This is a genomic window from Stenotrophomonas sp. 116085_Sma, assembly GCF_056479585.1.
Window position 1 is genome coordinate 1,575,946 of record NZ_CM151057.1, and the last position, 56,522, is coordinate 1,632,467.

50 protein-coding genes and 2 tRNA genes (2 of these 52 only partly in view) are annotated in these 56,522 nt (G+C 67.2%); 29 read left to right on the plus strand and 23 right to left on the minus strand.

Annotated features, from left to right (window positions below; all coding sequences use genetic code 11):
• Positions 1-231: the final stretch of a M48 family metallopeptidase gene (locus ACZK0Z_RS07320; protein ID WP_100443791.1), read on the plus strand. Its footprint begins 666 nt before the window's first position; 231 of the gene's 897 nt are visible here — the last part of the coding sequence; its start codon lies beyond the left edge, outside the window; the stop codon is at positions 229-231.
• A 542-nt stretch (positions 232-773) separates the two neighbouring features.
• Here ACZK0Z_RS07320 and xseA read toward each other — a convergent pair.
• Together xseA and queG are read right to left on the minus strand one after the other, a co-directional pair.
• Entirely contained in the window at positions 774-2,105 is a 1,332-nt protein-coding gene (gene xseA / locus ACZK0Z_RS07325) for an exodeoxyribonuclease VII large subunit (RefSeq protein ID WP_197632401.1), read from the minus strand.
• Positions 2,106-2,149: 44 nt separating this feature from the next.
• Positions 2,150-3,220 (minus strand): tRNA epoxyqueuosine(34) reductase QueG, encoded by a 1,071-nt coding sequence (queG, locus tag ACZK0Z_RS07330; protein WP_197632402.1) that lies wholly within the window; start codon positions 3,218-3,220, stop codon positions 2,150-2,152.
• 23 nt (positions 3,221-3,243) lie between these two features.
• Between queG and ACZK0Z_RS07335 the strand changes: the two genes are divergently transcribed.
• The 6 genes from ACZK0Z_RS07335 (at position 3,244) to ACZK0Z_RS07360 (ending at position 10,755) form a co-directional block, all read left to right on the plus strand.
• The gene (locus ACZK0Z_RS07335; protein WP_197632403.1) at positions 3,244-4,728 is read left to right on the plus strand and encodes an NAD(P)H-hydrate dehydratase; all 1,485 of its coding nucleotides are present in this window, start codon (positions 3,244-3,246) and stop codon (positions 4,726-4,728) included.
• Positions 4,725-5,207, plus strand: a complete 483-nt coding sequence (tsaE, locus tag ACZK0Z_RS07340; RefSeq protein ID WP_099497572.1) for a tRNA (adenosine(37)-N6)-threonylcarbamoyltransferase complex ATPase subunit type 1 TsaE — start codon at positions 4,725-4,727, stop codon at positions 5,205-5,207. Before ACZK0Z_RS07335 ends, tsaE begins: the two co-directional genes overlap by 4 nt.
• Before the next feature lie 82 nt (positions 5,208-5,289).
• On the plus strand, positions 5,290-6,858 hold the full coding sequence (locus ACZK0Z_RS07345) for an N-acetylmuramoyl-L-alanine amidase (protein ID WP_197632404.1): 1,569 nt from the start codon (positions 5,290-5,292) through the stop codon (positions 6,856-6,858).
• A 93-nt stretch (positions 6,859-6,951) separates the two neighbouring features.
• Positions 6,952-8,856, plus strand: a complete 1,905-nt coding sequence (gene mutL, locus ACZK0Z_RS07350) for a DNA mismatch repair endonuclease MutL (RefSeq protein WP_197632405.1) — start codon at positions 6,952-6,954, stop codon at positions 8,854-8,856.
• A gap of 11 nt (positions 8,857-8,867) precedes the next feature.
• Complete coding sequence (locus tag ACZK0Z_RS07355) at positions 8,868-9,797, plus strand: DUF1684 domain-containing protein (RefSeq protein WP_049428588.1); 930 nt, start codon at positions 8,868-8,870, stop codon at positions 9,795-9,797.
• Between the two features lies 1 nt (position 9,798).
• A complete protein-coding gene (locus ACZK0Z_RS07360; RefSeq protein WP_049428591.1) occupies positions 9,799-10,755 on the plus strand; it encodes a TraB/GumN family protein in 957 nt (318 codons plus the stop codon).
• A 73-nt stretch (positions 10,756-10,828) separates the two neighbouring features.
• Here ACZK0Z_RS07360 and phaR read toward each other — a convergent pair whose 3' ends face one another.
• The 3 genes from phaR to gluQRS all read right to left on the minus strand — a co-directional run bounded on the left by phaR (position 10,829) and on the right by gluQRS (position 13,232).
• Positions 10,829-11,368, minus strand: a complete 540-nt coding sequence (gene phaR, locus ACZK0Z_RS07365; RefSeq protein ID WP_049428593.1) for a polyhydroxyalkanoate synthesis repressor PhaR — start codon at positions 11,366-11,368, stop codon at positions 10,829-10,831.
• 185 nt (positions 11,369-11,553) lie between these two features.
• A complete protein-coding gene (gene phbB, locus ACZK0Z_RS07370) occupies positions 11,554-12,294 on the minus strand; it encodes an acetoacetyl-CoA reductase (protein ID WP_049428595.1) in 741 nt (246 codons plus the stop codon).
• A 17-nt stretch (positions 12,295-12,311) separates the two neighbouring features.
• Entirely contained in the window at positions 12,312-13,232 is a 921-nt protein-coding gene (gene gluQRS, locus ACZK0Z_RS07375) for a tRNA glutamyl-Q(34) synthetase GluQRS (protein WP_049428597.1), read from the minus strand.
• Positions 13,233-13,325: 93 nt separating this feature from the next.
• Here gluQRS and htpX point away from each other — a divergent pair, with 93 nt between their 5' ends.
• A complete protein-coding gene (htpX, locus tag ACZK0Z_RS07380; RefSeq protein WP_197620781.1) occupies positions 13,326-14,192 on the plus strand; it encodes a protease HtpX in 867 nt (288 codons plus the stop codon).
• 689 nt (positions 14,193-14,881) lie between these two features.
• Here the strand turns inward: htpX and ACZK0Z_RS07385 are convergent.
• Positions 14,882-15,709: an inositol monophosphatase family protein gene (locus tag ACZK0Z_RS07385; protein WP_005417749.1), complete on the minus strand. Its 828-nt coding sequence runs from the start codon at positions 15,707-15,709 to the stop codon at positions 14,882-14,884.
• A gap of 120 nt (positions 15,710-15,829) precedes the next feature.
• Between ACZK0Z_RS07385 and ACZK0Z_RS07390 the strand changes: the two genes are divergently transcribed.
• Genes ACZK0Z_RS07390 through ACZK0Z_RS07400 form a run of 3 tightly spaced genes read left to right on the plus strand, consistent with a single transcriptional unit; the run spans position 15,830 to position 19,702 of the window.
• The gene (locus ACZK0Z_RS07390) at positions 15,830-16,600 is read left to right on the plus strand and encodes an RNA methyltransferase (RefSeq protein WP_049426846.1); all 771 of its coding nucleotides are present in this window, start codon (positions 15,830-15,832) and stop codon (positions 16,598-16,600) included.
• Between the two features lie 46 nt (positions 16,601-16,646).
• On the plus strand, positions 16,647-17,579 hold the full coding sequence (locus ACZK0Z_RS07395) for a phosphate/phosphite/phosphonate ABC transporter substrate-binding protein (RefSeq protein WP_049426845.1): 933 nt from the start codon (positions 16,647-16,649) through the stop codon (positions 17,577-17,579).
• On the plus strand, positions 17,576-19,702 hold the full coding sequence (locus ACZK0Z_RS07400; RefSeq protein ID WP_049426843.1) for a putative bifunctional diguanylate cyclase/phosphodiesterase: 2,127 nt from the start codon (positions 17,576-17,578) through the stop codon (positions 19,700-19,702). Before ACZK0Z_RS07395 ends, ACZK0Z_RS07400 begins: the two co-directional genes overlap by 4 nt.
• Before the next feature lie 68 nt (positions 19,703-19,770).
• Here ACZK0Z_RS07400 and epmB read toward each other — a convergent pair whose 3' ends face one another.
• Positions 19,771-20,811 carry an EF-P beta-lysylation protein EpmB gene (epmB, locus tag ACZK0Z_RS07405; RefSeq protein ID WP_197620323.1) on the minus strand — a complete coding sequence of 347 codons (1,041 nt, stop codon included), beginning with the start codon at positions 20,809-20,811 and terminating at the stop codon, positions 19,771-19,773.
• 96 nt (positions 20,812-20,907) lie between these two features.
• On the opposite strand from epmB, the gene efp reads away from it, so the two are divergent.
• The 5 genes from efp (at position 20,908) to ACZK0Z_RS07430 (ending at position 25,131) form a co-directional block, all read left to right on the plus strand.
• Positions 20,908-21,474 (plus strand): elongation factor P, encoded by a 567-nt coding sequence (gene efp / locus ACZK0Z_RS07410; RefSeq protein WP_005410381.1) that lies wholly within the window; start codon positions 20,908-20,910, stop codon positions 21,472-21,474.
• A 163-nt stretch (positions 21,475-21,637) separates the two neighbouring features.
• Complete coding sequence (locus tag ACZK0Z_RS07415; RefSeq protein ID WP_197632406.1) at positions 21,638-22,981, plus strand: TRZ/ATZ family hydrolase; 1,344 nt, start codon at positions 21,638-21,640, stop codon at positions 22,979-22,981.
• A gap of 25 nt (positions 22,982-23,006) precedes the next feature.
• Entirely contained in the window at positions 23,007-23,723 is a 717-nt protein-coding gene (ubiG, locus tag ACZK0Z_RS07420) for a bifunctional 2-polyprenyl-6-hydroxyphenol methylase/3-demethylubiquinol 3-O-methyltransferase UbiG (RefSeq protein ID WP_049429626.1), read from the plus strand.
• Entirely contained in the window at positions 23,720-24,415 is a 696-nt protein-coding gene (locus tag ACZK0Z_RS07425; RefSeq protein WP_049429625.1) for a phosphoglycolate phosphatase, read from the plus strand. The genes ubiG and ACZK0Z_RS07425 overlap by 4 nt, the downstream gene beginning before the upstream one ends.
• 11 nt (positions 24,416-24,426) lie before the next feature.
• Entirely contained in the window at positions 24,427-25,131 is a 705-nt protein-coding gene (locus tag ACZK0Z_RS07430) for an isoprenoid biosynthesis enzyme family protein (protein WP_197632407.1), read from the plus strand.
• Between the two features lie 136 nt (positions 25,132-25,267).
• On the opposite strand, the gene ACZK0Z_RS07435 is transcribed toward ACZK0Z_RS07430, so the two are convergent.
• Genes ACZK0Z_RS07435 through yidD form a run of 3 tightly spaced genes read right to left on the minus strand, consistent with a single transcriptional unit; the run spans position 25,268 to position 27,718 of the window.
• Positions 25,268-26,116 (minus strand): M23 family metallopeptidase, encoded by an 849-nt coding sequence (locus ACZK0Z_RS07435; RefSeq protein WP_049429623.1) that lies wholly within the window; start codon positions 26,114-26,116, stop codon positions 25,268-25,270.
• Positions 26,116-27,462, minus strand: a complete 1,347-nt coding sequence (locus ACZK0Z_RS07440) for a dihydroorotase (RefSeq protein WP_049429622.1) — start codon at positions 27,460-27,462, stop codon at positions 26,116-26,118. The genes ACZK0Z_RS07435 and ACZK0Z_RS07440 overlap by 1 nt, the downstream gene beginning before the upstream one ends.
• A 1-nt stretch (position 27,463) precedes the next feature.
• Complete coding sequence (yidD, locus tag ACZK0Z_RS07445; RefSeq protein ID WP_049429621.1) at positions 27,464-27,718, minus strand: membrane protein insertion efficiency factor YidD; 255 nt, start codon at positions 27,716-27,718, stop codon at positions 27,464-27,466.
• 271 nt (positions 27,719-27,989) lie between these two features.
• Here yidD and dksA point away from each other — a divergent pair, with 271 nt between their 5' ends.
• Positions 27,990-29,204: an RNA polymerase-binding protein DksA gene (gene dksA / locus ACZK0Z_RS07450; RefSeq protein WP_049429620.1), complete on the plus strand. Its 1,215-nt coding sequence runs from the start codon at positions 27,990-27,992 to the stop codon at positions 29,202-29,204.
• Between the two features lie 744 nt (positions 29,205-29,948).
• Here dksA and ACZK0Z_RS07455 read toward each other — a convergent pair.
• Genes ACZK0Z_RS07455 through cysS form a run of 3 tightly spaced genes read right to left on the minus strand, consistent with a single transcriptional unit; the run spans position 29,949 to position 33,076 of the window.
• Positions 29,949-31,196, minus strand: coding sequence for an MFS transporter (locus ACZK0Z_RS07455; protein WP_049435093.1), 1,248 nt, complete (start codon positions 31,194-31,196; stop codon positions 29,949-29,951).
• On the minus strand, positions 31,193-31,645 hold the full coding sequence (locus ACZK0Z_RS07460) for a SufE family protein (protein ID WP_005410372.1): 453 nt from the start codon (positions 31,643-31,645) through the stop codon (positions 31,193-31,195). The genes ACZK0Z_RS07455 and ACZK0Z_RS07460 overlap by 4 nt, the downstream gene beginning before the upstream one ends.
• Before the next feature lie 54 nt (positions 31,646-31,699).
• Positions 31,700-33,076: a cysteine--tRNA ligase gene (gene cysS, locus ACZK0Z_RS07465; RefSeq protein ID WP_049429618.1), complete on the minus strand. Its 1,377-nt coding sequence runs from the start codon at positions 33,074-33,076 to the stop codon at positions 31,700-31,702.
• Between the two features lie 188 nt (positions 33,077-33,264).
• On the opposite strand from cysS, the gene ACZK0Z_RS07470 reads away from it, so the two are divergent.
• The 11 genes from ACZK0Z_RS07470 (at position 33,265) to ACZK0Z_RS07520 (ending at position 44,542) form a co-directional block, all read left to right on the plus strand.
• Positions 33,265-33,828 carry a glycine zipper 2TM domain-containing protein gene (locus ACZK0Z_RS07470; RefSeq protein WP_049429628.1) on the plus strand — a complete coding sequence of 188 codons (564 nt, stop codon included), beginning with the start codon at positions 33,265-33,267 and terminating at the stop codon, positions 33,826-33,828.
• A gap of 319 nt (positions 33,829-34,147) precedes the next feature.
• Positions 34,148-35,158, plus strand: a complete 1,011-nt coding sequence (locus tag ACZK0Z_RS07475; RefSeq protein ID WP_010486637.1) for an N-acetylornithine carbamoyltransferase — start codon at positions 34,148-34,150, stop codon at positions 35,156-35,158.
• 63 nt (positions 35,159-35,221) lie between these two features.
• Positions 35,222-36,418 (plus strand): argininosuccinate synthase, encoded by a 1,197-nt coding sequence (locus ACZK0Z_RS07480; RefSeq protein ID WP_014037860.1) that lies wholly within the window; start codon positions 35,222-35,224, stop codon positions 36,416-36,418.
• A gap of 109 nt (positions 36,419-36,527) precedes the next feature.
• On the plus strand, positions 36,528-37,616 hold the full coding sequence (locus ACZK0Z_RS07485) for an acetylornithine deacetylase (RefSeq protein WP_049429617.1): 1,089 nt from the start codon (positions 36,528-36,530) through the stop codon (positions 37,614-37,616).
• Positions 37,617-37,641: 25 nt separating this feature from the next.
• Positions 37,642-38,970, plus strand: coding sequence for an acetylglutamate kinase (locus ACZK0Z_RS07490; RefSeq protein WP_049429616.1), 1,329 nt, complete (start codon positions 37,642-37,644; stop codon positions 38,968-38,970).
• 3 nt (positions 38,971-38,973) lie between these two features.
• Complete coding sequence (locus ACZK0Z_RS07495) at positions 38,974-39,576, plus strand: GNAT family N-acetyltransferase (RefSeq protein WP_049429615.1); 603 nt, start codon at positions 38,974-38,976, stop codon at positions 39,574-39,576.
• A complete protein-coding gene (gene argC, locus ACZK0Z_RS07500) occupies positions 39,573-40,526 on the plus strand; it encodes an N-acetyl-gamma-glutamyl-phosphate reductase (RefSeq protein ID WP_049429614.1) in 954 nt (317 codons plus the stop codon). The genes ACZK0Z_RS07495 and argC overlap by 4 nt, the downstream gene beginning before the upstream one ends.
• A gap of 20 nt (positions 40,527-40,546) precedes the next feature.
• On the plus strand, positions 40,547-41,842 hold the full coding sequence (gene argH, locus ACZK0Z_RS07505; RefSeq protein WP_049429613.1) for an argininosuccinate lyase: 1,296 nt from the start codon (positions 40,547-40,549) through the stop codon (positions 41,840-41,842).
• Positions 41,842-42,105, plus strand: a complete 264-nt coding sequence (locus tag ACZK0Z_RS07510; protein WP_049429612.1) for a YciI family protein — start codon at positions 41,842-41,844, stop codon at positions 42,103-42,105. Before argH ends, ACZK0Z_RS07510 begins: the two co-directional genes overlap by 1 nt.
• Positions 42,106-42,116: 11 nt before the next feature.
• On the plus strand, positions 42,117-43,274 hold the full coding sequence (proB, locus tag ACZK0Z_RS07515) for a glutamate 5-kinase (RefSeq protein WP_197620324.1): 1,158 nt from the start codon (positions 42,117-42,119) through the stop codon (positions 43,272-43,274).
• Positions 43,271-44,542 carry a glutamate-5-semialdehyde dehydrogenase gene (locus tag ACZK0Z_RS07520; protein ID WP_404830712.1) on the plus strand — a complete coding sequence of 424 codons (1,272 nt, stop codon included), beginning with the start codon at positions 43,271-43,273 and terminating at the stop codon, positions 44,540-44,542. The genes proB and ACZK0Z_RS07520 overlap by 4 nt, the downstream gene beginning before the upstream one ends.
• A gap of 107 nt (positions 44,543-44,649) precedes the next feature.
• Here ACZK0Z_RS07520 and pgaD read toward each other — a convergent pair whose 3' ends face one another.
• The 10 genes from pgaD to ACZK0Z_RS07570 all read right to left on the minus strand — a co-directional run bounded on the left by pgaD (position 44,650) and on the right by ACZK0Z_RS07570 (position 55,339).
• Positions 44,650-45,120 carry a poly-beta-1,6-N-acetyl-D-glucosamine biosynthesis protein PgaD gene (gene pgaD, locus ACZK0Z_RS07525; protein ID WP_197632408.1) on the minus strand — a complete coding sequence of 157 codons (471 nt, stop codon included), beginning with the start codon at positions 45,118-45,120 and terminating at the stop codon, positions 44,650-44,652.
• Positions 45,117-46,373 (minus strand): poly-beta-1,6-N-acetyl-D-glucosamine synthase, encoded by a 1,257-nt coding sequence (pgaC, locus tag ACZK0Z_RS07530; protein WP_049429608.1) that lies wholly within the window; start codon positions 46,371-46,373, stop codon positions 45,117-45,119. Before pgaC ends, pgaD begins: the two co-directional genes overlap by 4 nt.
• A gap of 1 nt (position 46,374) precedes the next feature.
• On the minus strand, positions 46,375-48,261 hold the full coding sequence (gene pgaB / locus ACZK0Z_RS07535; protein ID WP_197632409.1) for a poly-beta-1,6-N-acetyl-D-glucosamine N-deacetylase PgaB: 1,887 nt from the start codon (positions 48,259-48,261) through the stop codon (positions 46,375-46,377).
• Between the two features lies 1 nt (position 48,262).
• The gene (pgaA, locus tag ACZK0Z_RS07540) at positions 48,263-50,290 is read right to left on the minus strand and encodes a poly-beta-1,6 N-acetyl-D-glucosamine export porin PgaA (protein WP_049429606.1); all 2,028 of its coding nucleotides are present in this window, start codon (positions 50,288-50,290) and stop codon (positions 48,263-48,265) included.
• Positions 50,291-50,631: 341 nt separating this feature from the next.
• The gene (locus ACZK0Z_RS07545) at positions 50,632-51,837 is read right to left on the minus strand and encodes a CynX/NimT family MFS transporter (protein WP_049429605.1); all 1,206 of its coding nucleotides are present in this window, start codon (positions 51,835-51,837) and stop codon (positions 50,632-50,634) included.
• Positions 51,838-52,062: 225 nt separating this feature from the next.
• A tRNA-Pro gene (locus ACZK0Z_RS07550) sits at positions 52,063-52,139 on the minus strand.
• Positions 52,140-52,279: 140 nt separating this feature from the next.
• A tRNA-Pro gene (locus ACZK0Z_RS07555) sits at positions 52,280-52,356 on the minus strand.
• A 55-nt stretch (positions 52,357-52,411) separates the two neighbouring features.
• Positions 52,412-52,528, minus strand: a complete 117-nt coding sequence (gene cydX, locus ACZK0Z_RS07560; RefSeq protein WP_005410354.1) for a cytochrome bd-I oxidase subunit CydX — start codon at positions 52,526-52,528, stop codon at positions 52,412-52,414.
• Between the two features lie 54 nt (positions 52,529-52,582).
• Entirely contained in the window at positions 52,583-53,734 is a 1,152-nt protein-coding gene (cydB, locus tag ACZK0Z_RS07565; RefSeq protein WP_049431329.1) for a cytochrome d ubiquinol oxidase subunit II, read from the minus strand.
• A 15-nt stretch (positions 53,735-53,749) separates the two neighbouring features.
• On the minus strand, positions 53,750-55,339 hold the full coding sequence (locus ACZK0Z_RS07570; protein ID WP_049431332.1) for a cytochrome ubiquinol oxidase subunit I: 1,590 nt from the start codon (positions 55,337-55,339) through the stop codon (positions 53,750-53,752).
• A gap of 228 nt (positions 55,340-55,567) precedes the next feature.
• On the opposite strand from ACZK0Z_RS07570, the gene cydD reads away from it, so the two are divergent.
• Positions 55,568-56,522 carry the 5' portion of a thiol reductant ABC exporter subunit CydD gene (gene cydD / locus ACZK0Z_RS07575; protein ID WP_197632410.1) on the plus strand. It continues 791 nt past the right edge of the window, so only the first 955 of its 1,746 coding nucleotides appear in the window; it begins with the start codon at positions 55,568-55,570; its stop codon lies beyond the right edge, outside the window.

Sequence of the window (56,522 nt, forward strand, 5' to 3'; positions counted from 1 at the left end):
AGCCACGAGACGCAGGCGGACGAAGTGGGGCTGATGCTGGCCGCAGCGGCCTGCTTCGATCCCCGCGAGGCGGTGCCGCTGTGGCAGCGCATGGGCCAGGCCAGTGGCGGCCAGGCGCCGCCGGAGTTCGCTTCCACCCACCCGAACCCGGGCACCCGCATCCAGAACCTGCAGGCGCTGATGCCGAAGGCGCTCGAGTACCGGCAGAAGTTCTGCGAGCAGGCAAAGTAGGGGGGTGTTCGGCAGGGCTTGCAGCCCTGCACCTGCCGAAGCCAGAGCAACAGCAACAGCAACAGCAACAGCAACAGCAACAGCGTGCATTCCGTGGGATGGCGGGGTGGGTCCGGTTGCGGGAGACGCCGTAAACCCGTCCATGGGGGCTTGGCCGCGGCATCCATGCCGCGGACACTCCCGCAACCGGACCCACCCCGCCTTCGACAGATCTCCTCGATCTGTTGGAATTGCTCATGGGGTCAGATCCGTTTTCCCTCGGAAAACGGATCTGACCCCGGAATCTCATTCGATATCTGACAGATGTGTCGACCAAGGTCGACACCCACCAACAGCTGCGGGATTCTGTCAGAGGTGGGGCGGTGTCGGAGTGCGGGGTGTCAGCCGCATGGATGCGGCTGCCAAGCTTACAGGGACGTACTTGCAGCGTCCCCGCACTCCGACACCGCCCCGCCATCCCACGGAATGCTCGCTTTTGACGTTGACGTTGCCTTGGCTTGAAGCCTCTGCAGGTGCAGGGCGCAGCCCTGCCGAACAACCCTCTACTTGACCTGCACGTCGATCACGCCGTCGCCGACACGTGCCTGCAGCGCATCGCCAGACTGCACCTGGTCGACCTTCCGCACCAGGGTGCCATCGTCGCTGCGGGTGAGGATGCTGTAGCCACGGGCCACGGTGGCCAGCGGGCTGACCGCCTCCAGCGAACGCGCCAGCCCGCGCAGGCGCAGTGCATCGCGTTCCAGCAGGCGCTGCATTGCCGCCTGCGGACGCCCGCGAAGGGCGGCCAGGCGACGCTGCATCGCATCGAGCTGGCGCTGTGGATGGTGGCCGCGCAGCACGGCGGCAGCGTGGCGCAGGCGTGCGGCACGACGTTCCTGCTGCTGGTTGAACGCGGCATGCAGGCGCCTGCCAAGGTCCAGTTGGCGGCGGCGCAGCAGCTCCAGCCGTGCCTGCGGGCTCTGCGCGTTCAGGCGCAGCAGTGCGCGGTCGGCACGCTGCATCGCCTGCTGCATCGCGTGCCGTTGCAGCTGCACCATGCGTGCCGCCGTACGGCGTAGGCGCAGTGCCAGTTCGCGCTGGTCCGGCACCAGAAGTTCGGCGGCCACCGACGGTGTCGGCGCGCGCAGGTCGGCGGCGAAGTCGCTCAGGCTGAAGTCGGTTTCGTGGCCAACGGCCGAGACGACCGGCGTGTGGCTGGCCGCAATCGCGCGGGCCAGCGCTTCATCGTTGAACGCCCACAGGTCTTCCAGCGAACCGCCACCGCGGGTCAGCAGGATCACGTCGTAGCGGCCACTGGCATCGGCGGCCTGCAGCAGGCGGGTGATCTGCGCGGCGGCCGTGCTGCCCTGTACCAGGGTCGGCAGCAGGTCCACTTCCAGCAGCGGGAAGCGGCGGGCCAGCACGCTCAGCACGTCGCGCACGGCGGCACCGGTGGGCGAGGTGATCACCGCCAGGCGCTGCACGTGTGCAGGCATCGACCGCTTGCGTGCCGGGTCGAACAGGCCCTCGGCCTCCAGCCGTGCCTTCAGCTCTTCGAATGCGCGGCGCAGTGCGCCTTCGCCGGCTTCCTCCATGTGGTCCAGCACCATCTGGTACTCGCCACGGGCGTCGTACAGGGTCACCTTGCCGCGCACCAGCACGCGCATGCCCTCGCGCGGCACGAACTTCAGGTACTGCGCCTTCATCCGGAACATCGCCGCCCGCAGCTGGGCGCGCGCGTCCTTCAGCGTGAAGTAGAGATGCCCGGAGGCGGGGCGCGCCACGCTGCCAAGCTCGGCCTCGACCCAGATCGCCGGGAAGCTGCCTTCCAGCAGGTCACGGGCCAGGGTGTTGAGCTGGCTGGGGGTGAGGATGTCGTTGTTGCGTGGCTGCATGGGAACGGCGTGCGGCAGGTGGAACGGATGCTCAGGATCGCACGTCAGCGCGGTGCGTGCTGGCCCAGCGCCCACTGCACGTGTTCGCGCACCAGGGGGGAGGGATGGTCGGCGCGGGTGTGCAGCGCGGCCAGCGTTTCGGCCGTGGTCGGCGCATTGCCCAGTGCTACGGCGATGTTGCGCAGCCAGCGCTCGTGGCCGCTGCGCCGGATCGGGCTGCCTTCGGTGCGGTGCAGGAACTCGGCTTCGTCCCAGGCGAACAGCTGGTCCAGGCGGGCAGTGTCGAGGTTGTTGCGTGCGCGGAAGTCGGCTTCGTCGGTGCGCTTGGCGAACTTGTTCCAGGGGCAGACCAGCTGGCAGTCGTCGCAGCCGTAGATGCGGTTGCCCATCAATGGCCGCATGTCTTTGGGAATGGCGCCATCGTGCTCGATGGTCAGGTAGGAAATGCAGCGCCGTGCGTCCAGTCGCTGCGGCCCGGTGATCGCACGGGTGGGACAGACATCGATGCAGCGCGTGCAGGTGCCGCAGTGTGCCGTGGCCGCCACATCGATCGGCAGCGGGATATCGATGTAGATCTCGCCGATGAAGAACCACGAACCGCCGTGGCGATCGATCAGGCAGGTGTGCTTGCCGATCCAGCCCAGCCCGGCGTTGCGCGCCAGTGCACGTTCCAGCACGGGGGCCGAATCGACGAACACGCGGTAGCCCAGCGGCGCCACTTCGTCGTTGATCTGCGTGGCCAGCTTCTGCAGCCGGTTGCGCATCAGCTTGTGGTAGTCGCGGCCCAGCGCGTAGCGCGCCACGTAGGCGCGGCCGGGATCGGCCAGGGTGGCCCAGGCTTCGGTGTCGTCCTTGTGGCTGTAGTCCATGCCTACCGAGATCACCCGCACCGTGCCGGGCAGCAGCTCGGCGGGACGCGCGCGCAGGGTGCCGTGGCGCGCCATCCAGTCCATCGTGCCGTACAGGCCCTGGCCCAGCCAGTCGGCCAGGTGCGCCTCATCCTCGCCCAGCTCGATGCCGGCGATACCGCAGCGCTGGAAGCCATGCGCACGCGCCAGTTCGCGGATGCGCTGCACGGCCTGGGCCGGATCGACAGGGGTGGGGGCGGGGGACATGTGCACCAGTATAAAATCCCTGCATGGCCAACCTTGCCGATCTGTTTGATTCCGTCGCTGCGCGTGCGCTTGATGCGCAGGCCTCGGCACTGGCTGCCGATGGCGGCTGGGGCCTGATGGCGCAGGCCGGCCAGGCTGCCTGGCAGTGCCTGCTGCAGCACTGGCCGCAGGTGCGGCGGATCGGCGTGGTGGTCGGAGCGGGCAATAACGGCGGCGACGGCCTGGTGCTGGCCCGCCATGCACGGCAGGCGGGGCGCGTGGTGACGGTGATCTCCTTGCCGGGCAAGCCACCGTCAACCGTGCTGGCACAGCGTGCAGCATCGGATTTCAAGTCCGACGGCGGCATTGTCATGGAATTCGATGGGGCCTTGCCCGAGGCGGATATCTGGGTCGATGCCCTGTTCGGGCTGGGCTTCGACCGCGCGCCCGAAGGCGCGGCGCAGGCGCTGATCGCCGCCGTCAATGCGCAGGCAGCACCGGTGCTGGCGCTGGACGTCCCCAGTGGCGTGGATGCCGACCGCGGCGCGGTGCCGGGTGTGGCGGTGAACGCCGCACTGACCCTGCAGTTCATCGTGGCGCATCGCGGCCTGTATACCGGGGATGCGCTGGATCATTGCGGGCAGAAGGCGCTGGCACCGCTGCAGCTGCCAGCGGCTGCATGGCAGGGCGCATCGCCCGCCGCGGAGCACTGGACACAGGCGCGTTTGCCGGCACTGCTGCCACCACGCCGCGCCAATACCCACAAGGGCGAATCCGGGCACGTGCTGTGCGTCGGCGGCAACCATGGCAGCGGCGGGGCCATCGCAATGGCAGCCGAAGCGGCACTGCGTGCCGGTGCGGGGTTGTTGAGCCTGGGCACCCGGCGCGATCACGTCGGCCCGTTGCTGGCTCGGCTGCCCGAGGCCATGACCCATGCGCTTGAAGATGGCGATGTGCTGCCGGCGCTGCTGGACAAGGCCAGGGTGGTGGCGATCGGCCCCGGCCTGGGCCAGGACGAATGGGCGCACGCACTGTTTGCGCGGGTGCTGGCCGGCGACAAACCGCTGGTGGTTGATGCCGATGCACTGAATCTGCTGGCGCAGGATCCGCGCGCGCTACCGGACGCCATCCTTACGCCACACCCGGGCGAGGCCGCGCGCCTGCTCGGCTGCAGTACCGCTGACATCCAGGCCGATCGCTACCGCTGTGCGCAGGCGTTGGCCGAACGCTTCCATGCCGTGATGGTGCTGAAGGGCGCGGGCAGCATCGTGACGGCGCCCGGGCAGGCGCCACGGCTGATCGCTGCAGGCAATCCCGGCATGGCCGTGGGAGGCATGGGCGACCTGCTCACCGGCATCATTGCCAGCCTGCGCGCGCAGGGGCTGGCCGCCTTCGACGCTGCCGCCGCTGGTGCCCTGCTGCATGCGCTCGCTGGCGACGCTGCGGCCGCCGACGGCGCACGCGGCCTGCTTCCCACTGATCTGCTGGTGCCGCTGCGGCGACTGGCCAACCCGGAACGCTCTTCATGACTGATTTCTTCCTTGCCGACAGCGACGCAACCGAACTGCTCGGGCAGTGGCTGGCGGCGACCCGGCCGCCGCAGGCGCTGATCGAGCTGCGCGGCGACCTCGGTGCCGGCAAGTCCACCACGGCCCGTGCACTGCTGCGCGCGCTGGGTGTGCAGGGTGCCATCCGCAGCCCGACCTATACCCTGGTCGAGCGCTATCCGCTGGCCAGTGGCGGCGAGGCCTGGCACCTGGACCTGTATCGCATCGGCCAGGCCGGCGAGCTGGATTTCCTTGGCCTGGATGAGGGCAGCGCGGTGTTGTGGCTGGTCGAATGGCCCGAGCGGGGCGCCGGCGCGTTGCCACCGACCGATCTGGTGGTAGCGCTGGAAATCGAAGGTCAGGGACGCCGCGTGCGTCTCACTGGGGCCAGCGACGTCGGGAATGAATGGCTGAAACGGCTCCCTCAAGGGGGCGACTTGCAGGCCATTTCTGTCGGCTGACGAGAACAAACACCGGCAGGTTACGGATTATTAAGGAAAAAGGTGTTGCATTCCGTTCAGCGCGGTGATTGAATCCTGAGCCATGCGCCCGGGGAACCGTCTCATCGCCATCTGTGCTGCCGTCGGACTGGGTCTGGCGAGCGTCAGTGCGTGGGCCGGTGAGGTCCGCCAGGTTCTGCTGAATACGGGCGCCACCGGCACCCGTGCCGAGATTTCGCTGGTCGGTAGTGGCGGTTACAAGACCCTGTCGCTGGCCGGACCGAACCGCCTGGTGGTCGATTTCCCGGACTCCAGCGCCATACGCAACCTGAAGATGCCGGCCGCGCAGGGCGTGGTTACGGCGGTGCGTACCGGACAGCCGGTGCCGGGGACCTTCCGTGTCGTTTTCGACCTTGCTGAATCGGTGGCGCCGTTCCGCCCGCAGATGCAGCGCGAGGGCAATGAATCCAAGCTGGTGATCGAATGGCCGGGCGATGGCCCGGGCGTGGCCGCCAGCCGTCCTGCAGTGACGCCGGCGGTGCAGCCGCAGGCACCGGTGGCCACGCCCGCGCCGACCCCGGCTGAAAGCGCGCAGTCGCGTACCGATGCCGCGCGTGCGACCGCGCTGCTGACCGCGCAGGTGCGGCAGCAGGCCAGTGCCACCGCCGCCGCACCGGCCACGCCGACCCCGGCGCCGTCCACCGCACCGGCCCAGGTTGCGGCTGCCGGTACGGTGGCCAGCAGCTCGCCTTCTTCCTCGCCGGCCGCGATCCTCGCCGGCCAGCGCACCGCCGCCGTGGTGACCACGCCGCCGGCGACCGTACCGGCACCGGCACCGGCACCGCCGCCGGTGGAACCGCCGCGTCCGGCCATGCCCAGTGATGCCTCGCGCATCCGCATGCAGGCCGGCATGCGCCATCTGGTGGTCGCCATCGATCCCGGCCACGGTGGCCAGGATCCGGGCGCGATCGGCCCGACCGGCAAGCGCGAAAAGGATGTCACCCTCGCTGTGGCCCGTGAGCTTGCCCGCCAGGTCAACGCCACGCCGGGCCTGAAGGCCTATCTGACCCGCGACAGCGACGTGTTCATCCCGCTGCCGATGCGTGCGCAGAAGGCACGTGCGAACAAGGCCGACATCTTCATTTCGATCCACGCCGATGCGGCCGAAAACCGTTCGGCCACTGGCTCGTCGGTCTATGTGCTGTCGACCAAGGGTGCTTCTTCGCAGCGCGCCCGCTGGCTGGCGGACAAGGAAAACGCGGCCGATCTGGTGGGTGGCGTGCGCCTGCAGCAGACCGAGGGCACGCTCGCCAACGTGTTGCTGGACCTGGCCCAGAGCGGTTACATGAAGGCCTCCGAAGACGCCGCCGGCCACGTGCTGGGCGGCCTGAAGCGGATCGGCAACAACCACAAGCCGAACATCGAACGCGCCAACTTCGCCGTGCTGCGCACCTCGGACATGCCGGCCATGCTGGTGGAAACCGCGTTCATCTCCAACCCGGACGAAGAGCGCCGCCTGATCGATCCGGCCTACCAGCGCAAGATTGCCGGTGCCGTGCTCGACGGTGTGCACACCTTCTTCAGCCGCCAGCCACCGCCGGGGACGCTGTACGCGGCCCGTGCCCAGGCCGAGATCGACGCCGCCGGGACCATGGCCGGCGGCAGCAAGTAAGCCGTTCCGCGCGCCGTGTAGCGCCGGGCCATGCCCGGCGGGCGTGTGGCTCCGCTATCATCGACCCATGAAGTCTGCTGCCCATCCTCTCCCATGAGCGCGCCCGGCCCGCGTCCGATCCGGCCGTTGCCGGAAATCCTGATCAACCAGATCGCCGCCGGCGAAGTGGTCGAACGTCCAGCATCGGTGGTCAAGGAACTTGTCGAGAACGCGATCGATGCCGGCGCCAGCCGTGTCGACATCGACCTGGAAGAGGGCGGTGTCCGCCTGATCCGCATCCGCGACAACGGCAGTGGCATCGCACCGGAACAGCTGCCACTGGCGGTATCGCGCCATGCCACCAGCAAGATCGCCGACCTCGACGACCTCGAATCGGTGGCTACGCTCGGTTTCCGTGGTGAAGCACTGCCCTCGATCGCCTCGGTCAGCCGTTTCACCCTGTCCTCGCGTCGCGCGCATGACGAACACGGATCGGCGCTGCAGATCGAAGGCGGCAAGATCGGCGAAGTGACACCGCGCGCGCATGCGCCGGGCACCACGGTGGAAGTGCGCGAGCTGTTCTACAACGTACCGGCGCGACGCAAGTTCCTGCGCGCCGAGCGTACCGAACTGGGCCATATCGAAGAATGGCTGCGGTCGCTGGCGCTGGCGCGACCGGATGTCGAGCTGCGCGTGTCGCACAACGGCAAGGCCTCGCGCCGCTACAAGCCGGGCGACCTGTATTCCGATGCGCGGCTGGCCGAAACGCTGGGCGAGGACTTCGCCAACCAGGCTGTGCGCGTGGACCACAGTGGCGCGGGCCTGCGCCTGCATGGCTGGATCGCGCAGCCGCATTATTCACGCGCGAGTGCCGACCAGCAGTACCTGTACGTCAACGGCCGTTCGGTGCGCGACCGCAGCGTCGCCCATGCGGTGAAGATGGCCTACGGCGATGTGCTGTACCACGGCCGCCAGCCGGCCTATGTGCTTTTCCTTGAGCTCGACCCGACCCGGGTCGACGTCAATGTGCACCCGGCCAAGCATGAAGTGCGCTTCCGTGATTCGCGGCTGGTGCATGACTTCGTCTACCGCACGCTGAAGGATGCGCTGGCCGACACCCGTGCCGGCATGTCGGCGCAGGAGATCGGGGCCGGTCCGGTGCCTGCGGGGGACGCCGCTGCTGCGGCGATGGCATCGAGCGTAGGCGCGTCGGGTTTCGGGCTGGTGCGTGGGCCTGCGCCCGGTGCCGGCTCAGGCGGCGGTGGTGGCGGTTTTTCCGGCTGGCGCCCGCAGCAACCCCTTGGGCTGCAGGTGGCTGATGCGCCGGCGGCCTACGCCGCGCTGTATGCCACGCCGGCCGGTGCCGAACGCGGGGCGGCGCTGCCGCCGATGCCCACCGAGAACGGACTGCCGGTCACCAGTGCCGATGCCGGTGTGCCGCCGCTGGGCTATGCGATCGCGCAGCTGCATGGCATCTACATTCTGGCGGAGAACGCAGAAGGCCTGATCGTGGTCGACATGCATGCCGCGCACGAGCGCATCGGCTACGAGCGCCTGAAGAACGCGCACGACGGTATCGGCCTGCAGTCGCAGCCGCTGCTGGTGCCGATCACGCTGGCAGTGGGCGAGCGCGAGGCCGACACGGCCGAAAGTGAAGCCGAGACGTTGGCGGCGCTCGGTTTCGAGGTGACCCGTGCCGGCCCCGGATCGCTGCATGTGCGCAGCATTCCAGCGCTGTTGGCGCATGCCGAACCGGAAGGGCTGCTGCGCGACGTGCTGACCGACCTGCGCGAGCATGGCCAGAGCCGCCGCGTGGCCAGCGCACGTGACGAACTGCTGTCGACCATGGCCTGCCACGGTGCGGTGCGTGCCAACCGGCGCCTGACCGTGCCGGAAATGAACGCGCTGCTGCGCGACATGGAAATCACCGAGCGGTCCGGCCAGTGCAACCACGGCCGGCCGACCTGGGCCCGTTTTTCGCTGGCGGAAATCGACCGCTGGTTCCTGCGCGGACGTTGAGGGGAGCATCGATGCGTTATCGGGGAATGGGCGGCCTGCTGGCCGCCTTGCTGTTGGCCGCGTGCAGCCCGGCGACACCGCCGGCGCCGAAGGTCGCTGAAGATCCGGCCTATGCGGCCGCGCAGCAGCAATGGCGGGTGGCCCGTTACCAGGACCTGACCCGGCCCGATGGCTGGACGGCCCTGGTCGGCCTGCACTGGCTGCAGAACAAATCACACTTCGTCGGCAGTGGTGCCACCAATGGCATCCGCCTGACGGTCGGCCCGGACAAGCTGGGCCTGCTGCGTCGCGAGGGCGGCCAGTGGTGGTTCACGCCCGAAGCCGGTGTGGACGTCAGCCATGACGGCCAACCGGTGCGTGGTCGTATCCGCGTCGACACCGACAAGGATCCGCAGCCGACGCTGCTGGCCTTCGACGGTGGCAAAGGCCAGCTCAGCATCATCCGGCGCGGGCCGCGCGATGCGCTGCGGGTCAAACATGCCGATGCGCAGGCGCGCCGTGATTTCGCCGGGCTGGAGTATTGGCCAGGTGGTCCGGACTGGCAGGTGCAGGCACGCTTCATCCCGCATCCGGCGGGCAAGACCCTGCCCATCGTCGACATCACCGGCCTGACCACCGAGATGCCCAATGCGGGCGCGGTCGAATTCGAACGCGATGGCCGCACATGGCGGCTGGAGGCGATCGGAGCCACCGGGCAGCCGCTGTTCCTGATCTTTGCCGACCGCACCAGTGGCCGCGGCAGTTATCCGGCCGGGCGCTACCTGGATACCGATGCACCCTCTGCCGACGGCACGGTACGCATCGATTTCAACCATGCCTACAACCCGCCGTGCGCATTCACCGCCTATGCCACGTGCCCGCTGGCGCCGCCGGAGAACCGGCTGGACCTGCGCATGGAAGCGGGCGAGAAGGCCTACCACCTGTCTGAAGGAGAAGGCTGAGATGCCGTTGAAGCAACTGTTCCGTGCAACGCTGCTGATGGCAGCGCTTGCAATCGCACCGCTGGCACCGGCGCGCAATGCACCGGCCGCCGACGCCGCTGCCACGGCGGCAGCCAAGCCGCCGGTGCCACTGCTGTGGAAGGTGACCGGCCCGGGTGATTCACGCGTGTACCTGCTTGGATCATTCCACCTGTTGAAGCCGCAGGACTACCCGCTGTCGCCCGACGTCGAGCAGGCCTTCGAGGCTTCGAAGCGGGTCGTGTTCGAACTGTCGCCGGAGGACATGCAGTCGCCGCAGCTGGCCAGTCGCATGGTGCAGGCTGCAGTGCGCACCGATGGCAGCGAGCTCAAGCGCGATCTTGACGCGGCCACTTGGCAGAAGCTGCAGGCGTTTGCATCCGGGAACAAGCTTCCGCTGGCGCAGATGCAGGGCATGAAGCCCTGGTTCGTCGGCCTGAGCATTTCGGTCGGGCAGATGCAGAAGATGGGCCTGGACCCGGCGCTGGGCCTGGACCGTCATTTCATGGAGCGCGCGCAGAAGACCGGCCGCAAGACCGCTGGGTTGGAAGACATCGATACCCAGATCGGCATGCTCGACGGCATGACCGTGCAGGAGCAGCGGCAGATGCTGTCCGAGGCGCTGGACCAGGCGGGCAAGGGCGATGAGCAGGCACGCCAGCTGCACGACGCATGGCGGCGCGGCGATGAGCGCGTGTTGTGGACGAAGATGGCCGCGGAAATGCGCCAGCAGTACCCGCAGCTTTACCAGCGCATCAACACCGGGCGCAACGATGCGTGGGTACCGAAGCTGCTGCCGTACCTGCAGGCCGGGCAGGGTGGCACGCTGGTGGTGGTCGGTACGCTGCACCTGCTTGGCAGTGACGGCGTGGTCGAGAAGCTGAAGGCGAAGGGCTACAAGGTCGAACGCGTATGCACGGGGTGCAAGGCGAAACGTTGATGCTCCGCCGGGGGCACAAAACGAAACGGCGCGCCATCGGGCGCGCCGTTTTCGCATCCGACGGTACAGCGGCTCAGCGGCGGGTCTTGCCGCCGGTGCCAGTACCGGTGCCGGGTTCGTTGGGCTTGTTGCCGGTACCGGTGCCGGTACCTGTGCCACCCGGCCGCGGACCACCGAAACCGGTGCCCATGCTGCGCTGGAATTCCTGCCACAGCTCCAGGTTGCGCTCGGTCAGTTGGTTCATCATCGCCCACGGGGTCTGCCCCAGCAGGTTGCCCATCTGCTGGCGGAACTGCTGCTGCTGGTCCAGGAAGACCTGCATGCTGCGCTCCAGGTAATTGCCCATGAAGCCCTGCAGGGAGTCGCCATAGAAGCGGATCAGCTGGCTCAGCAGCTGGGTGGACAGCATCGGTTCGCCGTCCTGTTCCTGGTCGGCGATGATCTGCAGCAGCACCGAACGGGTGAGGTCGTCGCCGCTCTTGGCGTCACGGACTTCGAAGTCTTCACCGTCCAGGATCAGCTGGCGCACGTCCTCGATGGTGATGTAGCTGGAGATCTCGGTGTCGTAGAGACGGCGGTTCGGATACTTCTTGATGATGCGGGTCGCAGCCATTGAAGCGGTCACTCGTCACAGTAGATGCGCAGCATGGCGCAGTGCAGCAGCCGTTGCAACCGCCTCAGCCCCCGCCAGGCTTGGCTTTCACGGGGGATCATGTTGCGCAACAAGGGTTTGCGTGCTGCGCAGCATGACCATTGGCAGGGGCTGCGGATGTGCGCCGCTGCGGCCGCCAGCGCCGCTTACCAACCCATATGGTGGCCGCCATTGATGTCCAGGTTGCTGCCGGTGATCCACGAGGCTTCCTCTGCGACCAGGAAGGACACGCCGTAAGCGATTTCCTCCGGCTTGCCGAGGCGCCCGGTGGGAATGTCGGCGACGATCTTGGCGCGCACTTCTTCCGGCACCGCCATCACCATGTCGGTGGCCACGTAGCCGGGCGAAATGGTGTTGACGGTAATGCCGAAGCCGGCGTTCTCGCGGGCCAGCGAGATGGTGAAGCCATGCATGCCGGCCTTGGCAGCCGCGTAGTTGGCCTGGCCGTACTGGCCCTTCAGGCCGTTGATCGAGCTGATCTGGATGACCCGGCCCCAGCCCCGCCGGCGCATGCCCTCGATGACTGGGCGGGTGACGTTGAACACCGAATTGAGGTTGGTGTTGATCACATCGTGCCACTGGTCCGCGCGCATGCGATGGAAGGTGGTGTCGCGGGTGATGCCGGCATTGTTGACCAGGATCTCGACCGGGCCCAGTTCGGCCTCGACTGCACGTACCAGTGCTTCGGCACTGTCCGGATCGGAGACATCACCCGGGAAGATCGACACGCTGTAACCGCGTTCGGCCATCGCCTGCTGCCAGGTGCGGGCTTTGCCCTCGTCGCGGTAATTGGTGGCGACCCGGTGGCCCTGGTCGGCCAGGCGCTGGCAGATGGCGGTGCCGATGCCGCCGGTTCCGCCGGTGACCAGTGCGACGCGAGATGTCATGGGATGCTGTCCGGAAATCAGGTGGGGGAGGGGGGATTCTGCAACATCGGCGCGGAAAGTGCGCCGGGTGGCAGCAGGATGTCGGCACGTGGCAGCCGCGCCGGGTCGAAGGCCTGCCGGGCGGCCGCCAGCAGCGTGTCCAGATCGTGCGCAGGTTCCAGTGCCCCGGGTGCCTGGCCGAGCAGCTGCCAAAGCTGGCGCAGCACCGGCAGCGGGCGCGAACTGTCCACCGGCAGTGCGGCCAGCGACTTTGAAAGTTTGTGGCCCGGCGTATCCAGCAGCAGCGGCAGGTGCCAGTAGCGCGGTTCTGGCAGGCACAATGCCTGCTGCAGCAGGATCTGTCGTGCGGTGGAGTCGAGCAGGTCGGCGCCGCGCACTACCTCGGTCACGCCCTGTGCGGCGTCATCGACCACGACTGCCAGCTGGTAGGCCCAGCAGCCATCCGCACGGCGCAGCACGAAGTCGCCGACCTCGGCGTGCACATCCTGCTGCTGCGGTCCACGCAGGCCATCGGTGAAGCGCACGATGCTGCCCGGTTGCACGCGGAAGCGGACGGCGGGGTCCGGTCGAGATTGCCGGGCGACGCAACGATGGTGGATGCCGCCGCTTGCAGTCAGGTCGCTGCGGCTGCAGTGGCAGACGAAGGCCTGGTCGCTGGCAAGCAGCACGTCCAGCGCGGCCTGGTAGGCGACGCCGCGCGCGCTCTGCCAGACGATCGGGCCATCGTGGACCAGGCCGAATGCCGCCAGCGCCTGCAGCTGTGCCTCGGCGGCACCGGGCACAGTGCGCGGTGGGTCGACGTCTTCGATGCGCAGCCGCCAAAGGCCACCGTGATGGCGTGCAAGCAGCCAGCTGCCGAAGGCGGCGAGCAGGGATCCGGGGTGAAGCAGGCCGGTCGGCGAGGGCGCGAAGCGGCCGCAGGGAATGGGGGAGATCATGCTGGCTGAATCGTCGGTCAGGTTGGCGCTTGAATTCAAGCTGACCACACCGCAAATTGACCGGTATCGCCCCCTTCCGAGCCGGATTTTCCCATGTTTACCCGCATTGCCCTGTTCCTGGCGACCAACTTCGCGGTCCTGATCCTCGCCAGCATCGTGATGTCGTTGCTGGGGGTCAGTTCGAACCAGATGAGTGGCCTGCTGGTCATGGCCGCGATCTTTGGTTTTGGTGGCTCGCTGATCTCGCTGCTGCTGTCCAAGTGGATGGCCAAGCGCTCCACCGGTGCGGTGGTGATCACCGAGCCGCGCAACCAGACCGAGCGCTGGCTGCTGGCCACGGTCGAGCGCCAGGCCAAGGCCGCCGGCATCGGCATGCCGGAAGTCGCTGTGTACGATGGCCCGGAGATCAACGCCTTCGCCACCGGCGCCAACCGCAACAACGCGCTGGTGGCGGTGTCCACCGGCCTGCTGCACAACATGAGCGAGGATGAGGCCGAAGCGGTGCTGGGCCACGAGATCGCCCACGTCGCCAACGGTGACATGATCACCATGGCGCTGCTGCAGGGTGTGCTGAACACCTTCGTGATCGTGCTGGCCCGCGTGGTCGGCGGCATCATCGACAGCGCGCTGTCGGGCAACCGCGAAGGCGGCGGCCGTGGCTTCGCCTACTTCATCATCGTGTTCGTGCTGGAGATGGTATTCGGCCTGTTCGCCACCATCATCGCGATGTGGTTCTCGCGCCACCGCGAGTTCCGCGCCGATGCAGGCGGTGCCTCGCTGGCTGGCCGCCAGAAGATGATCGCCGCGCTGGAGCGCCTGCAGTTGAACCACGGCCAGAGCACGCTGCCGACGCAGATCGCTGCATTCGGTATTGCCGGTTCGACCGCGAAGAAGCTGTTCATGAGCCATCCGCCGCTGGAAGAGCGCATTGCTGCGCTGCGGGCGTCGACGGTGGCGTAAGCCTCTGCTTTCAAGGTAGTGCAGGAACGCCCGGCCTCGCGCCGGGCGTTTTGTTTGCGGGAATGCATTGCTGATGCCGGGTCGCGCCCGGCGGATCGTTTTCGCGCCTGCGGAGGGGTGTCACTTTCTTTGCTCGTGCAAAGAAAGTAACCAAAGAAACACGCCGCCAGGGCGCGAGCCGATGCTGCGCATCGGTACCCTGCGCTCCTCGGCCCGTCGAGGGACGGTGCGGGAACTCGCTGCGCTCAGACACCCGCACCTCTTCGCCCTCGCCGGACCTGCGGTGCTCGGCTCGCTCAAGGCGGACCCAAAGGTCAAGATCCACAGCAGCACCCGGTTGATCCACGCCACGCGTGGATGCTGTTGATGTTGATCTTGACCTTCCAGTCCGCCTTGAGCGAGCCGAGCATCGCAGGGGAATCAGGGGCGAAGAGGCGCCGGTGTTTGAGCGTAGCGAGTTCGGCGCCGTCCCCTGATTCGCCGAGAAGCGCAGGGTACCGGCGCGTAGCGACGGCTCGCGGCTGGCGGAGCGTTTCTTTGGTTACTTTCTTTGCGCGCAAAGAAAGTGACACCCCTCCGCGGTCGCGGAAATGATCCCCGGGCATCGCCCGGTGCGTCGATGCGTGGGCGCACAAACGAAAACGGCACCCTCGCAGGTGCCGTTTCAGTGAACCCCGTTACGTGGACGCTCAGAACTTCGCGTCGAACTCGGCAGCGTAACCGGTGTTGACCAGCACCTTCTGCAACGACTCTGCCACCTTCAGGTTGCCGGCCACGATCTGGTGCGTCTCCGGGCCGCGGTTGTCCATGCGGCCCAGGGTGGCGCCCTTGAAGTCGCAGACCTTGCCGCCCGCTTCGCGGACCAGCAGCAGGCCGGCGGCGATGTCCCACGCCTTCACGCCGGCTTCGAAGTAGGCATCGGCACGGCCGCAGGCCACGTAGGCCAGGTCCAGCGCGGCCGAACCAGTGCGGCGGATGTCCTCGCCGTGCACCAGCAGGGCGTCGACCGCCTTCAGCTGGGCACTGGCGCGGCTGCGCTCGCGCGGGGCGAAGCCGGTGTGAATCATGGTGCCTTCCAGATCCTTGCGGTCGGCCACGCGGATGCGGCGGTCGTTCAGCACGGCACCGGCGCCGCGGCTGGCGGTGAACAGTTCATTGCGCAGCGGATCGAAGATGACCGCATCGGTCGGCTCGCCATTCTCGACCAGGGCGATCGACACGCAGTAGTGCGGCACGCCGCGCAGGTAGTTGCTGGTGCCATCCAGCGGGTCGATGACCCACATCTGGCGGCGCTCGCCCTGCACGCCACCTTCTTCACCGAAGATGCCGTAGTCCGGGTAGGCGCGCTTGAGTTCCTTGACGATGACCTTTTCCGCGTCCGCATCCACTTCGCTGGCATAGTCCATCCGGCCCTTCTGCACCACGTTCAGTGCCTCGAGCTTGTTGATGTTGCGCAACAGGACGTTGCCGGCGAGGCGGGCGGCCTTGACCATGACGGTGACGGCGGGTTTCTGCATGGCGTGGGCTCCCGGAAAGGCAGAAGAGATGGACTGGCGGGGGAAAAGAGCGGGTCCGGCGCAGTGGCCGGCCGCACAGTTTACCATTGGTCATCGTCCAGCTCGACCTTTTCCCTGTTCATGTCCCAGTTTCCTGCCGCAACCCGCCTCCGATTCGTCCTGGTCGGTACCCAGCACCCCGGCAACATGGGGGCTGCCGCCCGCGCCCTGAAGACCATGGGCCTGGCCCGCCTGGTGCTGGTCGCCCCCGAAAAGCCGCTCGACGAAGAGGCCTTCCGCCGCTCGGCCGGTGCCGAAGACGTGCTGGGGGACGCCCCGGTGGTGGCTACCCTGGCCGAGGCCGTGGCTGACTGTCGCCTGGTACTGGGCTGCACGGCCCGTGCCCGCCGCGTCCAGCTGGAGGAGTACCTGCCGGCCGATGCTGCCGCCCGTGCGGTGGCCAAGGCGGGCGAAGGTGCCGAGGTGGCACTGGTGTTCGGCCGCGAGCGCACCGGCCTGACCAACGAGGAGCTGCAGCTCTGCCACGCCGCAGTGCACATCCCGTCAGACCCGGAGTTCAGTTCGCTCAACCTGGCCGCCGCCGTGCAGGTGCTGGCCTATGAAACGCGCATGCAACTGCTTGGGGCGCAGCCGGTTGCAGAAACCGAACCCGGCTTCCGCGAACAGGCGGCCAGCCACGAGCAGATGGAGAGCTTCTTCGCCCAGCTGGGTGACACGCTGGACGAGATCGATTTCCACAAGGGCCGCGCCCCCGAGTCGGCGATGCGCAAGCTGCGCCGCCTGTTCCTGCGCAGCGAGCCCACCGAACAGGAAGTGCGCCTGCTGCGCGGCATCCTCGCCGACACCCAGCGCATGGCGCGACTGGCGCAGGCAGGCGGCAAGGACAGCTGACGACGTTCTCATTTTTTCGGGTAGTCTGTCTGGATACCCAGGGGGGATGAAGCCTGTGTCGGGTCTGCGAAAGGCAATGCAGGGGGGACTGCTGAGCCTGGCCATGGTCCTGCTGGCCGGGACGGTGCGTGCAGCACCGGACCCGGTGCTGGTGCTGGGCCGGATCAGCGATGACCCCAAGGCCCACTACGAGCAGCTGCAACCCCTACTGGACTACGTTGTGGCTCGCATGCATGACGTCGGCATCCAGGAGGGGCGGATACTGATGGCCCGCGACCCGCAGCAGATGGCCAGCTATCTGCGGCGGGGACGGGTCGACTGGGTCACGGAAACCTCCGGTACGGCAGTGGCGTTGGGCCAGCGCAGCGGCGCTCGCCCCCTGCTGCTGACCGAGCGCAACGGTGTGCGGGAGTACCAGACGGTGTTCTTCGTGCGCAGCGACAGTCCCATCCAGCGGGTGCAGGATCTGCGCGGCCATCGTCTGGCCCTGCAGAACACGGCCTCCACCAGCGCCTATCTGGTGCCGGTGATGACCCTGCTGAACCATGGCCTGTCGCCACAGATCCTGGCCGGGGTGTGGGACGTGCCAGGGCGTGACAGCGTGGGGTATGTGTTCGCGCGCAGCGAGTTGAACATCGCGACGTACGTGCACAAGGGGATGGCGGATGTGGGGGCGGTGAGCAGCGTGGACTGGAATGACGAGCGGCGGGTGCCGGCTGCATTCCGGCGCGATTTCCGCGAACTGCTGCGCACCGAACCATACCCGCGTGCGGTGGAGATGGTCCGCGCCGACCTCGATGCCCGGGTGCGCGATCGCCTGCAGGACGTCCTGCTGCAGGCAGCCAGCGACCCGCAGGCACAGGGCGCGTTGCATCGGTTTTTTGGCACTTCCGGGTTCCACCGTGTCGATGCGCATGCGCAGCAGCGGTTGGATGAATTGAAACAAGGATTGACGCGCGTGCGGATGGAAGTGGAATGAAGTGGCTCGGCTCGGGGATGCAGGCCCGGTTCCTGCTGGCGATGGGCGGAGCGATGGTCGTGGTGGTCGCGATCCTGGCGGTGCTGCTGGGGCGCCAGACGGCGATGCAGAGCGAGGTGCGCACCCTCAGCGGTGGCGTCATCCATGAATTGTTCGATCGCAGCGTGCGCAGCCGCGGCGAGGCGATGGCGCGCGAGTTGTCCGATGCGCTGGCCAACCCACTGTACTACCGCGACCTGGACCAGGTTGGCGTACTCGTGCGCAGCACCGCGCGACAGCCGGTGGTGCGTTATGTACTGGTGTTCGACGAGCGTGGCCGGCTGGTGCACGACGGATCGGTCGAGGTCTCGGGATTCGGCCAGCCGATGGCCGACCCCCTGGCGCCCAAGGCGGCGGCGGCGCAGGCATTGCTGGTGCAGGAATCGCCGAAGGTGCTGGACAACACGATGCCGATCATGGTCGGCAACCAGCGCATCGGCGGCGTCCGCGTCGGCATGGCGCTGGACGAGGTACAGCAACGCGAACAGGCGGCCAATGCCACCCTTGGCGAACGCCTGCAGCTGGTCGGCAGCCGCCACCTCGGATGGTTGCTGCTGATGCTGGGGTTGCTGGTGGTGATTGGCGTGGTGGTGATCATGTACGTGCAGCGCACGCTGGTCGCGCCGATCCGCGATCTGGCCGCAGCCGCGCGCCGCATCGAGGCGGGGGACTATCAGACACCGCTGGCCGAGAACACCCGTGACGACGAAGTGGGTGAGCTGGTGCGCGGCTTCGCCCGCATGCGCGATGCGATCGCCCGCCATGACCGTGAAGTGCGGCACATGGCCTACACCGATGCCTTGACCGGGCTGACCAACCGGCTGGCGTTCCGCGAAGCGCTGGACCATCGGCTGATGGCAGCGCGTGCCGCCAATCACCGGTTGGGACTGTTGTTCGCCGACATCGACGATTTCAAGCGGGTCAACGACACGCTTGGCCATGAGGCCGGTGACGAGGCGTTGCTGCAGTTCGCACAGCGCATCGGTCGCGCGGTCGCGGAAGCGGGCGGTGACGAGGCCCTGCTGGCCCGCTTCGGTGGCGATGAATTCGTGATTCTGGTCGGCGACGGTGACGTGGCCGCCAACGCGCGGCTGCTGGCCGAGGTGCTGGTGCGTGAGCTGGGCAGGCCACTGGTGGTGCAGGGCCGGGAGCTGTTCCTCGGTACCTCGATCGGCGTGACCCTGTTCCCCGATGATGCGGCCGACGCGACGACGCTGCTGAAGAACGGCGACATCGCGATGTACCAGGCGAAGATGGCGGGCAAGAACTGCTACCGCTACTACAGCCGGGCGATGGACCATGCGGTCGAGCGTCGCGTGCACATGGAGCAGGAGCTGCGCGGGGCCTGGGAGCGCGGCGAACTGCGCCTGGCCTACCAGCCGATCTTCCGCATGCGCGACCGTCGCATGGTCGGCGTCGAAGTGCTGCTGCGCTGGCAGCATCCGACGCTGGGCACGATTCCGCCGTCGGTGTTCATCGAAGTGGCCGAGCAGAGCGGGCTGATCGAGATCATCGGCCCGAAGGTGCTGCGTGCGGCCTGCATGGAGGCCTCGCAATGGCCACGTGGCGTGGCGGGCGACGACCTGTTCGTATCGGTCAACGTGTCACCGCGGCAGCTGCGCGGCGGCGAACTGCCGGCGCTGGTCGCGCAATGCCTGCATGAATCCGGGCTGCCAGCGTCGCGCCTGCATCTGGAGCTGACCGAAACCGCCGTGATCGGCGACGAGATGGTTGCCGCGCAGCTGCTGGACAAGCTGCACCGCACCGGCGTGAAGGTCTGGCTGGATGATTTCGGGACCGGCTTCTCCGGGCTCAGTCATCTGCGCCAGGTACCCGTGGACGGCGTGAAGATCGACAAGAGTTTCGTGGCCGACATGCAGCGTGATCCCGACGACCTCGCATTGACCACGGCGATCATCGCCATGGCCCACGCGCTGGGCATCACCGTGGTGGCAGAGGGCATCGAGCAGCAGGCGCAGTTCGAGCTGCTGGCGCAGCGCGGCTGCGATCTGGGACAGGGTTACTGGCTGAGCCACCCGGTCACCGCCACCGAAGTGGTACGGATGATCGAGTCGGGCCTCTGACCTGCTGCCGTTGTCCTGGGGTCAGATCCCTTATCCGCAGGAAAAGGGATCTGATCCCGCCCCCGGATTTACAGCGGGCGCTTGCTCGGGTCGCCCGGCAGCTCGCGCACCAGTTTCGGAATCAGGTAACCGGACAGGCGCGTGGTCAACCCGGCAATCAGTGCCTTGGCCTGGGTGTCATCCACTTCAAAGTGGGCCACGCCTTCGACCCGGTCCAGCTGGTGCAGGTAGTAGGGCAGCACGCCGGCAGCGAAGCTGCGCTCGCTCAGGTCCTGCAGCGCCTGCACGCTGTCGTTGACTCCGCGCAGCAGCACCGCCTGGTTCAGCAGTTGGGCGCCGGTGCCGCGCAGGCGCGCCATCGCGGCGTCCACGCTGGCGTCGAATTCGTTGGCGTGGTTGGCGTGGACCACGATGGCCAGCGGCCACGGCAGGCCGCCCAGCCAGGCCAGCAGCTCCTCGTCCACGCGTTCGGGCAGCACGATCGGCAGGCGGCTGTGGATGCGCAGGCGGCGGATGTGCGGGATCGCGCGCAGTGCGTCGGTCAGCTCGACCAGCTTGTGCGTGGCCAGAGACAGTGGATCGCCGCCGGACAGGATCACCTCGTCGATGTCCGGGTCGGCGGCGATGGCGGCTACGGCCTCCTGCCAGCCACCCCTGGCGGCGTTCTCCGCGCCATAGTCGAAGTGGCGGCGGAAGCAGTAGCGGCAGTTGATCGCGCAGCTGCCGGTGGCGACAAGCAGGGCGCGGCCACGGTACTTCTGGATGACGCCGGTGGCCTTCTTGGCCGCGCCATCGCCCACCGCATCGAAGCTGAACCCGGGCGCGGGACGCATTTCCTCGTCGATCGGCAGCACCTGCCGCAGCAGCGGATCGGCCGGATCACCCTTGCGCATGCGGGCCACGAACCCCTCCGGCACGCGCAGCGCGAACTGGGCCATGGCCGCGTCCGAGACGCCCAGCGCGGCCGGGTCCAGCTGCAGCCGGGCCAGCAGGGCCTGTGGGTCGCGCAGTGCCTGGCGCCAGAGCTGCTGCCAGCGCGCGGGCGCGCCTGGCGACTGGGGCCGGGGGAAGGCGGAAAGCTGCATGGAGAGGGGGCCTGCGGTTATCATGGGGGCAGAAAAACAGTCGCCCACCGGCATCCGGTGGGCTTTCCATTCTAACGGCTCGCCGCACCCGCGGTGTTTCTGCCACTCAGGAGTTTACGCATGGCCAGCTACGGCATGAACGACGTCAAGAACGGGATGAAGATCCTGGTCAACAACCAACCGGCCGTCATCATCGACACCGAATACGTCAAGCCGGGCAAGGGCCAGGCCTTCACCCGCGTGAAGTACCGCCTGATCAAGGACGGCCGTACCCAGGAAGTGACCATGAAGTCGACCGACTCGCTGGATGCAGCCGACGTCGTCGACACCGACATGAACTTCATGTACAGCGATGGCGAGTACTGGCACTTCATGGATCCGGAATCCTTCGAGCAGGTCCAGGCCACCAAGGCCGGCATGGGCGGCGCCGAGAAGTGGCTGAAGGGCGAAGAGTCCTGCGTGGTCACCCTGTGGAACGGTGAGCCGATCTTCGTGCAGCCGCCGAACTTCGTCGAACTGAAGATCACCGAGACCGATCCGGGCGTCCGTGGCGACACCTCGGGCGGCGGCGGCAAGCCGGCCACCCTGGAAACCGGCGCCGTGGTCCGCGTGCCGCTGTTCGTCAACCAGGACGAAGTGATCCGCGTCGACACCCGTTCGGGCGAGTACTCCGCACGCGTCAAGTAATCCGGCGCAGCCGGATTACCTGTAGAGCCGAGCCATGCTCGGCTTTCCGGGCACAACCCGGAACCCGTTGCTGGCGCCCATGGCGCCGCAGCGGACAGCCGCCGGGCATGGCCCGGCGCTACCGCCTCCCGCCAGGCCCTTCTCCAATAGCCAGTGAGCCCGCATGAGCTATAGCCCGCACCTCCCCGAAGCCTGCGACCTGCTCATCGAAGCCGGTTATGTCGTTCCGATCGAGCCGCATGCGGTGGTGCTGGAAGACCATGCCGTGGCCGTGCGTGGCAGCGAGATCGTCGCCATCCTGCCGCGTGCCGAGGCGCGTGCGCGCTTCCGTGCCGCGCAGGTGGTCAGCCGCCCCGAGGCGGCGCTGATGCCGGGCCTGGTCAACGCGCACACGCACAATCCGATGACCCTGCTGCGCGGCGTCGCCGACGACCTGCCACTGATGACCTGGCTGCAGCAGCACATCTGGCCGGTGGAAGCGGCGGTGATCGGCCCCGAATTCGTCGCCGACGGCACCACCCTGGCCATCGCCGAGATGCTGCGCGGCGGCACCACCTGCGCCAACGAGAACTACTTCTTCGGCGACGTGCAGGCCGCGGTCTACAAGAAGCATGGTTTCCGCGCGCTGGTCGGCGCGGTCATCATCGATTTCCCCACCGCCTGGGCCAAGACCGACGACGAGTACTTCGCCAAGGCCGGTGAACTGCATGACCAGTGGCGCACCGATCCGCTGATCGGCACCGCGTTCGCGCCGCACGCGCCGTACACCGTAAACGACGCCAATTTCGAGCGGGTGCGTATGCTGTCCGACCAGCTCGACATGCAGGTCCACCTGCACACCCACGAGACCGCGCAGGAAATCACCGATTCGATCAAGCTGCACGGCCAGCGCCCGCTGGCGCGGCTGGATCGGCTCGGGCTGGTCAACGACCGCCTGATCGCGGTGCACATGACCCAGCTGACCGACGCGGAAATCCACCTGTGCGCCGAACGCGGCGTCAGCGTGGTGCACTGCCCGGAATCGAACCTGAAGCTGGCCTCCGGTTTCTGCCCGGCCTGCGCCCTGCAGCGCGCCGGCGTGAACCTGGCCATCGGCACCGACGGCTGCGCCAGCAACAACGACCTGGACATGTTCAGCGAGAACCGCACTGCGGCGATCCTGGCCAAGGCCGTGGCCGACGACGCCACCGCGCTGGATGCAGCCACCACGCTGCGTGCCTCCACGCTGGGTGGCGCCCGCGCGCTGGGCTTCGGCGACCGCATCGGTTCGATCGAGGTCGGCAAGCAGGCCGACCTGGTCTGCGTCGACCTGTCCGCGCTGGAAACCCAGCCGCTGCACAACGTGCTGTCGCAGCTGGTGTACGCCACCGGCCGCCAGCAGGTCAGCGATGTCTGGATTGCCGGCAAGCCGAAGCTGGTGCAGCGCGAGCTGGTCGGCATGGACCTGCCGGGCATCATCGCCAACGCGCGCCAGTGGCGCGAGCGTATCCGTCATATCCGCGCCTGAACCCTGGCGCTGCAAGGACTTCCCCATGACTGCCCCCCACGCTTCCTCCAATTTCGATCAGGCCGAGCTGGACAAGTTCGCCGCGCTGGCCAACCGCTGGTGGGACGCTGACGGCCCGCAGAAGCCGCTGCATGCGCTGAACCCGGTGCGGCTGAAGTACGTGGCCGACCGCGTGCCGCTGCGCGGTGCGCGCGTGCTGGACATCGGCTGCGGTGGCGGCCTGCTGAGCGAGGCGCTGGCGCAGTCCGGTGCCGACGTCACCGCCATCGACCTGGCCCCGGAACTGGTCAAGGTCGCGCGCCTGCACGCGCTGGAAAGCGGTGCCAAGGTCGATTATCGCGTCCAGGCCGCCGAGGACCTGGCTGCCGAGCAGCCGGGCAGTTTCGATGTGGTCACCTGCATGGAAATGCTCGAGCACGTGCCGGATCCGGGCGCGATCATCGAAGCCTGCAAGCGCCTGCTGAAGCCGGGCGGTCACCTGTTCCTGTCGACCATCAACCGCACCGCTGCTGCCTTCGCGGTGGCGATTGTCGGCGCCGAGTACGTGGCGCGGCTGCTGCCCAAGGGCACACATCACTACCAGGAATTCATCAAGCCGGCCGAGCTGGCGCGCTGGCTGCGCGAGGCCGACATGCAGCTGGTGGATGTCAGCGGCATGGCCTACGAGCCGTGGCGCAACCACGCCCGCCTGAGCAGCCGCACCGACATCAACTACCTGGCCTACGCGGTCAAGCCGGCATGACCTCCCCCGGTTTCCCGCGTGCGGTGCTGTTCGACCTGGACGGCACGCTGCTGGACAGTGCACCGGACTTCGTTGCCACCTGCGATGCGATGCTGGCCGAGCGTGGCCGTGCACCGATCGATCCGGCGTTGTTGCGCCCGGTGGTGTCGAAGGGCTCGCGTGCGATGGTCTCGGCAGCCTTCCCCGAACTGGACACGGCGGCGCGTGATGCGCTGATTCCGGAGTTTCTGCAGCGCTACGAGCGGTTGATCGGCCAGCACGCGGTATTGTTCGATGGCGTTGCAGACATGCTTGCTGCACTGGATGCCGCCGGCACAGTGTGGGGCATCGTCACCAACAAGCCGGAGTACCTGGCGCGGCTGATCGTGCCGCAGTACGGCTGGCAGCAACGCTGTGCGGTGCTGGTGGGCGGCGACAGCCTGGCCGAGCGCAAGCCGCATCCGCTGCCCCTGCTGCACGCCGCGCAGGCGATTGCCGTTGCCGCCGAAGACTGCGTGTACGTGGGCGACGACGAGCGCGACATCATCGCCGCACGCGCTGCCGCCATGCCGTCGGTGGCGGCGCTGTGGGGCTACCGCCTGCACAGCGACGACCCCCTGGCCTGGCAGGCCGACGTGCTGGTCGAGAACGCCGGACTTCTGCAACTGGCCAGCCTCTGGCCGACCCGGCCGGCAACCCCGGCCCAGCCGTAAGGAATGACGTAGTGAGCAGTACCGCGCTGGACAGTTTCCTCGACAAGTGGCGCAGCCGCTGGCCGGAATGGTCGGTGGCCGCCCCGTTCGTGGCCGAATCGCAACGCGAGCTTGCAGTTGCGTGGTTCGCGCTGCTGCAGGAATTCGACGACATGCTCAACACCAGTGGCGACCCGCTGCCAGCCGATGCCAAGCTGGCATGGTGGGGCGAGGAGCTGCGCAGCTGGGCTGCGTACCGGTCGCGTCATCCGTTGGGGCGCCTGCTGGAGCCGGTGCGTGCGCCGTGGGCGCAGCTGGCCGAGGCTCTGCCGGATCTGGTTGAAGCGCGTACCGTCGCGCTGGACGCCGCCAGTGCCGAGCGTGCGCTGGCCAACTACGCTGAAGCCGTGGCTGCGGTCGAGGCGGCGTTGTTCGCGGACAAGCCGCGCACCGGTGCCGGCCGTGCGGTGCAGCTGCAGACCCTGGCCCAGCGCCTGCAGGATGCCGGCGTGGCCGGTGTACCGCGCAGCCTGCTGGATGAGGATTCCAGCACCGCTGCGCAGCGCTGGGCGCAGTACCTGCTGAAGGGGTGGGGCAGCCGCGTACCCGGTCCGCGCCCGCGCCGCGTGTGGTCCAGCCTGGCGCGCGCACGCGTGGCCGCGCAGGCCGCAGGCAAGCCGATCGAAGCCACCCCGGTGCGCACGCTGTTGCGCGTGTGGTGGGCAGCGCGCGGCTGATTGATTCTGGTGGGTGCGGACCTTGATCCGCATGCTGTCTGTAGAGCCGAGCCCATGCTCGGCTCATCTCTGCGCGACAGCCGAGCGTGGGCTCGGCTCTACAACAGCGGCTCACTACCGTACCGGGCGATGGGCGTTACTTCCGCTCCAGCACCAGCAGCGGGTCGATACGGGTGTCGAACCAGTTCATGCCCCAGTGCAGGTGCGGGCCGGTGGCGCGGCCGGTGGCGCCGACCGCCGCAATCAACTGGCCCTGCTCGACGCGATCCCCGACCTTCACGTCGATGCGCGACAGGTGCAGGAAGTTGGAACTGACGCCGAAACCGTGGTCGAGCAGCAGCGTGCCGCCGGTCAGGTACAGGTCCGGGCCGGCGAAGGTGACGATGCCGGCGGCCGGTGCCTTCACCGGGGTGCCGGTGGGCACCGCGATGTCCATGCCGGAATGACCGGCGCCGGGTTGGCCGTTGTAGACGCGCGCATTGCCGAAGCGACCGCTGATGCGGCCCTGCACTGGCCAGATGAAGGTCTGGGTGAAGTCGGTACGGTCGTCATCGCGGGCGCGTGCGGCGGTCACCTGCGCCTGTTCGCGCTTGATCCGCTCGGCAATTGCCGGCGGCGGATTGACCGTCTTCGGCGGCACGCCGTTGACCCGCTCGGTCGGCCAGTCACGCGGCGTCACCGCGATGGTCACGGTTTCGCTGCCACCGTCGGCGCGCTGCACCTGCACGCGCAACGGACCCTTCTCGTCGCGGCCGATGCCGAACACCACGCTGCCATAGCCGCTCACCCGCAGCTGGCGGCCAGCGTACTGGACGCGGCTGCCAGCGGGAACTTTGCCGATCACCAGCGCGCCCTGCGACGCGCTGGCCGGAAACACCACGCGGCTGTCGATCAGGCTGCCGATGCCATCCTGCGCGTTGGCCGAAGATGTGCAGAGCAGGGGCGCAGCCAGGAGCAGCGCCCCGGTCAGGAGAGCCGCGCGCATCAGCGGTCGTAGGTCATGCGCTGGCCGGCCGGCTCGCCGACCAGTTTGCTGCCGTCCCACACCAGCTGGCCGTTGACCCAGGTGGCGGCGACGCGCGAACGGAAGGTCGTGCCTTCAAACGGCGACCAGCCACACTTGGACAGCACGTCCTCGCGCTTGACCGTGAACGGCACGTCCTCCACCAGCACCAGGTCGGCGAAGTAGCCTTCGCGCAGGAAGCCGCGCTCTTCCACGTCGAACAGCTGTGCCGGCGCGTGTGCGAATTTCTGCACCACCTGCTCGCGGGTCAGCTTGCCTTCGTGCACGCGCTCCAGCGCGGCCACCAGTGCGTACTGCACCAGCGGCAGGCCCGACGGCGCCTGCGCGTACGGCTTCTGCTTCTCTTCCCAGGTGTGCGGCGCGTGGTCGGTGGCCAGCACGTCCAGCACGTCGTCGGCCAGCGCGGCGGTGATCGCCTCGCGGTCGGACACTTCCTTGATCGCCGGGTTGCACTTGATCAGGTTGCCCTTGGTCGCGTAATCCGGGCGCGCGAAGTGCAGGAAGTGCACGCAGGTTTCGGCAGTGATCTGCTTGCGACTGCCGTCGGCGCGGATCAGCGGGCCCTTCTCGAACAGTGCCAGCTCGTCAGCGGTGGAGATGTGCAGCACGTGCAGGCGGGTACCGTGCTTGCGTGCCAGCGACATCGCCAGCCGGGTGGACTTGATGCAGGCTTCGCGCGAACGGATGTCCGGGTGCATGTCCGGCGTCAGGGCGTCACCGTACTTTTCCTGGAAGGCCTTCAGGTTGGCATCGATCATCGGCGTGTCTTCGCAGTGCGTGATGATCGGGGTCGGGCATTCGCGGAAGATCGCGTCCAGGGTTTCCGGGTTGTCCACCAGCATGTTGCCGGTGGAGGCGCCCATGAACACCTTCACGCCCGGGGCCTTCTTCGGGTCCAGTGCACGGATCGCTTCGAGGTTGTCATTGCTGGCGCCGTGGTAGAAGCCGTAGTTGGCCCAGGCGCGGCCGCGTGCCAGTTCGTACTTGGCTTCCAGGATGGTCGAATCCAGCGTCGGCGGGTTGGTGTTGGGCATGTCCATGAAGCTGGTCAGGCCGCCGGCCACGGCCGCCGCCGATTCGCTGGCGATGTCGCCCTTGTGGGTCAGGCCCGGCTCGCGGAAATGCACCTGGTCGTCGATCATGCCGGGCAGCAGCCAGCGCCCGGCGGCGTCCACCACCTGCTCGCCGTCGCGCGGCGTGAGCCCGCTGCCGATCTGCGCGATGCGGCCGTTCTCGATGCGCAGGTCGCCGTCGAAGGTGCGGCCTTCGTTGACCATCCGGGCGTTGGTGATGAGGGTGGAGGACATGTCAGTGTTTTCCTGTGCAACGGCAAGAGGGGGCGTGGGTGGATTCGGGCACCGGGTCGAAGCCGCCGGGATGGAACGGATGGCAGCGGCCCAGCCGGCGCGCAGCCAGCCAGCTGCCGCGCAGCGGGCCGTGTCGGGAGATGGCGTCCATCGCGTATTCAGAACAGCTCGGCACGAAACGGCAACGCGGCCCCAGCAGGGGGCTGATGAAGCGCTTGTAGAAGCGCAGCAGGGAAATGAGCAGGCGCGAGATCACCCAGTCATCTTATGCCAGTTGGCATGAAGGCCGCATTTGTGCAGGATGGGCCGTTGGTCGCATGTCGCCGATGGCCTGCGACCGGTACCAGCACCCGCGGGTGCTGGCCAGGTTCCGTACCGCGCAAGGCGGTCCGTGTTCGTCGGACTGCCCCTTGGGCACCTTGACTCCAGGACTGAATGGAGCAGGGTGCCGAGGTTGCTGCTGCGGGTCGGGTAGGCTATAAAGGCCCGCTTTCCCGGGCCCCGGGGAATCCAAGGAAGAGCGTTTCGTGGCTGCTAAAAAAACTGCAAAGAAGGCCGCAACGGCCGCCAAGAAAACCGCCAAGCCTGTTGTGAAGAAGTTGGCGGCAAAGCCCGTTGCCAAGAAACCGGCGAGCAAGCCGGCGACCAAGGCAGCGTCCTCGCAACCGGCGGCCAGGAAGGCCACCGCAAAGAAAACGCCGGTCAAGGCAACCAAGCCGGTGGCGAAGAAGGCCGCTGCGCCTGCCAAGGCCAAGCCTGCCGCTGCCAGCAAGAAGGCGCCGGTGGTGAAGAAGGCCGCCAGCAAGGCCGCGCCGGTCAAGAAGGCCGCCGCCAAGCCGGTGGCGAAGAAGGCAGCAGCCAAGCCGGCGCCGAAGGCTGCGGTCAAGCCGGTTGCCAAGCCCGTAGCAAAGAAGGTCGCTGCGGCTAAACCGGTCGCCACGCCTGCCGCTGTAAAGAAGGTTGCCAAGAATGTTGCCGCGCCGGCCGCGAAGCCGACCCCGGCCCCAGTAGTGAAGTCCGCACCGAAGCCTGCTGCCAAGCCGGCTCCGGCCAAGCCTGTCCCGGCCAAGACCGTGGCAGTGGCAGCAGCCCAACCGGCCTCAAAGCCGGCCCCGGCCGCCGCTCCTGCCGCTTCGAAGGCCCCGCAATCCAAGAATCCCGTGCCCGTTTCGAAATCGCCTGCCAAAACCGCCGTGAAATCCGATTCCGCCCCGAAGACCGTGTCGCGCCCTGTCGGCAAGGTTGCCGTGGCCGTCGCCGCCCGCTCGGCTGCACCGGCCCCGCGCAGCAAGTACAAGGTGGTCGAATACAAGACCGACGAGGCCACTGGCCGCCCGATCCTGCCGGCTGGCTACAAGCCGTCCTCGGAAGAGGAATACATGAGCTCGCTGCAGCAGGAATACTTCCGCCAGCGCCTGCAGAACTGGCGTGCGGACCTGGTGGAAGAGTCCAAGCAGACCATCGAGAACCTGCGCGAGGAAGTGCGTGACATCGGCGATGAAGCCGAGCGTGCGACCCGCGAGACCGAGAACTCGCTGGAACTGCGTACCCGCGACCGCTACCGCAAGCTGATCGGCAAGATCGACAGCACCCTCAAGCGCCTGGAAGCGGGCGACTACGGCTACTGCGTCGACACCGGCGAAGAAATCGGCCTGGAGCGCCTGGAGGCGCGCCTGACCGCCGAGCGCACCATCGACGCCCAGGAGCGTTGGGAGCACCTGCAGAAGCAGCAGGGCGACTGATTCCGGTTCGTTGTGATGTCATGCGAAAAGCCCGGCTTCGGCCGGGTTTTTTGTTGGGTTCGGGTTGGCTGCGAAGAGCAGCGCCTTCCGGGTATCGGGGTGAGCCTGCGGGTGGGGCCGGGCAGGACACGCTGCAAGTACATCCCTGTAAGCTCGGCCGCGGCATCCATGCCGCGGACGGTCCTGCCCGGACCCACCCGCAGGCTCTTGACGGTTTCCTGCGTGCGCGGTTGCTGTAGAGCTGAGCCCATGCTCGGCTCGGGCCGAAGCCGGAGGGCAAGGAAGAGCAAAAGAAAAAGCAAAAGCAAAAGCAGCCAAGCATGGCTTGGCTCTACCAGAAGCGGTCATGCGTGCGCTCGCGGCTGTTAGGTCCGCCTTGTAGCGAGCCGAGCACCGCAGGGGAATCAGGGGCGAAGAGGCGGCTCTATCCTGTAGAGCCGACTGCTAGTCGGCTGGCTCTCCGCGCCGTCCCCTGATTCGCCGAGGAGCGCAGGGCACCAGTGCGCAGCACCGGCTCGCGGATGGCGGCGCGTTTCTTTGGTGACTTTCTTGATGGCGCACATCCATGTGCGCCACCCTGCGGGCCGGCTGCGCCGTTCCGCGCTGCTCCTGCAGCACGGTGCGCGCGCAAAGAAAGTGACACCCCGCCGCGGTCGCGGAAGAAGCCCGCCGGGCGCGGCCCGGCGCAACCGCTGCGTGGGCGCACGGAAATGCGCAGCCGAGCATGGGCTCGGCTCTACAGGTTCACTGCAGGTCGCGAAGATTCAGTTTCCGCAGCGTCGGGTTCTTCCACGCGGTGATCCCGGCCACGCTCAGCACCGCGAACCCGCCCAGCACCACCGCCGGCACCAGGCCGAGCAGCTTCGCCATCGTGCCGGCATAGAACGCGCCCAGTTCGTTGGACGAACTGATGAAGATGCCGTTGATCGACGATACCCGCCCGCGCATTTCCTCCGGCGTGGCCAGCTGCAGGATGGTCGAGCGGATCACCACCGACACGCCATCGAACGCCCCGTAGAACAGCAGGATCAGCGCCGACAGCCAGAAGTGCTGCGACAGCCCGAAGCTGATCACGCACAGGCCGAACCCGGCCACCGCGAACAGCAGCACGCGGCCGGCATTGCGGTGCAGCGGGTGGCGCGCCAGCCACAGGCCAACGCACACCGAACCCAGCGCCGGCATCGCGCGCAGGATGCCCAGGCCTTCCGGGCCGTGGTGCAGGATTTCGTGCAGGAAGGCCGGCAGCATCGCCACAACGCCGCCCAGAAGCACCGAGAACATGTCCAGCGCCATCGCGCCGACCATGATCCGGTTGCCGACCACGAAGCGCGCGCCTTCGGCGATGCTCTTGAAGATCGGCGCGGCCGGACCGGTGTGCACTGGCTCTTCCACTTTCAGCATGGCCAGGCAGGCCATCGCCACCAGTGCGAAGGCAGTCGCCACGGCATAGGACAGGCCCTTGCCGCCGAAGCCGACCAGTACGCCGCCCAGCGCCGGGCCGGCGACCATGCCGGCCTGGAACACCACGGCGCCGAGCCCGGCGCCGCGTGCGAACTGGTCGCGGGCCAGCACGCGGGCGAACAGCGCGTTGTAGATGGGCGAGAGGAACGCACGGACCATGCCGGTCAGCGCAATGGCCGCATAGATCGGCCACACGCCTTCAAACGGCAGCCACCCGGTGGCAACGCCGGTCAGCACCAGCGCCGTGGCGATCAGCCCGGAACAGGCGACCATGCCCAGCCGGCGGCGCGGCAGGTGGTCGACCAGATAGCCGGCGAACGGCGCCACGCAGAAGAACGGCAGCACCTCGGCCAAGCCGACCAGGCCCAGCGAGAACGGATTGCGGGTGACTTCGTAGATGTGCCAGCCGACGGTGACTGCCACCACCTGGTAGGACAGCATCGCGAAGATGCGGTAGGCCAGCAGCTTGGCGAAACCGGGCCGGGACAGCAGGCCCAGCGCGGTGTCTTCGGCTGTGGCAGGCTCGCTCACGACGGATCGCGCTGCAGCTGGGCCTGCGCGGTCTCGCGGATGAAGGCCAGCATCGCCGCCACGCCGTTGCTGCGGGTGGGGGAGAGGTGGCGGGCCAGCCCGATGTCCTGGATGTAGCTGGGCTCGGTATCCAGGATTTCCTGTGCCGAGCGCCCGGAGTACACGCGCAGGGCCAGGAAGATCAGTCCGGAGACGATGGCCGAGTCGCTGATGGCGTGGAAGCGCAGCGACTGCGCGTTGCCTTCCGGCACGATCCAGACCATCGACTGGCAGCCCAGCAGGCGGTGCTCTTCGGTCTTCCACTCGTCCGGGAAGGCGGGCAGCTTGCGGCCGAGGTCGATCAGGTACTGGTAGCGCTCGGACCAGTCGCCGAAGAAGCCGAATTCCTCGGCGATGGCGGTCTGGGCCTCGGCGGCGGTGGGTTCAAGCGGGAACGGGGAGTCGGTCACAACAGTCTCTACGGTGGGGGCGTGGCCGGCGGACCGGCCACGGGGCAGGGCAGGTCAGCCGCGCTTGCGCGACCAGCGAACGCCCTGCGGGGTGTCATCCAGCACGATGCCTTCGGCGGCCAGCTGGTCGCGGATGGCGTCGGCACGGGCGAAGTCACGCGCCTTCTTGGCCGCAGCGCGCTCGTCGATCAGGCCCTGGATGCGGGCATCGTCGCCGTCATCGCCGGCGGCGGTACCGAACCACTGCGCCGGATCGGCCTGCAGCAGGCCCAGCGCCAGGCCGGCGCCGAGCAGCTCGCCCTTCAGGCGCGCCTGTTCGGCCTTGTCGGTGGCACGACGCGCCTCGGCGGCGATGCGGGCCACTTCGGCCAGCGCCTGCGGGGTGTTCAGGTCGTCATCCAGGGTCGCCTCGACGCTGGCCGGGATCACCGCGCTGGCTTCGATCGACGCCAGTTCGCGCAGGGTGCCGTACAGGCGGTCCAGGGTGCGCACCGACTGCTCGATCAGGCCATCGGACCAGTCCAGCGGCTGCCGGTAATGGGCCGACAGCAGCGCCAGGCGCAGGGCCTCCGGCGGATGCTGGCGCACCAGGTCATGCACGCGCTCGATGTTGCCCAGCGACTTGCTCATCTTGGCGCCGCCGAAGTTGAGCATGCCGTTGTGCAGCCAATAGCGAGCGAAGATCCTGCCGCCATGGGCGCATTCGCTCTGCGCGATTTCGTTCTCGTGGTGCGGGAACTGCAGGTCGACGCCGCCGGCATGGATGTCGATGGTCTCGCCCAGATGGGCGGCGGCCATCGCCGAGCATTCGATGTGCCAGCCCGGGCGCCCACGGCCCCACGGCGATTCCCAGCCGGGCAGGTCGTCGGTGGAGGGCTTCCACAGCACGAAATCGCCGGGATCGCGCTTGTAGGGGGCGACATCGACACGGGCGCCGGCCAGCATCTCTTCCGGGTCGCGGCGTGACAGCTTGCCGTAGCCGTCGAAACTGGCCACCGCGAACAGCACGTGGCCCTCGGCGGCATAGGCATGGCCGTTGGCGATCAGCTGCTCGATCATGGTGATGATCTGCGGCATGTGTGCGGTCACTTCCGGTTCGATGTCCGGCGGCACCACGCCCAGCGCGGCCATGTCTTCACGGTAGGCGGCGGCGAACTTGTCGGTGATGGTGCTGATCGGCACCCCCTGCTCGCGCGCGGCGGTGTTGATCTTGTCGTCCACGTCGGTGATGTTGCGGGCGTAGCGCAGTGTGCCGAAACGCCGCCGCAGCAGGTCGGCCAGCACCCCGAACACCACCGGGCCGCGGGCGTTGCCGATGTGCACGTAGTTGTAGACCGTGGGGCCACACACATACAGGGTCGGACAGGCCGGATCGAGCGGGGTGAACGGTTCGAGCTGGCGAGTCAGGTTGTTGTGCAGGCGCAGGGTCATGGGGCTGTGGCTGGGGGACAAGCCTGTGATTTTAGAACGTGTCGGCCCCCTTTGGGGACGCCGATTGCCACCGGTGGACGCCGGCTCCACCCAAGGTGGGGTGGGCAGGAGCGGCGTGGACGGGTAATGTTCAGCCCCTTGCGCTCGTCACTGCCTACACTATTGCCGTGTCCTTGCTCCCGTCGCCACTGAAATCCACCGCGTTGCTGACCCTGGCCTGCCTGTCGGCGACGGCCGCCGTGGCCCAGGCGCAGGAGGCCGAGCCGCGCAACCGGGTGGTGATCGTCGAGAACGTGAAGTTCGACTATGCGCAGGTGCTGAACGTCGAGCCGGTGTTCCAGACCCTGCGCGCAACCCGCACCGAGGAGCATTGCGAGCCGATCTCGACCCGTACCCTGGCCCCGGTCAACGTGACCGGTGAAGAGCCGGTCGAGGACAAGGGCCGGATCAGCCGCTTCTGGGACTCAGTGCGCTCGATGTTCAAGCGCAGTGACGAGGAGATCCCCGAGGAGGCCGCGACGGAGACGCCGGCTCCGGCGCCAGCCAACAACGGTCCGATGCTGACCCGCGACTGCCGCATCGTGCCGGTCGGGCGTGAATTCCGCCGGCCGATCGCCTATGACGTGGATTACGTCTACAAGGGCACCAAGTACCGCTCGCGGCTGCCGGAAGACCCCGGCAACCGGCTGAAGATCCGTGTCTCGATCACCCCCTGGGTGGGCCCCGAGCAGGGTGCCGCCGGCAATCCCTGATTCCGTGGCCCCAGCCCCTTGCGCCGGCCCCGGCCGCATGCAAAGATTGTCGGCCATGAAGCTCACCGACTTCCAGCACGACAGCAGCGCAGCCCGACAGGCGTCGGGCATGACCTCGCGTGCCCGTCGACCGGAACCCCACATTCTCGCTGGGTAACCGGAGCTTTTTGCTGTTCGTCCGAAAAAAACCCAGCCCGCCGGCTGGGTTTTTTCGTTTACGCGTTCTGAAAGCTGCAACTGCAATCTTTTCGTTCCACCTTTGCTTCCTGCTTTTCCCTTCCACCGCGCCGGACCCGGCGCTGCCACGCAAGGAAAGATGATGTCCCCCAAGCACTTCCTGAACACCCAGGACTGGAGCCGCAGCGAACTCGACGCGCTGCTGACCCAGGCCGCGCTGTTCAAGCGCAACAAGCTCGGCGACCAGCTCAAGGGCAAGTCGATCGCGCTGGTGTTCTTCAACCCGTCCATGCGCACCCGCACCAGCTTCGAACTGGGCGCGTTCCAGCTCGGCGCCCACGCGGTGGTGCTGCAGCCGGGCAAGGATGCGTGGCCGATCGAGTTCAACCTCGGCACGGTGATGGATGGCGATACCGAAGAGCACATCGCGGAAGTGGCCAAGGTGCTGGGCCGCTACTGCGACATCATCGCCGTGCGCGCGTTCCCCAAGTTCATCGACTGGGCCTACGACCGCCAGGACATCGTCCTCAACAGCTTCGCCAGGTACTCGCCGGTGCCGGTCATCAACATGGAGACCATCACCCATCCGTGCCAGGAACTGGCGCATGTGATGGCCCTGCAGGAGCACTTCGGCACCCAGGACCTGCGTGGCAAGAAGTACGTGCTGACCTGGACCTACCACCCCAAGCCGCTGAACACCGCCGTGGCCAATTCGGCGCTGACCATCGCCACCCGCATGGGCATGGACGTGACCCTGCTGTGCCCGACCGCCGACTACATCCTCGACGACCGCTACATGGGCTGGGCCGAGCAGAATGTGGCCGAGAGCGGCGGTTCGCTGAAGATCAGCCATGACATCGACAGCGCCTACGCCGGCGCCGACGTGGTCTACGCCAAGAGCTGGGGCGCGCTGCCGTTCTTCGGCAACTGGGAGCCGGAAAAGCCGATTCGCGACCAGTTCAAGCACTTCATCGTCGACGAACGCAAGATGGCGCTGACCAACAACGGCGTGTTCAGCCACTGCCTGCCGCTGCGCCGCAACGTGAAGGCCACCGACGGCGTGATGGATTCGCCGCAGTGCATCGCCATCAACGAAGCCGAGAACCGCCTGCACGTGCAGAAGGCGATCATGGCCGCGGTTGCCGGGCGCTGATTTTTTTCCGATTCAATCATTTCCGCCGGGCACGGCCCGGCGCTACCAGGACATACCCTCCCCATGAGCAACAAAGACGTCGTTCTCGCTTTCTCCGGCGGCCTGGATACCAGCTTCTGCGTGCCGTACCTGCAGGAGCGTGGCTACAACGTGCACACCGTGTTCGCCGACACCGGCGGCGTGGATGATGAAGAGCGCGATTTCATCGAGAAGCGTGCCGCCGAGCTGGGCGTCACCAGCCACGTCACCGTCAATGGTGGCCCGGCCATCTGGGAAGGCTTCGTCAAGCCGTTCGTGTGGGCTGGCGAGGGCTACCAGGGCCAGTACCCGCTGCTGGTGTCGGACCGTTACCTGATCGTCGATGCCGCGCTGAAGCGTGCCGCCGAACTGGGCACCAACATCATCGCCCACGGCTGCACCGGCATGGGCAACGACCAGGTCCGTTTCGACCTGGCGGTGAAGGCGCTGGGTGACTACCAGATCATCGCGCCGATCCGCGAGATCCAGAAGGAGCACACCCAGACCCGCGCCTACGAGCAGAAGTACCTGGAAGAGCGCGGTTTCGGCGTGCGCGCCAAGCAGCAGGCCTACACCATCAACGAAAACCTGCTGGGCGTGACCATGTCCGGTGGCGAGATCGACCGCTGGGAAGCCCCGGGCGAGGGTGCGCGTGGCTGGTGCTCGCCGCGCAGCGAGTGGCCGGAACAGGCCCTGACCGTCACCCTGAAGTTCGTCGAAGGCGAAGCCGTTGAACTGAACGGCAAGGCGCTGCCGGGCGACCAGATCCTGGCCCAGCTCAACAAGCTGTTCGCCCCGTATGGCGTTGGTCGTGGCGTGTACACCGGCGACACCGTGATCGGCCTGAAGGGCCGCATCGTGTTCGAGGCCCCGGGCCTGGTTTCGCTGCTGGCCGCGCATCGCGCACTGGAAGATGCGGTGCTGACCAAGCAGCAGAACCGCTTCAAGCCGGACGTGGCGCGCAAGTGGGTGGAGCTGGTGTACGAAGGCTTCTACCACGATCCGCTGAAGACCGACATCGAAGCGTTCCTGAAGTCCTCGCAGGCCAAGGTCAACGGCGAAGTGGTGCTGGAAACCCGTGGTGGCCGCGTCGACGCGGTGGCGGTGAAGTCGCCGCACCTGCTCAACACCAAGGGTGCCACCTACGCGCAGTCGGCCGACTGGGGCGTGGAGGAGGCCGAAGGGTTCATCAAGCTGTTCGGCATGAGCTCGACCTTGTACGCGCAGGTCAACCGCGGTTGACCCACCTGCGCCGCTCGCGCGCCCCCTTGAACACCAAGGGGGCTCTCCAGCAGGCGCATTCCGGTAGCGCCGGGCCATGCCCGGCGGAATTCCACAGGATTGTTGATTCATGCTTGAACAGACGCTCGATCACCTGCAGGCCCTGGTGTCCTTCGACACCCGCAACCCGCCGCGTGCGATCACCACCGGTGGCATCTTCGATTACCTGCGCGCGAACCTGCCCGGCTTCAACGTCGAGGTGATCGACCACGGCGCCGGTGCAGTCAGCCTGTATGCCGTGCGCGGTACGCCGAAGTACCTGTTCAACGTGCACCTGGATACCGTGCCGGATTCGCCGCACTGGAGTGCCGACCCGCATGTGATGCGGCGCCTGGATGACCGCGTGGTCGGCCTGGGCGTGTGTGACATCAAGGGCGCGGCGGCCGCACTGGTGGCCGCGGCCAATGCCAGCGATGGTGATGCCGCGTTCCTGTTCTCCAGCGACGAGGAAGCCAACGATCCGCGCTGCGTCGCCGCGTTCCTGGCCCGTGGCCTGCCGTACGAAGCGGTGCTGGTGGCCGAACCGACCATGAGCGAGGCGGTGCTGGCGCACCGTGGCATCAGCTCGGTGCTGATGCAGTTCGCCGGCCGCGCCGGGCACGCCTCGGGCAAGCAGGATGCCGCTGCCAGCGCGTTGCACCAGGCGATGCGCTGGGGCAACCGCGCGCTGGATCATGTCGAGTCGCTGGCCTCGGCCCGCTTTGGTGGGCTGACCGGCCTGCGCTTCAACATCGGCCGCGTCGAAGGTGGCATCAAGGCCAACATGATCGCGCCCGCCGCCGAAGTGCGCTTCGGTTTCCGGCCGCTGCCGTCGATGAACATCGACGCGTTGCTGGCCACCTTCGCCGGTTTCGCCGAGCCGGAAGCGGCGGTATTCACCGAAACCTTCCGTGGCCCCAGCCTGCCGGCCGGCGACATCGCCGAAGCCGAGAACCGCCGCCTGCTGGCGCGCGACGTGGCCGATGCGCTGGACCTGCCGATCGGCAACGCGGTGGACTTCTGGACCGAAGCCTCGCTGTTCTCGGCTGGTGGCTACACCACGCTGGTGTTCGGCCCGGGTGACATCGCCCAAGCCCACACCGCTGATGAGTTCGTGACGCTGGACCAGCTGCAGCGCTACACCGACGCCGTGCACCGCATCATCGCCGCCGGCGCCTGATTCTTTCCTTTCCGACGAAACCGAAATGTCTCCTGCCCTCCAGCCCCACCGCCAGACCCGCCAGACCATCGTGCGCCTGCTTTCCAGCATGGCCAGCGCGAAGGAGATCAGCCAGTACCTCAAGCGCTTTTCGCAGCTGGATGCCAAGCGCTTCGCCGTGGTCAAGGTCGGCGGCGCAGTGCTGCGCGATGACCTCGACGCACTGACCTCCTCGCTGTCGTTCCTGCAGGAAGTCGGGCTGACCCCGATCGTGCTGCACGGCGCCGGCCCGCAGCTGGATGCCGAGCTGTCGGCGGCCGGCATCGAGAAGCAGACCGTGAACGGCCTGCGCGTGACCTCGCCGGAAGCGCTGGCGATCGTGCGCCGGGTGTTCCAGCAGTCCAACCTGCGCCTGGTCGAGGCGCTGCAGCAGAACGGCGCGCGCGCCACTTCGATCACCGGTGGCGTGTTCGAGGCCGAGTACCTGGACGTGGATACCTACGGCCTGGTCGGCGAAGTGAAGAAGGTCAACCTGGCGCCGATCGAGGCCAGCCTGCGTGCCGGCTCGATCCCGGTCATCACCAGCCTGGGTGAGACCGCCGGCGGCCAGATCCTCAACGTCAACGCCGACTTTGCGGCCAACGAGCTGGTGCAGGAACTGCAGCCGTACAAGATCATCTTCCTGACCGGCACCGGTGGCCTGTTGGATGAGCAGGGCAACGTGATCGATTCGATCAACCTGTCCACCGAGTACGACCACCTGATCGCGCAGCCGTGGATCCACGGCGGCATGAAGGTGAAGATCGAGCAGATCAAGGACCTGCTCGAACGTCTGCCGCTGGAATCGTCGGTGTCGATCACCCGCCCGGCCGACCTGGCCAAGGAACTGTTCACCCACAAGGGCTCGGGCACGCTGGTGCGCAAGGGCGAGAAGGTGCTGCGCGCCACCGTCTGGAACGAACTGGACCTGCCGCGCCTGAAGGGCCTGATTGAATCCAGCTTTGGCCGCACCCTGGTGCCGGACTACTTCGAGAAGACCAGACTGCTGCGCGCCTATGTCAGCGAGAACTACCGCACCGCGGTGATCCTCACCGATGAGGCCGAAGGCGTGTACCTGGACAAGTTCGCCGTGCTCGACGACGCGCAGGGTGAAGGCCTCGGTCGTGCGGTCTGGAACGTGATGCTGGAGGAAACCCCGCAGCTGTTCTGGCGCTCGCGGCATGGCAACCCGATCAACCATTTCTACTACGCCGAATCCGATGGCTGCTACAAGCAGGATCAATGGAAGGTGTTCTGGTTCGGTGCCGATGGCATTGATCGCATCCGCACCTATGTCGACCACTGCGCCAAGCGCACGCCAAGCCTGCAGGGCTGAGCGATGAGCAACCCCGACGCCTGGAATTCGGTACCCACCCTGCGCGGCCAGCACGTGATGCTGCAGCCGCTGCAGATGGAACACGTGCCCGGCCTGCGTGCTGCGCTGGACGGCAGCGGCCTGGACCAGCTCTGGTATACCCAGGTGCCGTCGCCGGAGCGGGCCGAGGCCTATGTGCAGGCCGCGCTGCAGGCGCAGGCCGAGGGCAAGGTGCTTCCGTTCGTGATCTGCGATGCCGCCGGTGAGATCATCGGCAGCACGCGCTTCTACGACATGGATGCGAGCGTGCCGAAACTCAGCCTCGGCTACACCTGGTACACGCCGCGCGTGCAGCGCACCGGGGCCAATACCGAAGCCAAGCTGTTGCTGCTGCAGCACGCCTTCGAAACGATGGGCTGCATCAGCGTGGTGCTGGAAACCAGCTGGTTCAACACCACTTCGCGCGCCGCCATTGCCCGCCTCGGCGCCAAGCAGGATGGCGTGCTGCGCAACCACAAGCGGCATGCCGACGGCACGCCGCGCGACACCGTCATCTTCTCCATCATCGATGCGGAATGGCAGGGCGTGAAGCGCCACCTGCAGTACCGCCTGGACAGTCACGCATGAACGATTCGACTTTCACCCTGGGCATCGTCGGTGCCCGCGGCCATACCGGCGCCGAGCTGATCAAGCTGGTTGCCGCCCATCCGCGCCTGGAACTGGCCTTCGTGTCCTCGCGCGAACGCGCCGGGCAGCGCCTGTCCGATCACCATCCGGAATTCCAGGGTGAACTGCAGTACGAGAACCTGGACGCCGACGCGGTGGCCGCCAAGGGCGTGGATGCGGTGATCCTGGCCCTGCCCAATGGCCTGGCCGCGCCGTTCGTGGCCGCGCTTGAGGCAGCGAAACCGGACACCGTCATCGTCGACCTGTCGGCCGACTACCGCTTCGACAACAGCTGGTACTACGGCCTGCCGGAGCTGACCCGCGGCCGCTACAACGGCCGGAAGCACATCAGCAATCCGGGCTGCTATGCCACTGCGATGCAGCTGGCGGTGCATCCGCTGCTGGACCTGCTGGCCGGTCCGCCGCAGTGCTTCGGTGTCTCCGGCTACTCCGGTGCCGGTACCACGCCGTCGGACAAGAACAACGTCGACCTGCTGGCCGACAACCTGATGCCCTACGCGCTGACCAACCACGTGCACGAGCGCGAAGTGTCGGTGCAGCTGGGCGTGGCCGTCGAGTTCATGCCGCACGTCGCCCCGCATTTCCGTGGCATCACGCTTACCGCCAACCTGTGGCTGAACCAGGTGCAGACCCGCGAGCAGATCGTCGAGCGCTTCCAGCAGGCCTATGCCGGTGAACCGCTGATCGAGGTGGTGGACGAAGCGCCCTGGGTCAGCCGCATTGCCGGCCGCCATGGTGCCCAGGTCGGTGGCTTCACCCTGGCCCCGGGCGGCAAGCGCGTGGTCGTGGTGGCGACGCTGGACAACCTGCTGAAGGGCGCGGCCACCCAGGCCATGCAGAACCTCAACCTTGCGCTGGGCATCGACGAACTGACGTCGATCCCGCACTGAACCCGCCTTCCGGAGCCCCCATGGCAGACCTTCTTTGGCAGAAGCCCGGCGTCGCCGTCGACGCCCAGATCCAGACCTTCCTCGCCGGCGACGACGTGATCCTCGATCGCGAGTTCTTCCTGCATGACATCGCCGCCAGCGCCGCGCATGCGCAGGGCCTGCAGCACATCGGCATCCTCAGTACCGACGAGCTGGCTGGCCTGCTGCGCGAACTGGAGATCCTGGCGCAGGACTTCCGCGAAGGCCGCTTCGTGCTGGATACCCAGTATGAGGATGGTCACTCGGCCATCGAAGCGCGCCTGACTGAACGCCTCGGTGATGCCGGCCGCAAGATCCACACCGGCCGCAGCCGCAACGACCAGATCCTGGTGGCCACCCGCCTGTGGCTGAAGGAAAAGCTGCAGCGCGTTGCCCAGCTCAGCGCCGAAGTGGCAAAGGTCGCGCTGGACCGTGCCCAGGCCGAGAAGGACCTGCCGATTCCCGGTTATACCCACATCCAGCGTGCCGTGGTGTCCTCGGCCGGCATGTGGTGGGCGGGCTGGGCCGAGGCCTTCATCGACAATGCCATCCGTGCCCGCGACACCCATGCGCTGGTCGACGCCAATCCGCTCGGCACGGCTGCCGGCTACGGCGTGAACCTGCCGCTGGACCGCGAGCACACCACCGCCGTGCTCGGTTTCGCACGCATGCAGATCTCGCCGATCTACGCGCAGCTGTCGCGCGGCAAGTTCGAGCTGGCCGCGCTGGAAGCGCTCGGTGGCGCCACGCTGGACCTGCGCCGCATCGCCTGGGACCTGTCGCTGTTCACCAGCGCCGAGTTCGGCTTCGTCGCGCTGCCGGCGCAGTACACCACCGGCAGCTCGATCATGCCCAACAAGCGCAACCCGGATGTGATCGAACTGATGCGCGCCACCCATGCCAGCGTCGCCGCCGCACGCACCGAGATCGAGCAGCTGCTGTCGCTGCCGTCGGGCTACCACCGCGACCTGCAGTCGTCCAAGGGCGCCATCTTCCACGGCTTCGGCCGCGGCCTGGCCGCGCTGGAACTGCTGCCGGCGTTGCTGGCCAACCTGGAATGGCGTGACGACAAGCTGCGCGCAGCGATTGATTCAGGCATGTATGCCACCGACGTCGCCGTGGAAGCGGCCGTGGCCGGCGTGCCTTTCCGCGAGGCCTACAAGGCCGCCGCGGCCGGTGCCGACAGTGCAGGGCAGGGGCGCACGCCGGAAGGCAGCCTGCACGCGCGCGTGTCGCCGGGCTCGGCGTCCGCCTTGCGCCTGGATGAACTGCGTGCGCGCTGGCAGGCGCTGGTCTGATGGCGGCCACCGTCTATCTGGTGCTGGCGATGCGCCGGCCCGATTTCAACGCCGCCGCGGTGCAGCCGCACCGTGACTTCCTCGAGGCGTTGCAGGCACAGGGCAAGCTGCAGCTGACCGGTGGCTTCGCCGATGGCAGCGGTGGCGCCTACGTGCTGTGCAATGTCGAGAGCCTGGCGCAGGCGCAGGCCATCGTCGCCACCGATCCGCTGGTGACGATGCAGGCCTCCGACCTGACCGTGCACGAATGGAACACCCGCTGAGGCCCTGACCGATGACCCTGCATGCCAGCCACGTCGCTTCGCCGTTCCCGGAACAGGCGCTGCCGCCGTGGCGGCGTGCGGTGCTGAAAGTCGGCAGCAGCCTGTTGGCGGCCGACGGCGGTGGCCTGTCGCCACGCCATGCGCTGGGCCTGGCGCAGTTCGTCTCGGCCAACGTATTGGCCGGGCGCGAGCTGGTGATCGTGTCGTCCGGCGCGGTGGCTGCCGGGCGCGCGATCCTGCCGCGCGCCGATGAGCCGGGCGCAGCGATGGCGGCGCGGCAGGCCTTGGCGGCGCTTGGCCAGGCCCAGCTGATCGGGCTCTGGCAGCGCTTCTTCGAGCGCCCGGTGGCGCAGGTGCTGCTGACCCATGACGACCTGCGCAACCGCCGCCGTTACCTCAACGCCCGCGCCACCCTCAACGAACTGCTGCGGCTGGGCGCGTTGCCGGTGGTCAACGAGAACGACACCGTGTCGGTGGACGAACTCAAGCTTGGCGACAACGATAATCTGGCGGCGACGGTGGCGGCGCTGGTCGATGCCGATGCGCTGTTCATCGCCACCGACATCGATGGTCTGTACAGCGCCGACCCACGCACCGTGGCCGATGTACGGCCGCTGCACGACGTTGCGGAGCTGAATGATGAAGTGCTGGCGATGGCGGGGGGCGCAGGATCACGTGCCGGTACCGGTGGCATGCGCACCAAGCTGGAAGCGGCGGCCAAGGCGGGCCGCCTCGGCATCGAGACCTACCTGTTCAACGGCCGCAGTGGCGATGTGGTGCGCGCGTTGGCGCAGGACCGCCTGTTCGGTACCCGCATCCACGCCGCACGCAGTCGCGAGGCCGCACGCAAGCATTGGCTGCGGCACGCACCGCTGGCCGAAGGCGCGATCCTGATCGATGCCGGTGCGGCACAGGCGATGCGCGAGAAGGGGGCTTCGCTGCTGCCCGGCGGCATCACTGGTGCGGACGGCACGTTCCGTCGTGGCGACATGGTGCAGGTGTGCTGGAACGCGCCGCAGGGGCGCGTGTGCATCGCCCGTGGGGTCAGCCAGTATGCGGCTGATGACGTGCGCCGCATCGCTGGCCGCCATTCGCGCGACATCCAGGCCGTGCTCGGCTACAACTACGGCGGCAGCGTCGTCCATCGTGACGACCTGGTACTGCCATGACCGCATTGAAGGACATTCCGATGACCGACATCGAAGTGCAGGCGCGGGCCTGCCGTGACGCGGCCCAGGTGGTTGCGGGGCTCGACAGCGATGCCCGGCGCGCGCTGCTGCTGGCGATGGCCCAGGCGTTGGAAGTGAACGCCGGGCTGATCCTGGCCGGCAACGCGCGCGACCTTGCCGCTGCACGTGGGAAAGGCGTGGGCAGCGCCATGCTTGATCGGCTGGCACTGGATCCGCCGCGCCTGTTCGCGATGGCCGAGGCCGTGCGCGAAGTGGCAGGATTGCCAGATCCGGTCGGCCAGGTCACCCGCGATGACGTGCGCCCGAACGGGATCCGCGTGCAGAAGGTGCGCGTGCCGCTGGGCGTGATCGCGATGATCTACGAGGCGCGCCCGAACGTGACCGCCGAAGCCGCCGCGCTGTGCCTGAAGGCTGGCAATGGCGTGATCCTGCGTGGTGGCTCCGAAGCGATCCATTCCAACACCGCCATCGCCCAGGCGCTGGCGGGGGCGCTCAAGGCCAACGGCGTGCCACCGGCCGCGGTGACCGTGCTGACCGACCTGCGCCGCGAAGCGATGCTGGAACTGCTGCAGCTGCACGAGCTGATCGACCTGGCGATTCCGCGCGGTGGCGAAGGCCTGATCCGTTTCGTCGCCGAACATGCGCGGGTGCCGGTGATCAAGCACTACAAGGGTGTCTGCCACCTGTTCGTGGACGCCAGCGCCGACCTTGGCAAGGCCATCGACCTGCTGGTGGATGGCAAGTGCAGCCGTCCGGCCGCCTGCAATTCACTGGAGACCCTGCTGGTGCATCGTGATGTGGCCGAAGCCTTCCTGCCGCGCGTGGCGCAGGCACTGGGTGAGCGCGGCGTGGAGCTGCGTGCCGACGCGGCTGCGCAGCCGTTGCTGCCGGGTAGCACCGCAGCCACCGATGCGGATTACGCCGCCGAGTTCCTGGATCTGGTGCTGGCCGTGCGGGTGGTGGATGACCTCGATGCGGCCATTGCGCACATCCGCCGCTATACCTCCGACCATACCGAAGTGATTGCGACCGAAGACGCCGGCCACGCCGAACGCTTCGTCAACGCGCTGCGTTCGGCGGTGGTGATGGTGAATGCCTCATCGCGCTTTTCCGATGGCGGCCAGCTCGGCCTGGGCAGCGAGATCGGTATCTCCACCACACGGCTGCATGCCTACGGCCCGATGGGATTGGAAGCACTCACCGTCGAACGGTTCGTCGTGCGCGGTGAAGGGCAGACGCGCACGTAGATCCACGCCGTGCGTGGATGCTCTTCGCGGTAGACCCCGGTGCCGACCAAGGTCGGCATCTACCAAAGCAAGTGCCGACCAGGGTCGGCACCCACCGGGTTGTCGGGTTACACCACCTCGCGGCGGATGCCGATCGGCCGCGCGTGATCGTCCATGTGCAGCGTGGCGGCCTTGCAGCCGAGCAGGCGCTCGGCCAGCCCGGTGCTGGCCCCCAGGTCGGCGGCCACTTCGTTGAGGCTGGCCAGCGGCCGCGGCAGGCGCCGGTCGTGGCCGCGGAAGCGCGCGCGGTTGTACTCGGCCCAGCCGATCAGCAGCACGCTGGCACACAGCAGCATCAGCGGCAGCGCGACCAGCACATAGGGGTCGAACTGGTTCTTGCGCTCGTACAGCTGCTGCCAGGCCATCTGCCCGCCGATCAGCCACGAGAGCAGGGTCACCAACGGTGCCCACAGGTAGAAGTAGAACCCCCAGAACGCCAGGGTGACGAAGCCCCAGGCGGTGCGCTGGAAGCGCGGTTGATGATGTGGCTTGCGGATCATCCGCGAGTCGAAGCGGTTGGACGGGTGGTGGGCGTTCATCGGATTCCCCGGTCAGGGCTGGTCCAGGTAGCGCGCTTGCTGCGACGGCGCAGCAGGGTCTTGGGAAGCGCCACCAGGGTGGTGGAAAGGCTGATCAGCCAGTACGCCATCGGGTACCAGATGACCCAGAAGTAGTTGCGTCCAATCTGTGTTTCGTAACGGCGGTCGATGATCAGGCTGCTGGCGAACTGCAGCAGGCAGACCAGGGCCAGGATCACGCCATGCCATTGCGGCAGCAGGCTGGCGATATACAGCTGCGGCGGCATGTCGATGAGCTTGCCCAGCACCCACAACACCACGATGAACAGCATGGTGTAGGCCCAGATCACGCTCAGCACATACTCCAGCAGCACGCCCCACATGCGCCGCTCCTTCCAGTGCAACAGTGAACGCGCATGCCGCAGCATCACTTCCACGCCGCCCTGCGCCCAGCGCAGTCGTTGCCGCCACAGGCCCTTCAGCGTTTCCGGCATCAGGATGAAGCACAGCGCGTTGGGCTCGTAGCGGATGTCCCAGTGCGCGCGCTGCAGGCGCCAGCTGATGTCGATGTCTTCGGTCACCATGTCGTCCGACCACCAGCCGACCTGGTGCAGTGCGGTGCGACGGAAGCCGGCGATGACCCCGGAGATCGTGAAGATGCGCCCGTAAACACGTTGCGCGCGCTTGATCATGCCGATGATCGAGGAGAACTCGGCCACCTGCAGGCGCCCGAGCAGGGTTGAGCGGTTGCGGATGCGTGGGTTGCCGGTGACCGCGCCGACCCGGTTGCCACTGACCAGATGCCAAACCATCCAGTGGAGGGCGTGCTCCTCCAGCATGGCATCGCCATCGATGCACACCAGGTACTCCGAGCGTGCCGCCAGCGCCGCCATGCGCAGCGCATTGGCCTTGCCGAGGTTGCGGTCCAGGTGCAGCACGCGCAGCCGTGGATGTTTCGCCGCCAGCACGTCGAGCCGGGCGCCGGTGTCGTCACTGCTGCCATCGTCGATGGCGATCACCTCGTAGTCGGCCGGATAGCGCTGCGCCAGCGCGGCCCCCAGGGTGTCGTCCAGGTTCTCGGACTCGTTGTGGCAGGGAATCAGCAGGCTTGCGAACGGTGGGTCGACCATCAACGGAGGATCATTGCGCGGGCGCGAATGGCGTTCACGCCGGAAGTAGTAATACAGCCCGCCCGACATCCAGAAGAACGCCATCACCATCGGGTAGTAGAAGGCGAACTGGAACAGGACCTGCAGCAGCGGATGCATGTCCATGTCACTTCTCCGGGCACGGGAAGTTGCCGGCGGACATGGCCGCGCGGGCATCATGGGTGGAGGGCTGGTCGGCGATGAAATCATCCGGATACCAGGCGAAGTGATGCACCCCCTGGGCCTGCAGCCGGCGGATCTGCGCGCGCAGGCGTTCGGCGGGAATCGGCTGGCCGGTGCGCCAATCCACGGTCTGCAGTTCGAACAGGGTGTGCTGCAGCTGGGGATCATGCGCGCGCACCGCGGCCAGCAGCTGGTCCAGCCAGCGCTCGGGGTGCTTGCTGCCTTCCATCCACGGCATCGCCATCAGCGCGGTCTGGTCGTAGGCCTTGTTGAACAGGTCCAGCCGCTGTGCGAACCACGCCTCGCTCTGCGGGCGCAGCACCGGCTCGGCATACAGGTTGCGTACCGTCGCCAGCTTTGGTCGCCAGCGCTGTGCACTGTCGCGGAGGGCCAGGGTGAAGTCGATCAGTGCCTGGGTGCGTGCGCTGCCATCACCGCCGGCCGCCAGCGCCGGCAGTTCCGTGTCGCGCAGGTAACCATCATCATGGAAGAGCAGGCCTTCGAAGTACGAGTTGACGGCCAGATCCTCGTAGATGTCGAGCATGATCTGGCGTGCCTTCGGGTTGGTGAAGTCCAGCCGGTACATGCCGTCGGTATCGCCGTTGTGGATCGCCAATGCCTTCCGCTGCACCGGATCGGGCAGCTCGAACCCGAGCACCGGCAGCCAGGCGTATACCTTCACTCCCGCGCGCGACTTCAGTTGCCAGGCGACCCGGCTGAACAGGTCCGCGCGCATCGGCATGTGCCGGTTGGGGAAGTACAGCGCGTCGGCGGTGTTGTTGCCGTCGGGGTCGGCGAAAGCCTGCAGGTAGACGTGGGTGGGCGATATGCGCTTGACTCGCTCGATCAGCGCATCGAGGTTGCGCGCCTGCTGTGCCGGGTCCGGGTCATACACATCATCCAGGTCGACCTGCAGCGCACGGATGCCATCGAGTGCAACATCGCGGCGCAGCTCGAAGGCCAGCCCCTCCACGGTCGGGTTGTCGCTCACCAGGAAACGCGCCAGCCCGTGCAGGTCGCTGGCCACCGGTGTGCTGCGGCCTTCCAGATCGAAGGATATCGGCATGCCCAGCTGCTCGGCGATGTCGTTGCTCAGCTGGTTGTAGGCGGCATAGGGCCAGACGATGGCGCGCGGGCGTATGCCCAGGTGCTGCTGGATGCGCTGCACGCTACGGCCGAGGTCGGCGCGCAGGCGCTGCTCGTACTGCGCCTCGCTTTCGTAGCTGTGCGTGGTCGGGCTGTAGATGCGGGTGACCACCGCTGGCGTCGAATTGCCCTGCGGATTGGCAAGCACGCCATGATGCAGGTCGTCGGTATGGCTGGCCACTTCGATCAGGCCGCTGTCGTGCATCTGCTTCAGCTGCGCCCAGGTAACGAAGTCATCGTGGCCGAACGGCCGGTAGCCATAGTCGATCGTGCGCCCGGGCGCCATGTCCACGTAATCGGTGATCACCGCCACCAGCGCCGGGTAGCGGTAGGCCTGCAGCAGCGGGAACGCCTTGTCGTAGACGCTGCGCAGGCCGTCGTCGAAGGTCAGCAGCACGGGCCTTGGTGGCAGCGTGGCGCGCCCCTGTGAGGCGTCGATCACCTGCGACAACGACACCGGGTGATAGCCGTGCGCACCCAGCCAGTCCAGGTGCGCGGCGAAGTTCTGCGTGCTCACCGCGTAGGTATCGGCGTCGCCCTTGGCCGCGACCTGGTCGCGGATGTCGTGGTAGCTGAGGATCAGCAGGCCGTTGTCAATGGCATCGAGATGCAGGGCCTGCTGGGCGAACGCCGGCGGCGAGGCGGACAGCAGCAGGAGCACGATCAGTCGCAGGATGCGGGCCATGTCATTCTCCCCAGCGCAGTGCGGCTTCGAAGCCGATATGACGCTCGCGGTGGCCGTCGTAGACCGGCCGCGACCAGCGCACGCCGTACTCGAACACGCGGCCCTGGCCCAGCTGCCATTCGTGCATGTAGGACACCGAAGGGACCAGCGCACTGCCGAAGCCATCCTGCCAGTAGTCACCCAGTGAAACCGTCAGCCGGTGCCGGAAATGGCGCTCGTAGTGCCGCCACAACTGCTGGTCGATGCGCATTCCGATCTCGACCATGCGGTCGCGCTTCGGGTTGAAGTAGGGGGCGTCGTCGCGGCTGCCGCGGCTGGTGTAGGCACTGGCGAGACCATCGATCAGCCAGCGCGGGCGGGTCAGCAGGCGCTGTTCAACGCTGGTGCTGAACAGTTCGCGGTGGTTGCCGTCGTCGTAGCGGAAGCGGCTGGCGCCGAACATCCAGTGGGTCAGCTCGCTGCGCCGGTAGTCCACCTGCGCGCTCACGCTGTCGGCGGTGATGCCGGCCACGCGCGCCTGCATCGAGGCGTCCGGATCGTTGCGTACAGCCACCAGCCCGGCGTGCCAGTAATCGTTGAACTGCCAGCCGACACCAAGACGCAGGCCGGTATCGCCGATGTGATCGTTGGCGCGAAACACCGCTGCTTCTGCATCCAGTCGTCCGAAACGGTAGCGCACGCCGGCACCCAGCCACAGCGGATCAATGCGCTGGTCCTGGAAATCGACCGTGCGGCGGTCGGCGAAGGCAAACAGCCGCCAGCGGTCATCCAGCAACGGCGTTTCCACCTCAAGACCGTAATGGCGGTCGTTGTTGCCCAGTGGCGAGGTGCCACCGCCGCCCGAGCTGCGGCCGATATCCGTCCATGCCTTCACGTGCCAGCCGCGATGCGCGCGCCAGGCCTGGTCCATGCGTTCGACTGCCGGTTGGGTGGGATAGCGCGCGACCAGATCGTCGTGCAGCGGCCGTGCCAGGTCGTCGCGTTGCAGGGCAACGTACGCCTCTTCCATGCCGAGCCGTGGCTCGATGTCGCGTGGGTCCAGCGCATGCGCCATCTGCTGCCGCTGCAGCGCCATGCGTGGCCATCCGCGCATCATGTACACGCTGCCCAGCGCACTCTGCAGGCCGCCGTTGCCAGGTGCGATGTCGACCATCGATTCCAGGTCGTGCTGTGCGGTGCGCAGGTCGCCGCTGTAGGCGCGCACCATTGCCAGGTTCAGGTCGGCCTCGTAGCGCGACCAGTTCGCGTACGGTGACTTGCCGTTGCTCCAGCGCCATGGCGGCTCCTTGTCGCGCCAGGCCTGCAGCAGGTCGATGGCCTTTTCCTGTTGCTCGCTTTCCAGGTAGGCATAGGCCAGTTCCGAATGCGAGGCGTCACGCGTCGGATCGGCGGCTACTGCGGCCTGCAGTACCGGGATGGCTTCCTCCGGGTGCAGGGTGCCCATCAACGAATCACCCACGGCGGGCAGCACGTAGTCGGGCAACGTGTGGCCTTCGGCCTGCAGTGCCCGCGCTTCCTCGCGCACCTGCGCGTGGCGCCCCAGGCGGTTGAGCAGGATCAGCCGGTCCAGGCGGATGCGCAGTGGCGCCTGCGCGGGTGGGGTGCCCTCTGCGCCGACGTAGCGCTGCATGCGCGCCAGGGTTGATTCGGCCTCTTCCAGCCGGCTGTCTTCGCTGCTGCTGTAGGCCAGGCTCCAGACCACCAGCTTGGCCAGGTAGTCGCCTTCGATGCGTTGCTTCTGTGCAGCGTCGAACAGCTGCGGGCGCTGCTGGAGCAGCTCCCAGGCGCGCCAGGCATTGCCGATGTCGCCCAGGGTCAGTACGCGCAGCTTGAACAGCAGATCGTCGTTGGGCTGCTGCTGGCTGGCGCGCTCGATCGCACCGAGGGCATCCAGCCAGCGGGCCTGGTCGCGGTAGCGGCCGATCTCGGCCAGGGCCGTCTCGCGGTCGGGCGGCGCAGCGCTGCTGGCCCAGGCCAGGGCAGTGCAGGCGAGGCCGACGCAAAGCGCCAGCCGACGGTGGACAACCATTGGGGACCCCCTTGGCTTCCGAACCAGACAACCTGAAAAATGTGACGCACATCACATGCCAGATTTTGGGATGGCCGTGGCCTGCGTCACTCCCCTCGCGAACTCCCATCCAGCAGGGATGGGCGGAACCAGGACAGCGACCTGCAATGTCTTGTCTGAAACGAGAGTCCCCCGCACACCGAGTGGTGGCCTGGGCGGCGCTGCCGCCCCCATGCCCGATGCCGGCACGCGGCAAGGAAGGGCATTCGTGGGCACTATCCGCCCGGAATTGTCAGCCCGGCGTCAAAATGCGCAAACGGGCTGACGAGCGGTAGGCGGGACCGTCTGGTGGCCCCGGCCGGTTACCAGAGATCTTCCAGTTTGCGCGGCTTGCAGGCCACCCAGGAGGCGCACAGCATCAGGGTGGCGCAGCCGAACAGGAAGCTGAACGGGAGCGTCCAGCCGTTGCTGACCGTATGCAGCCAGCCGACCAGGAACGGCCCCAGGCAGCTGAAGCTGTAGCCCACGCCCTGCATGAAGCCGGACAGCGCCGCCGAGCCGGTGGGGGTGCGCGTGCGCAGGTTGATCAGGGTCAGCGCCAGCGGGAAGGTTGACGGACCGACGCCGAGCAGGCAGGCCCACAGCAGCGGGGCCTTCATCGGTGCCAGCAGCAGGCCGGTGAAGGCGATCACGAACGAGAAGAAGCCGATCAGCACCAGCGGGAACGGGTTCTGCATGCGAACCGCCATCGATGGGATGACCAGTGAAGGCAGCAGGCCCAGCGCCGAGAACACCGCGACCATCACGCCACCGAAGGCGGGCGTGCCACCGGCCTCGACCACGATGCGCGGCAGCCAGGTGAACATCGAATAGGTCATCAGCGAGGTCATGCCGAACATCAGCGTCATGCTCCAGCCCAGCGACGTGCGCCAGACCTTGCCGTGCGGCTGTGCGGTGGGATCGGTGGCGTCGGCCTGCGGCTTCGGTGCGCGCCTGGCCAGCACCAGCCACGGCAGTGCCGCGGCCAGCGCGAGCAGCGCCCACATGCCCAGCGAGACGCGCCAGCCAGCGGCGTTGGCCACTGGCACCGCCAGCAGCGCCGGCAGCATCGTGCCCAGCTGCAGCACGCTGATGTAGAGCGTGCTCATGGTGCCGACCTTGTTGGCGAAGTAGCGCTTGACCAGCGGCGGTACCACCACGTTGCCGATGCCCATGCCGGCCAGCGCCAGCACCGACCCCAGCAGCAGCGTGCCGACGTTGCCGGCGCTGGAGCGCAGCAGCAGGCCGGCCATCGCCATCACCATCGCCAGCAGCGTGGTGCGTTCCAGCCCCAGGCGCCGCGCCAGTGCCGGCGTGGCCACGCCGAACAGCGCGAACGAGGCGGTCGGCAGCATGCCCAGTACGCCGGTCATGGTGGTACCGAAGCCGAACTGCTGGCCGAGCACGTCCAGCAGCGGCGTGATCGAGGTAACCGCGGTGCGCAGGTTGATCGCTGCCAGCAGAATGGCGGCGAAAGCCAGCACGCGCCCGTGCAGCAGCGATGGCGAATCGGAAGTGGAGGAACTCATCGGTGGTCCTTGCAGGTGTCGCACGCCAGGGCAATGGCATGCAGCGCCGGCATCGGTCTACGCCGAAGCGGCAGGTGGGGGAGTGGCGGCTGCAGGTGGGGCCGGCAGCGCGGCCATTGTACGTGCGCGCTCCGGCAAGGTCCCGTCATGCGGGCGGCTTGGCACTGGGTACAAAAAAACCCGGAGGACAGTGATGTCTTCCAGGCTTCTTGGTGACCACCGAAGTGGTCGGGGAGACAGGATTCGAACCTGCGACCTCTACGTCCCGAACGTAGCGCTCTACCAGACTGAGCTACACCCCGAAGGGAGCCGCCTATTCTAGCGATTCACCCCGATGGCGGCAAGGGGTAAATGCTGTTTTCTTCACACTGCCGAAGCAGTGCCACTTCAGGGAACAAAAAAGCCTGGACGACTTCACCAGGCTTCAATGCGACCACGTGAGTGGTCGGGGAGACAGGATTCGAACCTGCGACCTCTACGTCCCGAACGTAGCGCTCTACCAGACTGAGCTACACCCCGAAGGAGCCGCCTAAGATACCGTGTGAAGGCCAGGGCGGCAAGGTTTTTTTACAGCTCAGCGACGATTTTCCTTCTCGATGCGGTTCTGCTCGCGGGCTTCGAACCACATGCCGTTGAGGATGGCCACCGTCGAGGCGAGGCCGGCACCGAGAATCCAGGCGAAATACCACATGGTCGATCTCCTTTGTTCAAGGGATGTGCCGGCCGTGGGCCGGCACACCGTCAATCAGTAAGCGTTCGGGTTGTTGCCCATCTCTTCGGTGGTGGTCTTGCCCTTCAGTACGCGGTACACCCAGGTGGTGTAGGCGAGGATGATCGGCAGGAACACCGCCGTGGCCAGCAGCATGATCCACAGGGTCAGGTGGCTGGACGAGGCGTCCCACACGGTCAGGCTGGAGGTGGGCTGGCTCGAGGACGGCAGCAGGAACGGGAAGATGGCGAAGCCGACGGTCAGGATGATGCCGGCGATGGCCGCACCGGAGGCGATGAAGGCCAGGCCGCCGCGACGGGCACGCAGCAGTACCGCACTGGCCAGCAGGCCGGCCAGGCCGAGCAGCGGGGCCAGGATCGTGGCTGGCATCGCGCTGTAGTTGCGCATCCAGCCACCGGCGGCGCCGAGTTCGGCGGTCTTCAGCAGCGGATTGGTTGCACCATCGGTGACCACCTGCGAGGTGATCTGGTAGCCCGGCAGGCCGAAGGCCACCCAGGCACCGCCCACGGCGAACAGCACGAAGGCGATGATCGCGGCGATGCTGCCGAAACGGGCTGCACGTTCGGCCACCGGGCCGTCGGTCTTCAGGACCAGCATGGCGGCACCGTGGGCGACCAGCATCGACACGCTGAGCAGGCCTGCCAGCAGTGCGAAGGGCATCAGCAGACCGAAGAACGAGCCGGTGTAGAAGATGCGCATGCTGTCATCGAAGTGGAACGGCACGCCCAGCACCACGTTGCCCACCGCCACGCCCATGATCAGCGCCGGGATGAAGCCACCGATGAACAGCGCGCAGTCCCAGGTGTTGCGCCAGCGTTCGCTGGGCATCTTGCTGCGGAACTTGAAACCGACCGGACGCAGGATCAGCGCGAACAGGATCACGAACATCGCCAGGTAGAACCCGGAGAAACTGACCGCATAGAGCGGCGGCCAGGCGGCGAAGATCGCGCCGCCGCCCAGGATCAGCCACACCTGGTTGCCTTCCCACACCGGGCCGATGGTGTTGATCACCAGCCGGCGCTCGGCGTCGTTGCGGGCGACGAAGGGCAGCAGGGTGCCCACGCCCAGGTCGAAACCATCCATCACGGCGAAACCGATCAGCAGGATGCCGAGCAGCAGCCACCAGATCACGCGCAGCGTGGTGTAGTCCAGAAGAATGAAATCCATCTTGGTTCTCCTGCCTCAGGCCTGGCCGGCGGCCGGCGCCGAGGCATTGTGGGAAGCATGCGGCTGGGGCGACTGCAGTGACGGCAGCACCTCGTCCGGACCCTTGCGGATCGCCTTGAGCATCAGCTTGATCTCGACCACGATCAGCGCGGTGTAGATGGCAGTGAAGCCGGCCAGGGTCAGCACGATTTCATGCAGGGCCAGCCCCGATGCTGCATAGAAGGTCGGCAGCACGCCATCGACCGCCCACGGCTGGCGACCATACTCGGCCACGAACCAGCCGCACTCGATCGCGATCCACGGTGCCGGCAGCGTCCACAGGGCCAGCGTGAGGAACCAGCGCTTGTCCTGGAAATTGTTGCGGCAGGAGTAGTAGAAGGCCAGGGCGAAGAAAGCGATGAGGTAGAAGCCGAGGCCGGCCATCACGCGGAAGGTCCAGAACAACGGCATCACGCGCGGCACCGTGTCCATCGCCGCCTGCGAGATTTCCTGCGGGGTGGCGTTGAGGATGTCATCGCGATAGCGCTTGAGCAGCAGGCCGTGGCCCAGGTCCTGCCAGTGACGGTCGAACATCTCGCGCGCTTCAACGTCGTTCTTGTTGGCGCGCAGGCGTTCCAACGCACCGTAGGCCAGCTGGCCGCCACGCACGCGGTGTTCGGCGCGCTCGACCAGTTCCAGGATGCCGGGAATCGGCTGGTTCAACGAGCGGGTGGCGATCAGGCCCATCAGGTAGGGGATCTTCACCGCGTAGTCGTTCTGGTGGGTCTCCTGGTTGGGGATGCCGAAGGCGGTGAAGTCGGCCGGCGCACGCTCGGTCTCCCACATCGCTTCGATCGCGGCCAGCTTCATCTTCTGGTGTTCGCTGGCGGCGTAACCGCTCTCGTCACCCAGCACGACCACCGACAGCGATGACAGCAGGCCGAACGCCGCGGCCACCGCAAACGAACGACGGGCCAGGTCCTTGTGCTTGTTGCGCAGCAGGAACAGCGCGCTGATCGCCATCACGAACACCGCACCGGTCACGTAGCCGGCGCTGACGGTGTGCACGAACTTGGCCTGCGCCACCGGGTTGAACACCACCGCCATGAAGTCGACCACTTCCATGCGCATGGTTTCCGGGTTGAACACCGCACCGGTCGGGTTCTGCATCCAGCCATTGGCCACCAGGATCCAGATTGCCGACAGGTTGGTGCCCAGCGCCATCAGCCAGGTCACCATCAGGTGCTTGACCTTGGTGAGGCGGTTCCAGCCGAAGAAGAACAGGCCGACGAAGGTGGCTTCCAGGAAGAACGCCATCAGGCCTTCGATCGCCAGCGGCGCACCGAAGATGTCACCCACGTAGTGGCTGTAGTAGGACCAGTTCATGCCGAACTGGAATTCCATGACGATGCCGGTGGCAACGCCCATGGCGAAGTTGATGCCGAACAGGACGCCCCAGAACAGGGTCATCCTGCGCCAGATCTCCTTGCCGGTCATCACGTACACGCTCTCCATGATGGCCACCATGAAGGACAGGCCGAGGGTGAGCGGTACGAATAGGAAGTGGTACATCGCGGTCAGCGCGAATTGCAGCCGCGACAGTTCTACGACTGTCTGATCAATCATGGCCTGGCTACCTCGTTGGATAGTGCCGTTGCAGGTGGCGGGAAGGGTGGTCTACGACGTGAATGATGTGACCGACTACTTCAAACAGCCTTGATCCAGATCAATGTATGAACAGGTGCCCCGGTTGATCGTATGCCAACCTGATGAAGACTGCGACCGCCGGCCGCAGGGGCGGGCTGTTGCCTGCGCCTACAATGCCGTGTCTCCCCCGTTGCCCGTGAAGACCTCTTGAGCGCTGCCGAAACGACCCCTGACGGCCTGTACCCGGAAGCTGAAACCGCCCGCCAGCGGCGTGTGCGCACGGCCTGGCTGGCCGACCTGTCACGCTCCGCCCGGGGTCGCCAGCGCCTGGCCGCGCTGTGCATCAGCCTGTCCGGCGCACTGTTGATCGGCCAGGCTGCCGCCATTGCCTGGCTGGTGCAGCAGGTGCTGGTCGAGCGCGCGCCATTGGCATCGGGCCTGCCGGTGCTGGGGGGGCTGGCGCTGGTCCTGGTGCTGCGCACGCTGCTCGGCAGCGCCACCCAGGCTGCTGCCGGTGATGTGGCCGATGCCGCGCGCCTGGCCCTGCGTGAGCGCGTGTTCGCCCGCCTGCTGGGCCACGGTCCGCTGTGGCTGCGGCAACGCCGCACCGGTGAGCTGGGCGAACTGATGCTGCATCACGGCGATGCGATCGAGAACTATTACAGTGGCTTCCTGCCGGTGCGCACCGAAGTGGTGGTGGTGCCACTGCTGATCCTGGCCGCGGTGGCCTGGGTTGATTGGGTGGTGGCGCTGATCCTGCTGTTCACCGCGCCACTGGTGCCGTTCTTCATGATGCTGGTGGGCTGGGGTGCCGAAGCTGCCGGTCGTGCCCAGCTGGGCGAACTGGCGCGGATGAGCGGCCACTTTGCTGATCGCATCAAGGGCCTGGGCCTGCTGCGCCTGTATGGCCGTGGCGAGGCCGAGCTGGAAGGTATCGAGGCCGCCGCCGAAGGGGTGCGCGTGCGTACCCTGAAGGTGCTGCGCATCGCCTTCCTGTCGTCCACGGTGCTGGAATTCTTCGCCTCGGTCAGCGTGGCGATGGTCGCGTTGTACCTGGGCCTGAGCTACCTGGGCATGATGTCGCTGCACTCGACGGTGCCGACGCTGGGCGCGGGCCTGTTCTGCCTGCTGCTGGCGCCGGAATTCTACGCGCCGCTGCGGC

Excerpts from the sequence above, each read along its gene's own strand:
- xseA (WP_197632401.1), bottom strand. The coding sequence starts at position 2,105 with ATGCAGCCACGCAACAACGACATCCTCACCCCCAGCCAGCTCAACACC.
- queG (WP_197632402.1), bottom strand. The coding sequence starts at position 3,220 with ATGTCCCCCGCCCCCACCCCTGTCGATCCGGCCCAGGCCGTGCAGCGC.
- ACZK0Z_RS07335 (WP_197632403.1), top strand. The coding sequence starts at position 3,244 with ATGGCCAACCTTGCCGATCTGTTTGATTCCGTCGCTGCGCGTGCGCTT.
- tsaE (WP_099497572.1), top strand. The coding sequence starts at position 4,725 with ATGACTGATTTCTTCCTTGCCGACAGCGACGCAACCGAACTGCTCGGG.
- ACZK0Z_RS07345 (WP_197632404.1), top strand. The coding sequence starts at position 5,290 with ATGCGCCCGGGGAACCGTCTCATCGCCATCTGTGCTGCCGTCGGACTG.
- mutL (WP_197632405.1), top strand. The coding sequence starts at position 6,952 with ATGAGCGCGCCCGGCCCGCGTCCGATCCGGCCGTTGCCGGAAATCCTG.
- ACZK0Z_RS07355 (WP_049428588.1), top strand. The coding sequence starts at position 8,868 with ATGCGTTATCGGGGAATGGGCGGCCTGCTGGCCGCCTTGCTGTTGGCC.
- ACZK0Z_RS07360 (WP_049428591.1), top strand. The coding sequence starts at position 9,799 with ATGCCGTTGAAGCAACTGTTCCGTGCAACGCTGCTGATGGCAGCGCTT.
- phaR (WP_049428593.1), bottom strand. The coding sequence starts at position 11,368 with ATGGCTGCGACCCGCATCATCAAGAAGTATCCGAACCGCCGTCTCTAC.
- phbB (WP_049428595.1), bottom strand. The coding sequence starts at position 12,294 with ATGACATCTCGCGTCGCACTGGTCACCGGCGGAACCGGCGGCATCGGC.
- gluQRS (WP_049428597.1), bottom strand. The coding sequence starts at position 13,232 with ATGATCTCCCCCATTCCCTGCGGCCGCTTCGCGCCCTCGCCGACCGGC.
- htpX (WP_197620781.1), top strand. The coding sequence starts at position 13,326 with ATGTTTACCCGCATTGCCCTGTTCCTGGCGACCAACTTCGCGGTCCTG.
- ACZK0Z_RS07385 (WP_005417749.1), bottom strand. The coding sequence starts at position 15,709 with ATGCAGAAACCCGCCGTCACCGTCATGGTCAAGGCCGCCCGCCTCGCC.
- ACZK0Z_RS07390 (WP_049426846.1), top strand. The coding sequence starts at position 15,830 with ATGTCCCAGTTTCCTGCCGCAACCCGCCTCCGATTCGTCCTGGTCGGT.
- ACZK0Z_RS07395 (WP_049426845.1), top strand. The coding sequence starts at position 16,647 with ATGAAGCCTGTGTCGGGTCTGCGAAAGGCAATGCAGGGGGGACTGCTG.
- ACZK0Z_RS07400 (WP_049426843.1), top strand. The coding sequence starts at position 17,576 with ATGAAGTGGCTCGGCTCGGGGATGCAGGCCCGGTTCCTGCTGGCGATG.
- epmB (WP_197620323.1), bottom strand. The coding sequence starts at position 20,811 with ATGATAACCGCAGGCCCCCTCTCCATGCAGCTTTCCGCCTTCCCCCGG.
- efp (WP_005410381.1), top strand. The coding sequence starts at position 20,908 with ATGGCCAGCTACGGCATGAACGACGTCAAGAACGGGATGAAGATCCTG.
- ACZK0Z_RS07415 (WP_197632406.1), top strand. The coding sequence starts at position 21,638 with ATGAGCTATAGCCCGCACCTCCCCGAAGCCTGCGACCTGCTCATCGAA.
- ubiG (WP_049429626.1), top strand. The coding sequence starts at position 23,007 with ATGACTGCCCCCCACGCTTCCTCCAATTTCGATCAGGCCGAGCTGGAC.
- ACZK0Z_RS07425 (WP_049429625.1), top strand. The coding sequence starts at position 23,720 with ATGACCTCCCCCGGTTTCCCGCGTGCGGTGCTGTTCGACCTGGACGGC.
- ACZK0Z_RS07435 (WP_049429623.1), bottom strand. The coding sequence starts at position 26,116 with ATGCGCGCGGCTCTCCTGACCGGGGCGCTGCTCCTGGCTGCGCCCCTG.
- ACZK0Z_RS07440 (WP_049429622.1), bottom strand. The coding sequence starts at position 27,462 with ATGTCCTCCACCCTCATCACCAACGCCCGGATGGTCAACGAAGGCCGC.
- cysS (WP_049429618.1), bottom strand. The coding sequence starts at position 33,076 with ATGACCCTGCGCCTGCACAACAACCTGACTCGCCAGCTCGAACCGTTC.
- ACZK0Z_RS07475 (WP_010486637.1), top strand. The coding sequence starts at position 34,148 with ATGTCCCCCAAGCACTTCCTGAACACCCAGGACTGGAGCCGCAGCGAA.
- ACZK0Z_RS07480 (WP_014037860.1), top strand. The coding sequence starts at position 35,222 with ATGAGCAACAAAGACGTCGTTCTCGCTTTCTCCGGCGGCCTGGATACC.
- ACZK0Z_RS07485 (WP_049429617.1), top strand. The coding sequence starts at position 36,528 with ATGCTTGAACAGACGCTCGATCACCTGCAGGCCCTGGTGTCCTTCGAC.
- ACZK0Z_RS07490 (WP_049429616.1), top strand. The coding sequence starts at position 37,642 with ATGTCTCCTGCCCTCCAGCCCCACCGCCAGACCCGCCAGACCATCGTG.
- ACZK0Z_RS07495 (WP_049429615.1), top strand. The coding sequence starts at position 38,974 with ATGAGCAACCCCGACGCCTGGAATTCGGTACCCACCCTGCGCGGCCAG.
- argC (WP_049429614.1), top strand. The coding sequence starts at position 39,573 with ATGAACGATTCGACTTTCACCCTGGGCATCGTCGGTGCCCGCGGCCAT.
- argH (WP_049429613.1), top strand. The coding sequence starts at position 40,547 with ATGGCAGACCTTCTTTGGCAGAAGCCCGGCGTCGCCGTCGACGCCCAG.
- ACZK0Z_RS07510 (WP_049429612.1), top strand. The coding sequence starts at position 41,842 with ATGGCGGCCACCGTCTATCTGGTGCTGGCGATGCGCCGGCCCGATTTC.
- proB (WP_197620324.1), top strand. The coding sequence starts at position 42,117 with ATGACCCTGCATGCCAGCCACGTCGCTTCGCCGTTCCCGGAACAGGCG.
- ACZK0Z_RS07520 (WP_404830712.1), top strand. The coding sequence starts at position 43,271 with ATGACCGCATTGAAGGACATTCCGATGACCGACATCGAAGTGCAGGCG.
- pgaD (WP_197632408.1), bottom strand. The coding sequence starts at position 45,120 with ATGAACGCCCACCACCCGTCCAACCGCTTCGACTCGCGGATGATCCGC.
- pgaC (WP_049429608.1), bottom strand. The coding sequence starts at position 46,373 with ATGGACATGCATCCGCTGCTGCAGGTCCTGTTCCAGTTCGCCTTCTAC.
- pgaB (WP_197632409.1), bottom strand. The coding sequence starts at position 48,261 with ATGGCCCGCATCCTGCGACTGATCGTGCTCCTGCTGCTGTCCGCCTCG.
- pgaA (WP_049429606.1), bottom strand. The coding sequence starts at position 50,290 with ATGGTTGTCCACCGTCGGCTGGCGCTTTGCGTCGGCCTCGCCTGCACT.
- ACZK0Z_RS07545 (WP_049429605.1), bottom strand. The coding sequence starts at position 51,837 with ATGAGTTCCTCCACTTCCGATTCGCCATCGCTGCTGCACGGGCGCGTG.
- cydX (WP_005410354.1), bottom strand. The coding sequence starts at position 52,528 with ATGTGGTATTTCGCCTGGATTCTCGGTGCCGGCCTCGCCTCGACGGTG.
- cydB (WP_049431329.1), bottom strand. The coding sequence starts at position 53,734 with ATGGATTTCATTCTTCTGGACTACACCACGCTGCGCGTGATCTGGTGG.
- ACZK0Z_RS07570 (WP_049431332.1), bottom strand. The coding sequence starts at position 55,339 with ATGATTGATCAGACAGTCGTAGAACTGTCGCGGCTGCAATTCGCGCTG.